This window comes from Acinetobacter venetianus RAG-1 = CIP 110063 (assembly GCF_000368585.1).
Taxonomy (GTDB): domain Bacteria; phylum Pseudomonadota; class Gammaproteobacteria; order Pseudomonadales; family Moraxellaceae; genus Acinetobacter; species Acinetobacter venetianus.
In genome coordinates this window covers 230,686-288,356 of sequence record NZ_KB849558.1, presented here as the reverse complement: position 1 = coordinate 288,356, position 57,671 = coordinate 230,686, and the positions used below count along the sequence as shown (strand labels likewise).

Sequence of the window (57,671 nt, the reverse complement as noted above, 5' to 3'; positions counted from 1 at the left end):
AAAATCATTATTCACTACTCGAAAAAATTGTTCATCCTGATGATGCAGATCGTGTTAAAAATACGCTCTACAATCACTTATGCGGTTTAAATGATCGTTATGAGGAAACCTTTCGTATCAAGCGTCCGAATGGTGAATGGTCTTGGATTCATGATGTAGGACAAGTCATCCAAAGAAACCCTAAAGATGGGACTCCACTTCGTATGGTTGGTATTCATCGTGATATTAATCAAGAGAAAAAAGATCAAGAAAGACTTAAACTTGCAGCAAGTGTATTTGAACAAGCCTCTGAAGGTATTTTCATTTTAGATGACAACTTCCACTATTTAGAAATCAACCCCAAATACGAACAACTGACTGGTTTAGATAAACAATTTATTTTAAATAAACATATTTTTGAAATTACTAAGCAAAGTAAGCAGCACCACCTTAATTTTCATCTTTCGATCCTTGATACATTATTTGAAGAGCATGAGTACGAAGGTGAATATCAAGAAACCTATGTTTCAGAAAAATCATGTTTCTTGTGGATGCATATCAACGCGGTTAAAGATGAGGCAGATCGTGTTATTAATTATATCGGTATTGTTTCAGATCAAACTGAACGTAAGCATCAAGAACAACGCTTATCTTATTTAACCAATTACGATACTCTCACCGATCTACCAAATCGTTTTTATTATCACCAACAACTGCATCAATACTTGGTAAATGAAGCTTCGATTCAACATCTTGCGGTCATTCGTCTCAATATTGACCGCTTCAGAGCACTGAATGAATTGCTAAGCAATCAAGCAGGTAACGAGCTATTAAAACAAGTGGCACAGCGTTTGCGTATCAGTAATATTGATGCATTACTGGTTGCACATTTAAGTGCAGATGACTTTGCCATCATTTATGAAATGTCGCCGATTCATCCGCCAATTCACCAACTCTGCAACAATATTGTCGAGGCGTTCAGCAAACCGTTTTATATTGCTGATCAAGAATACGTAGTAAGTATCTCTATTGGTGTTGCAATCTATCCAGAACATGGTAGACAAGTTGATAATTTAAATACTCATGCAGAACAAGCACTCACGGAGGCAAAGCGTTTAGGTGGCAACACGATTAGATACTATTCAACTGAACGAACCAATTTTGTTGCTAAACATACAGATTTAGAGTTAGACCTTAGAAAAGCAATTCAGAATAATGAGTTAGTTGTCTATTATCAGCCAAAAATTACAGCGCAATCCTCTCATATCAGTGGTTTTGAAGCCTTAATTCGTTGGAACCATCCAACTAAAGGTTTGATCATGCCTGATATTTTCATCCCATTAGCAGAAAGTACCAGTTTAATTTCTGATATTGGTCGATTTGTCTTATATGAAGCGGCTAAGCAACTTCAGATATGGAAAAACTTAGGTTTTGCAGATATTCACGTTGCAGTAAATATCGTTGCACAACAGATTTTACGTGGCCAATTACTACATGATATTGATGACGTACTCGAACAATATGCAATATCTGGTGAAAACTTAGAACTAGAAATCACTGAGTCAGCGTTTTTAGAAAATACTGAAAGTGTTAAAACAGTTTTATGTGCCATCAAAGAACGTCATATTTCGATTGCACTAGATGACTTCGGTACAGGCTATTCATCACTCGCCTACTTAACCGAATATCCAATTGACATTTTAAAAATTGACCGTGCGTTTATTTCAAAAATTGGCAATCCAAAACAAGATGCGATAGTTAATGCCATGATTGCAATGGGAAGAACGATTGGCTTAAAAGTCGTAGCGGAAGGTGTTGAAACTGAGCAACAAAGAGATTATCTGAAACGACAAAATTGTGACATATTACAGGGTTACTTATTTGCGAAGCCATTAACGGCTGCACATGCAACAGAATTTCTTCAAAAACATATGCAATTGTCAACCGCAAGATATTCCATTTAAAAGTAAATTTAGAGCATTTTGACAGTTTATTTTAAGCTGATTATAGATTGTCAATACGCATCTAGTTCACTGAAAATAAGCTTTTTTGACTGTGCGAAAGCATGAACTAGTGCTATATTCTTGTGCACTTATCTTAATATAATAATTAGACATATATATGCCTGATTATTATCGGAACAATCGAGACTCAGATGGACGATCAATCTTTAAAACAAGCCGCTTTGTATTACCATGAATTTCCAACTCCAGGAAAAATCAGTGTGACACCTAGCAAGCAGCTCGTTAACCAACGAGATTTAGCGCTTGCATATTCCCCTGGTGTTGCTGCTCCATGTTTGGAAATCGAACGTGACCCTTCAACTGCTGCGAAATATACAGCACGTGGCAATCTGGTCGCCGTCGTAAGTAATGGTACTGCTGTGCTTGGTTTAGGAAATATTGGTCCACTAGCATCTAAACCTGTAATGGAAGGAAAAGGTGTACTTTTCAAGAAATTTGCTGGCGTAGATGTTTTTGATATCGAAATTGCTGAAAATGATCCAGATAAAATTGTTGATATCGTTGCTTCGTTAGAACCAACTTTTGGTGGTATCAACCTTGAAGATATCAAAGCACCTGAATGTTTCTACATTGAGAAAAAATTACGTGAACGCATGAAAATTCCTGTGTTCCATGATGACCAACACGGTACAAGTATCATTGTAGGTTCTGCGTTATTAAATGCTTTACAAATCGTGAACAAGAAAATTGACGAAATCAAAATCGTTGCTTCTGGTGCAGGTGCTGCTGCCCTTTCTTGTTTAGATTTACTTTGTGCTTTGGGTGTTAACAAAAAGAACATCGTGGTTGCGGACTCTCGTGGTCTACTTACAACTTCACGCGAAGGACTTGACGACTCTAAAAAACGTTATGTTCAAGATATTCAAGCGAAGCAATTACACGAAGTAATGGCTGGTGCTGATATGTTCTTAGGCTTATCTGCTGCAGGTATCTTAACCAAAGAAATGGTTAAAGAAATGGCAGAAAATCCAATCATTTTTGCTCTTGCAAACCCAGATCCAGAAATTCTTCCTGAGCATGCACATGAAGTTCGCCCTGATGTAATTATGGCAACAGGTCGTTCAGATTACCCGAACCAAGTAAACAATGCACTTTGCTTCCCATACATCTTCCGTGGTGCACTTGATGTGGGTGCAACAACGATTAACGAAGAAATGAAAATTGCTTGTGTTCACGCAATTGCACGTATGGCGCACGTTGAAGCTGATGCAGCAACATATGGTGAGAAATCTGCTTCATTTGGACGTGATTACTTAATTCCACGTCCACTTGATCAACGCTTGATTTTAGAAATTGCACCAGCAGTTGCTAAAGCAGCCATGGATTCTGGTGTTGCATCACGTCCAATCGAAGATTTTGCAGCATATCGTCAAAGACTTTCAGAGTTTGTTTATAACTCTGCATTCTTAATGAAGCCTATTTTCTCTCAAGCAAAAACTGATCCTAAACGTATCGCTTATGCTGAAGGTGAAGATGAGCGTGTATTACGTGCTGTGCAAATTGCAGTTGATGAAGGTCTTGCTAAACCAATCTTAGTAGGTCGCACAACGGTAATTGAAGCCAATATCAAAAAATTAGGCTTACGTTTGCAACACGGTGTGAATATTGAAATCGTTGATCAAGAACAAAATCCGTTATACGAAGAGTTCTGGAAAGACTATTATCAAACAATGCAACGCAAAGGTGTAACTGTCGAATACGCTCAACGTGAAGCTCGTCGTCGTTCAACACTGATTGCTGCTTTATTGGTAAAATTCGGCAAAGCTGACGGTATGCTTTGTGGTACGTACAGTAGTTATGACATTCATTTAGATTTCGTACGTAATGTAATTGGTTTAAAAGAAGGTCGTAGCACTTTCTTCACTCTGAATGCATTGATGCTTGAAGATCGTAATTTATTCATTGCAGACACCTATGTAAATACGAATCCAACTGCTGAGCAGCTTGCTGAAATGACTATCTTAGCTGCTGAAGAAGTTCGTCGTTTCGGTATTACACCGCGCGTTGCGCTACTTTCTCACTCTAGCTTTGGTAGTGATCAATTTGATCCAAGCGCTCAGAAAATGCGTGAAGTTCACCGCCTTCTTACTGAACAAGCTCCAGAACTTGAAGTTGAAGGTGAAATGCATGGTGATGCAGCATTAGATGAAAGCATTCGTCACTTTGCCTTCCCTAATTCACGCTTCAAAGGTTCTGCAAACCTATTGATTATGCCTAACTTAGATGCTGCAAACATTTCATTCAACTTGTTGAAAGCAACATCTGGTAATAACGTAACAATCGGTCCAATCCTTTTAGGCGCAGCAAAACCTGTTCATATCCTTACACCAACGACAACAACACGTCGTTTAGTGAATATGACTGCGTTGACTGTTGCTGAAATCCAACAAAGTCAAAACTAATTATCTTAAGCGAAGCTTTTCGAGAAAAGCCTCGCTTAATGCTTGAGAAAACCTCTATTCTGTAGCATGATTGTGTGAAGAATAGAGGTTTTTTCATGCAAGTTTATTTAGTAGGCGGTGCTGTTCGAGATCATTTACTCGGCCATCCCTATCACGAAAAAGATTATGTAGTTGTTGGTGCTACCCCAGAACAATTATTAGCTGAAGGCTACCAACCTGTTGGAAAAGATTTTCCCGTTTTCTTACATCCCAAAACAAAAGAAGAATACGCACTTGCCCGCACTGAGCGTAAGTCAGGTGTGGGTTATCATGGTTTTCAATTTTTTACAGATACCACTGTTAAACTTGAAGAGGATCTGATTCGTCGAGATCTCACGATTAATGCAATGGCGATGGATGAAAATGGCACTGTCTATGACCCTTACGGTGGTCAACAAGACCTTGAACGGAAAATCTTACGCCATGTCTCTGATGCCTTTATAGAAGATCCATTGCGCGTGCTTCGTGTTGCACGTTTTGCAGCACGCTATGCAGCTTATGGCTTCAAAATTGCTGATGAGACTATCCAGTTGATGAAGAATATTGCAAAGACTGGTGAGCTAGACGCACTTACTCCTGAACGTGTATGGAAAGAAACATCTCGTGCATTGATGGAAGACCAAGCTGATGTCTATTTTCAAACGCTAAAAGAATGCGATGCCTTAAAAATATTATTTCCTGAAATTGATGCCCTGTTTGGCGTTCCACAGCGCCCTGAATATCACCCTGAGATTGATTGTGGTATACACACTTTGATGGCATTGAAAGAAGCATGTAAAGCAAACTATGCGTTAGAAGTCCGCTTTGCAGTACTTGTACATGATTTAGGGAAAGCTCTTACTCCTGTTGATGAATTACCAAGACATATCATGCATGAAGAACGCGGCTTAAAGCCAGTTACAGATGTATGTGATCGCTTGAAAGTTCCAACTCTGTTAAAAAATCTTGCACTAATTGTGTGTAAAGAACATCTAAAATGTCACCAAGCTAAAAATCTAAAACCGGGTACACTATGGCGGCTACTACAACGTTTGGATGTTCTTCGTAAACCTGAGAAAGTTGAAGCTTTTGTGCAAGCATGTGAATGTGATGCAAGAGGTCGCTTAGGATTGGAGACTCGCCCCTATCCTCAGGCTAAATACATTCTTGATGCAATGGAAATCGTCAGAAATATTCGTGCACAAGATCTACCATCTGACATTCAAGGTGCTGAAATAGGTGAAATGCTGATTCAATATCGAATTGAAGCTTTGGCTAAATACAAAGAACAATACGGCGAATAATTTTCTTTTTGATCTTATTGAAATAAAAAACCCAGTCAAAGACTGGGTTTTTTTAACTTTTACTAAATCAGTAAAAATTATTGTGCAGCAGCAGCGGCTTGAGCAGCAGCAACTTCATCAGCAAAGCTCATTTCAGCTTTTTTCTCAATACCTTCACCCACTTCGAAGCGAACGAATTGAGCTACAACAGTACCAGTTGCTTTTAATACATCAGCAACTTTCTTGTCGTTATCGATAACATACATTTGACGATCAAGAGCAACTTCGTTCAAGTATTTTTCAACTGAACCAGTAACCATTTTCTCAACGATGTTCGCTGGCTTACCAGATTCTAATGCTTTCGCTTCAGCAATTTCTTTCTCTTTAGCGATTAAGTCAGCTGGAACAGCTTCAGCATTTACTGCAACTGGGTTGAACGCAGCAACGTGCATTGCAATGCCTTTACCAGTGTCAGCATCACCTGTGTAAGAAACAACAACACCGATTTTTAAACCGTGCTTGTAAACAGCCAAGTTTTCGCCTTCAACGATTTGAGCACGACGAACTTGAATGTTTTCACCAATTTTTTGAACCAATGCAACACGAGCTTCTTCTACAGTTGCGCCGTCTTCAAGCTTAAGTTCAGCAATTTTCGCAGCATCAGTTTCATTTGCAGCAAGTGCAGCAGTAGCAACTTTATCAGAGAAGCTTTTGAAGTTTTCGTCTTTAGCAACGAAGTCAGTTTGACAGTTAACTTCAACAAGAATTGCTTTGTTACCGTTTTGAATAATAGTGATCGCGCCATCAGCAGCAATGTTACCTGCTTTTTTAGCAGCTTTTGCTTGACCTGATTTACGAAGGTTATCAATTGCAAGTTCGATGTCACCGCCTGCTTCTGTTAATGCTTTTTTGCATTCCATCATTGCAAGACCAGTACGGTCACGTAATTCTTTTACCATGCTCGCAGTAACTGCAGTCATGTTGATCTCCTAAAATCGGTAGAAAATAAATCTGTTCAACAAAAACGGCCCAAAGAATCTCTGGGCCGTTTGCAATCTCGACGCTTTAATTTGCCACCATTACATGTCGCAAAAATGACAAGCTTGCGTCAAAACGCATTAAGCCTCAGAAGCGTCTTTAGCAGCGTCGTCGCCTTTCGCTTGTGCATTTGCTTGTGATTGAGCATATTCTTTACCAGCAAGAATCGCATCAGCCATAGCAGAAGCATATAAAGTTACTGCACGGATCGCATCGTCGTTACCTGGAATAACGTAATCAACGTTGTCAGGGTTAGAGTTTGTATCAACGATACCGATTACAGGAATACCTAAGTTTTTCGCTTCTTTGATTGCAATCGCTTCGTGATCAACGTCGATTACAAATAATGCGTCAGGTAAACCACCCATGTTCTTAACGCCGCCTAAAGCACGTTCAAGTTTGTCCATCTCACGAGTACGCTCTAAAGCTTCACGTTTAGTAAGCTTAGCAAAAGTACCGTCTTGAGATTGAGTTTGAAGATCTTTTAAACGGTTGATAGATTGGCGAAGTGTTTTCCAGTTCGTCAACATACCACCTAACCAACGGTGATCTACATATGGTTGACCAGCGCGTTGAGCTTGTTCACGGATGATGTTAGAAGCAGCACGTTTTGTACCAACAAATAATACTTTATTCTTTTTGCTAGCAAGGTTGTTAACAAAGTTCAAAGCATCATTTAACGCAGGAACAGTGTGCTCAAGGTTGATGATGTGAATTTTGTTACGCGCACCAAAGATGTATTGACGCATCTTTGGGTTCCAGAAACGTGTTTGGTGACCGAAGTGAGCGCCTGCTTGAAGAAGGTCGCGCATGCTTACGTTGTAATCTGCCATTTTCTTTACCTTAAAGTTTGGGTTAGGCCTCCATATATCCGCATTCTCCACCTATTGCTAGGCACCCAGAGTAATGTGTCGATATATGTGCGGATTTTTTACGACTATTATTATCAGATATTTTCGTAAAATATATTCACGAAAAGCATTTGATAAAATAGGCGGCTATTTATACCATAGACGCTTGCAAATTACCAAAAGTTTTTAGAGATCATGAATACGACTTATACAGCTCCTCGTCGATTAATCAAAACACCTGAAGAAATTCAGAAGATGCGTGTTGCAGGGAAATTGGCGGCTGAAGTTTTAGACATGATTAAACCGCATATTAAAGCGGGTGTGAGTACTTTAGAACTCGATACAATCTGTCGCAACCATATTGAAAATGTACAACAAGCAATTCCTGCCTGTGTGGGTTATGGTGCTGCTCCAGGCCGCCCTGCTTTCCAACACTCTATTTGTACTTCGGTTAACCATGTGGTTTGCCACGGCATTCCTTCTGAAAACAAAATTTTAAAAAATGGTGACATTCTTAATATCGATGTTACTGTCATTAAGGATGGTTATCACGGCGATACGAATATGATGTATGTCGTGGGTGGTGAAACGTCAATTCTTGCAAATCGTTTATGTTCTGTGGCTCAAGAAGCGATGTATCGCGGTATGGCAACAGTGAAAGATGGTTCATATCTTGGTGACATTGGCCATGCTATTCAACAATATGTTGAATCTGAGAGATTTAGTGTTGTTCGTGAATATTGCGGTCACGGAATTGGTAATGTTTTTCATGATGAACCTCAAGTGCTTCACTATGGTCAAAAAGGCACAGGTATGCGCTTAGAAGCTGGAATGACATTTACAATCGAACCAATGGTCAATGCTGGTGTTTGGCAAACTAAGCTTTTAGGTGACAAATGGACAGTAGTAACTAAAGATCATAAATTATCAGCTCAATACGAACATACTATTTTAGTAACTCAAACAGGCATCGAAGTTTTAACAGCTCGCCCTGAAGAAGACTTATCTCGCTTTATGTAATTTATTCTATTTAGATTATTCTAAAGAAGTCACTTTGGTGGCTTTTTTTATTTCTTCATATTTTCTTCATCAATTTATCTAAATCAAACAAAAGTTTTCATAAGCAGAACAATTATAAATTCTAACTAAACAAACAATTTAAAAAAAACCGTTATTTTGAGCAGGATAAAAAGTTTACAAAATCGGACATGGAGTCCCCCATCATGAAGAAGCATGCGCTTTATATTGCTGTTGGCTTTGCCACAACATTTCCAACAATGAGTTTTGCTAACTCACCTTATTTTAGTTTGAAAGATGGAGATGGATTTAAACGTTTCTCTATATCTGCTGGCTGGTTGCATGCCATGCCACAAGGAAGTGCAAATCCTGTAAATATTAATACCAGCGTTGCAGAAGGTACAACTTCAAAAGTTGGTGAGGTATCTAAACAAGCTGTACTAGATGCAGCAGAACGTGATTCAAATCCATTATTGTATGAGGCAATTAAAATCCTTCCAACTGATACCCTACCTTCTCTGCTCACAGGCACGGCAACAGTTAACGGACTATCGAATTGGCAAGCTCAAGGAACAGGGTTAGAAGCAGATGATGTCGATACTGTAGGTATCATGGCTAACTATCACTTTACAGACAACTTCTCCTTGGAAATTAAAGCTGGTATCCCACCAAAAGTAGATATTAAAGGGAAAGGTGATATTTACGCCCCTTTAAGTGGAACTGCAAGCACTTCTCTAGGTGATTTAGGGTTAAAACAAGACATTCATATTACTGACCTCACTCAAGGAGGAAAAGCTGCATCAGCACGTGCTTGGCTACCAGCTGTAGAGCTGCATTATCAATTTGGTAAGTCAGGCGTCAATAAGTTCCGCCCATATGTTGGTGCTGGTGTTATGTATGCTTACTTCAATGATTTAGAAATGAATTCTGGAATAGAGGCTGACTTAATCAAAGCCGGTCATATGATTCAAAATATTCATGATGGAAAAGCAGGTGCTGCATTGGATGGAAAAACATCCTCAGCGGACCCAGTTGTGAAGTTAAAAGCAACTGATACCTTTGCACCTATTGTAACCATTGGAGCAACCTACGATTTCAATCCAAACTGGTTTGCTGTAGGTTCAGTGTCTTATTCAAAAATGAATAACGAAGCAAAAATATATGTGACTGATCGCAATACAGGAAAAGAACTAATTCAGGCAAATACCAAAATTGATATCGACCCACTGATTACATATGTTGGTGTGGGCTATCGTTTCTAAATAAACAAAATATCCTAAAAAGCAGCTTCGGCTGCTTTTCTTGTTTAAAACGCAATGTTTTAAGTCATCATGCATAAAATTTGCGCACCAACTCTAAGCACTTTTTTATGGATTGTCTGACATCATCTTCATTAGTTTTCTTGATTTTTAAATTCAATTTTTCAACTCATATTTATCTTTAAGTTTTTTAATGTAAATAAATAATGTGAATTAGTATCTTAAATTTTACATTTGGTTAATTCATCTTTTTGGCATGACGTTTGCTTAATACCAATTATGATGAATCAACGATGATTCACAAAATATTTTTCTGACGGCCAACGATGTCCGTTCTGTTCGACTTGCTTATGCAGAGTAATGGCATAGCAATAAATAATGACGTACAGTTCAGGAGAAGGCCATGTCCTCAGATATGAATTTAGATGCAAAAAAAGCTACAGAAATAAAATTATTTAGCTTTTCCACACCAGCTATGCGCGCTTTCCATATGACTTGGCTAGCGTTTTTTGTATGTTTCTTCGCTTGGTTTGCCTGTGCTCCACTTATGCCAGTAATCAAAGGCGAGTTCAACTTAACAAAAGATCAAATTGCAAATATCAATATTGCCGCAGTAGCAATTACGATTTTAATTCGGCTTATTGTCGGTCCACTATGCGATAAATATGGACCACGGAAAACTTATACCGCACTTTTACTACTCGGCAGTATTCCCGTTTTTGGTGTAGCTGCAGCTAATACCTATGAATCATTCTTATTTTTCCGCTTATTGATTGGTGCGATTGGCGCAAGTTTTGTGATTACCCAATACCATACAAGTGTGATGTTCGCTCCAAATGTAGTTGGTACAGCAAATGCTGCTTCTGCGGGATGGGGAAATGCTGGTGGTGGGGCTACACAAGCAATTATGCCTTTAATTTTAGGTGCGATCTTGATGTTCGGTGTTGAACAAGCAATGGGCTGGAGAGTTGCCCTGCTTGTCCCTGGTGTAATGATGCTTATTGTAGGCGTGATGTATTGGAAGCTCACTCAAGATTGCCCACAAGGTAACTTTAAAGAATTACGTGCACAAGGAGTCGAAGTCGGTAATGTTAAAAAAGGTGGTACTGCAATTTTAATGCAAGCTGCTCGTAACTATCGCGTTTGGATTCTATTCACTTCTTATGCCGCTTGTTTTGGTATCGAAATCTTCATTCATAACATTGCAGCAATGTACTACGTCGATCACTTCAACATGGGATTGAAAGAAGCTGGTATGACTGCTGGTATCTTCGGTCTACTAGCATTATTTGCACGTGCGTTGGGAGGCATCGTTTCAGATAAAGTTGCACTTAAAAAAGGCTTAGATGGTCGTACCAAAGTATTATTTGCCCTCGTGCTACTTGAAGGCATCTTCTTATTCGTATTCTCTCAAGTAAACGTTGTAATGTTCGCAATTATTGCCATGACAATCTTCGGTTTATTTACCCATATGGCATGTGGTGCAACCTATGCTCTTGTACCATTCATTGATCGTGATGCTTTAGGCGGTGTAGCAGGTATCATTGGTGCAGGTGGTAATGTGGGTGCAGTTGCAGCTGGTTTCTTACTAAAAGGCTTGCTTGACGTGCAAACATGTTTATCTATCTTAGGTATTCTCGTAACCATTGCAGCGTTTAGTGTCGTTCTTATCCGCTTTACAACAGAACACAAAGTAAAAGAACAAGAGTTATTTGAACAAGCTTTACTAGAGCGTAATACCGCAGCTTAACACCATCTCATATAGAGGATGAGTAAATCACTCATCCTCCCCCAAATTTCAAAAAATTTTATAAAGGATATTCTGATGAATAAATTCTCCTATTCATTAATCACGCTCGCTTGTTTTTCAACACTAACAAACGCTGCAGATGAGTTCTTCTCTCAAACTAAGCTTTCACTCGATAGTCGTCTTCGCTATGAATGGGTAGAACAAGACAACAAACTCAATCATGCAGATGCATGGACATTAAGACTCCGCCCTGCAATTCAAACAGGCTCATGGCATGGTCTAAGTGCTTTTGTGCAAGGTGAAGGAACTGTAGAAATCAATGACGAATTTAATAGCACTCGAAACGATCAAACAAACTATAGCACCATACCTGACGCTAAAAACCTACAGCTCAATCAAGCCTATTTGAAATATGTGTACAACCCTAAATTTGACATAACAGTTGGTCGTCAAGTCATTAATTTAGATAATCAACGCTTTGTTGGATCCGTTGCTTGGCGTCAAAACGATCAAACTTTTGATGCGATTGCTCTCAACATCAAACCATGCAATGAGTTTGGTTTGTACTATGCTTATATTGATCAAGTGAATACTATTTTCGGTAGTGAAGACCCTGAACCTAAATTTGTTCAAGCACAAGATGGTAAACAGGAAAGTAAAATTCATTTAATTCAGGCGAAAATGAATTACAACCCACTGCTAAATGCGACTGTGTATGGCTATTTAATGGATTTTGAAGATATTTCAGCATGGTCAAATCAAACCTATGGTCTACGCCTAATAGGTAAAAAAGATAATTTTAAATACGCAGCAGAATATGCCAAACAAAGTGAGTATGCTGACCAACCCAAAGACTATGATGCGGATTACTATGCATTAGAACTTGGTTACAGCATTAAAAACAAGGAAGTTGCACTCGGTGAAATCGCGATTGGTTATGAAGTACTTGGCAGTGATGATGGAAAAATAGCTTTCCAAACTCCTTTAGCAACCAAGCATAAATTTAATGGATGGACAGATTTATTCCTAGCAACACCAGCCAATGGCTTAACTGATTTATACATTTCTTCAAGCTTCAATGTCTTTGGTAAAGGTAAATTAGGCACTGAGCTGCATCAATACAGAAGTGACGAAAAGAATATGGGTTATGGTCAAGAATACTCTGTTTCTTACTCACAAGCTCTACCAATTAAAGGACTTTCAGCTTTAGCGAAATTTTCAGACTATCAAGCTGAAGAATTCGGTGTAGACACACAAAAATTGTGGCTACAACTCGATTATAAATACTAACTCAAGGAGCAATGTCATTTAATTATCAAAAAACTGTCATCAAAATATCAAATTTGGATGATTTAATAAAAAATAAAAACAGCTAAAAAAAACGATGAAAAGCTCACTGATTGACCGTCAGTGAGCTTTTTTCTTTAACTAAAAGAAAAAAGGCCATTAATTAATAGCCTTTCTCATTTTTGATTACGTTACTGGCGTTTAGGTAGTGGTATGTATTGTGATTGAGCATTTTGTTGAACTTTGCGCTCACCCACTTTCACCTGAACATTTTCTTGTTTACCCTCACGCTCAACTACGACGTTAATCACACTTTCAGGTGCCTGTAATGCAACATAATTAATCAGATGTGAAGCCGAAGTAATTTGCTCACTATTCACTTGAATAATTTTATCACCACGCTTAACACCTGCTTCGTCTGCAGGACCACCTTTCAGCACATCTGCAACAACAACACCAATTGGTCTAGTAGCCATTACATCTTCATCCAAAGTATTTGGAATTAGACTAATACCCAACCAACCACGTACTACACGGCCATCTTTCAAAATTGAGTTTAAAACTTGCTGACAAACTTTGGCAGGAATCGCAAAACCAATTCCGAGTGAACCACCAGACTGAGAGAAGATTGCCGTATTTACACCAATTAAATTACCCGCAACATCAATCAATGCACCACCAGAGTTTCCTGGATTAATGGCTGCATCGGTTTGAATAAAGTCTTCATAGGTATTAATACCCAAATCTGAACGACCAGTTGCTGAAATAATCCCTTGAGTTACAGTTTGTCCTACGCCAAATGGATTACCAATTGCAAGAACGACATCACCCACTTCATTACCACTCAACTTAAATGGCAGAACAGGTAGGTTATCTAATTCAATTTTGATCACAGCCAAGTCTGTATCGGGATCAGTGCCAATCACTTTAGCTTCAGCACGACGACCATCTTGCAATGCCACCACAATGTGTTCAGCCTGAGCAATCACATGATTATTCGTTAAAATATAACCATCGGCACGAACAATAACACCCGAACCTAAACTATTTTCATTTTGCTGCTGTTGAGGCATTTGATTGCCAAAGAACTCGCGAAATACAGGATCATTCAATAATGGATGATTCATCTGTTTCACTTTTTGAGTGGTAAATATATTCACGACAGCTGGAGCAGCAACTTTAACAGCAGCGTTATATGAGACTACCCCACCAGTTCGAGTTGTATCAACCAATGGTTCTACCTTTTCAGCAGGCATTTTTACACCATCAGAAGCCACAGTTGGTTTTGGTTGATGTGATTTCTGCCAAGCTAGAAAACTAAATACAACCAGAATGAGTAATACCCAAGGTAACCATGTAAATGCACGGCGCACGTCTATTATCCTCTTGGCAAATGTAAGTTATAAATAAGTAATATATTGAAGAACGGGAAATTTCCATCATTGTAAAGTAAATAGCTTAAAATCAATGCAAAAGTTAAAAAAGTTTTGTCTAGCTTTAGTTACATTTAAAAATGTGTTTTATTTACTCCCATAAAATGTTGAACATTTGAGGAATCGCATGGCAAATTTGCATGACATTGTGCAATGGTGTAATCAAACTTTAAAAGCAAACGAATTTAAAGATTACGCACCAAATGGCTTACAAATCGAAGGTAAAGCTGAAGTAAACAAGATTGTTTGTGCAGTCACCGCATCTGAAGATGCAATTGATGCGGCGATTGCCGAAAAAGCAGATGCGCTGCTCGTTCATCATGGTTATTTTTGGAAAGGTGAAGCTTACCCAATCACAGGTATGCGTGGAAACCGTATTAAGAAATTCATTCAAAATAACATTTCTTTGATTGCCTACCACCTTCCTTTAGATGCACATCCAAGTTTAGGCAATAATGTAGCAATTGCTGATTTAATTGGCTTACAAAACCTAGAAGCGTTAGACCCATCAGAAAAGCACCCAATCGGTAATATCGCTTATCTAGACCAACCACTTAGTCCAGAACAGTTCAAAGCAAAATTACAAAGCATCTTTAATTTTGGCATCATCCATTTACCTTGTGACAAAACATCAATTCAAAAAGTTGGTTTTTGTACAGGTGGGGCTCAAGATTTTATAGCAAAAGCAGCTTCGGAAAACTGTGATGCCTATATTTCAGGTGAAGTGAGCGAACGTACTTTTTATGAAGCAAAAGAACTGGGCGTACACTATTTTGCATGTGGTCACCATGCAACTGAACGTTATGGGGTACAGCGATTAGCCAATGCGCTTGCTAATCAATTCATGATTGAAGCGGTCTATTTTGAACTTAATAATCCGATTTAATAGAATTGAAGAATCCGATTTTGTTAAATCTTTTTTCCATTTGGGTTATATATTTAAATTAAGTCTTTATTGTGTATAGTTCTTTAAAAGACTGTCCTATTGTCTTTAGAATCATTTACAATAGAGCCACTTAATGTAAAACCCAGCAAATGCAAGGATTGAAACATGACAACCATTACTTTACCTGCACTTCCATATGGCTATGATGATTTAGCTCCGCACATTACTCGCGAAACTTTAGAATACCATCACGACAAACATCACAATACTTACGTTGTTAACTTAAACAACCTAATCAAAGGTACTGACCTTGAAGGTAAATCTTTAGAAGAAATCATCAAAGCTTCTGCTGGTGATGCATCTAAAGCAGGTATCTTTAACAATGCTGCTCAAGTATGGAACCACACATTCTATTGGAACAGCATGAAACCAAATGGTGGTGGAAAGCCTACTGGCGCGATTGCAGCTAAAATCGATGAAGCTTTTGGTAGCTACGAAAAATTTGCTGAAGAATTTACTGCTGCTGCAACAACTCAATTTGGTTCAGGTTGGGCTTGGTTAGTTGCTGACGAAGTAAATGGTAAATTATCAATTACTAAAACTGCAAACGCAGATACTCCACTTGCTCATGGTCAAGTTGCAGTATTAACAATCGACGTTTGGGAACATGCTTACTACATCGACTTCCGTAACTTACGTCCAAAATACATTGCTACTTTCTTAGAAAGCTTAGTGAACTGGGACTATGCAAATGCAAAACTTGCAGGTCAACCAGCAGGTGTTGAGAAATAATTATTATTTCTTGAATAAAAACTGCCCACTTCGGGCAGTTTTTTTATGCATACAGCTTCAAAAGAATATTTATCAAGCAAACAATTCATTTTCTTTACTATTCTTGTTGACGACATAGGTTTTCATGCCTAAAATGCGCATCAGATTCTCCAATAGCTCAGTCGGTAGAGCGACGGACTGTTAATCCGCAGGTCCCTGGTTCGAGCCCAGGTGGGAGAGCCAAGATTCTAAAAAGCCCTGATCATTGATTGGGGCTTTTTTTATACGTACAAATTAATATTTAGTTTGATCGAAATACTATTGTTACCACCCTTGACTCTAACCCACCAAAGAAATCATTCTTCTCAGCATTCGTTAAACTACTTACAATTGTTGAATGACGAACTGCTTGTCTCGTAGATAGATCAAAAATTCTATTCCCACTACTCTGAAGAACCTGTATAGAATCAATTGCGTTATTTCTTGATATATTAAATTTCACTATATTACTTAAATTTGCACTACCAGTAGGAACTTCCCATAAACTCATTATTTCTTTATGAACTTTCTCTTCTATTGATTTACTTCTATCACTTTCTGTTAAAGCTGGATCATCCACCTGATTATCATTAATATAAAATTCGAAGGGTTGCTCGACTCTAACAGGATAATATTTACCATTAAACTGATACGGATAAAGACTAGATTTCTTGATTTCAGCCACCACCAAAGCATCTAACTCAACAATACCACTACTTTTCTTAATTTTTGATGCGACTACTTCCCCTTTCTCATTTACATATACCAAAATATTCAGATCCCTATTTTTACCTTGTAATAAAGAAGGATTAACTAATATTTGCGGTATTTTTTTCCATTTTAAGACATGAAGATCAATATTAATAAATTCAATGCTCTTAGCATGAATACCCTCTACCCAAATGCACAATAATACAACTACTATTTTTGATAAAAATCTCATTTATAATTCTCAAAGTTGTTATTTTTATATCCCAATTCACTATCTCATTACGATGAGATAGTGACCTGTGCTGGCACACCACTATGGAAACGGAAGGTATCGTCTGGACTTAAAATCAGGTTCTTTTCCACTTCACGAATATGCTCAATGCGTTGCTGGATCGTTTCTTCTGGATCTTTGAGTTTTGCAGTTTGTGCAACATCCAAAGCCAGTGCCAGATAATCCTCAAAATGACGAGATTCTGATTTAAGTAGATAGCGATAGTAACGCCCCAGTTCATCATCAACAATCGGTGCCAACGCATAGAAACGCTCACACGAGCGCGCTTCCACAAATGCACCAATAATCATCACATCAATTAGAGCCTCAGGCTCATAGGTACGGATTTCTTTACGTAATCCACCTGCATAGCGCCCTGCACTCAAACCCTTCCACTCTTGGCCACGTTTGTTCATGAATTCCAAAACCTGCTCATAATGCAGCATTTCTTCACGCACTAATTGCGCCAATTTCACTTGTAGGTCAGTAAAAAAACTATAGCGGAACATCAAATTCATAGCCGTACTTGCTGCTTTTTTCTCACAGTTGGCATGATCCTGGATTAAGATGTCGAGATTATTCAGCGCCTCATCTAACCATACTTGTGGCGTTTTACAACCCAAAAATGCAATAACGGGTTGCATTAGCTCATCATAATTCGAACTACTCATCAACTTATCTCACAGCAGCTTGAATCGCTGCTTTCATATCTTTAACTGCTTGAGAGAGCCCAACAAACACGCTATCCGCAATAATCGAATGCCCAATATTTAATTCATGGATTTGCGGAATTGCAGCAATTGCAGCAACATTATCGAGATTTAACCCATGCCCTGCATTCACAACCAAACCTTTTGCTGCTGCGTATTCGGCACCTTTGATAATACGGACTAATTCTATTTGCTGTTCTGCATCAGTTTCCGCATCTGCATAAGCACCCGTATGGATTTCAATGGTTGGGGCACCACATGCCACAGCGGCATCAATCTGTGCCAAATCTGCATCGATAAATAAAGACACATCACTACCAATTGCTTTGAGTGCTTGAGTCGCTGCTTTGACTTTTTCAAAGTGACCGACAACATCCAAGCCACCTTCTGTCGTCACCTCTTGTCGACGTTCTGGTACAAAACACACATGTTGAGGCTGAATCTCTTTTGCAAATGCGACCATTTCATCTGTTACAGCCAACTCTAGATTCATACGCGTTTTTAATAACGGGCGCATACGACGTACATCATCATCTTGTATATGGCGGCGATCTTCGCGTAAATGTAAAGTAATCCCCTCTGCACCCGCCTCTTCACAAACCAAAGCAGCTTGAACTGGATCAGGGTAAGTCGTGCCACGCGCTTGTCTTAATGTCGCAACATGATCAATATTTACACCTAAAATTACAGCCATAAAAATATCCTAACATTTACTCTCTAAACATTTAAAAATGCTTTAAGAAAATTAAGTTTGTGTACTTTGAATCCACAGCTGACGGCTTTTTAATGGCCGATCGCCTAATAAAGCACTAATCATCTGACGATATAGTTTACCCAACAATTGCAGTTGTTCTAAAGAAAAATCTTGACCATCTTCATAGCTTTGCATTGAAGTAATTAGAGCACCAGAAAGTGTAGAACGTGAAGCTTGCCTTACTGGTAAAAATCCATCATTGAGTTGGAATTGATAATGTTGCAAAGCTTCTACTGCTGTTTGATTTGCATCTACAGAAAAATCGATTGCATAACCTAGTTCTTGTAATAAAACATGTTCAAACTGTCGAAGAATTTGTCGAAGAAATAAAGCGGCTTGCTCATGCAAAGCAAGTTGCTGTAACTGCAATAAAATCAGTTGATATTGTTCAAATGTTTGTGGCATTGCCTCTTCCAAAGTACAAAGACGCAATAGAATTTCATTCAAATAAAAACCAGCAAAAAACGCATCACCGTGGAAAAATACAGGTTGATTGAGAATTTCTAATTTTGTGAAATTTTTAAGTTCAGATTTACCCGTCGCTTGAATACGAATCGGCTGATATTGAGGTGGAGGAATTTGTCTTAAAATTCCATCCACCCGACCATATTCTTGAGTAAATAAATGCACAATATGGCTTTTTTCACGATATTTACGATGATGAATTAAATAGCCATGTAGGACTTCATTACGCATCATAAAACGATACTAGTCCTTTTCTTTCTCGTCCTTTTCATCATCGCCGTCAGGAATAACTGCACCAACCACAGCTGCAGTCCCTTTCACCACGCCTTTTGTGGTTTTATAGGCAACTTTAACAGGGACTGTAACTATTTTAGTAATACAGCCCTGTAGCAAAAAGACACAAGAAACAATTACAAGAGCTTTAATCATCGCAGAACCTCTTAGATATCGCTATAACCTAAGCTTTTTAAAGCGCGTTCGTCGTCAGACCAGCCACCTTTAACTTTTACCCAAAGCGTAAGCATGATTTTTTGTTCAAACATTTTTTCCATGTCTGTACGTGCATCCATACCAATACTTTTCAGCTTTGCACCTTTATCACCAATTACAATGGCTTTTTGTCCTTGACGCTCAACAAAGATCGTTGCATCGATATAAGTACATGGTGGTTTTAAGCGTCCTGTTTTTTCATTTACAGTTGCTTCTTCTGTTTTAAATGATTCAATTTGTACCGTTAAATCATATGGTAACTCTTCACCCAACTGACGCATGATTTTCTCACGAATAATTTCACTCGCAAGAAAACGCTCAGAACGATCTGTAATTTGATCCAATGAATACAAAGGTGGCTGATAAGGTAAATACTTTTCAATCGTGTCACGCAAATGTTCTAAATTCGCGCCGCGTAAAGCGGATACGGGAACAATTTCAGCAAAATTCATTAACTTCGCTCGTTCTTGAATCAGCGGCAATGCTTCATTTTTGTTTTCAAAAGTATCTAACTTATTAATTACAAGAATCACTGGCATATCTGCATTTTTCAGCTTTTCCAAAACAAGCTCATCGTTTTGAGTCCACTTTTGTGCATCAACAACAAATAAAACCAAATTCACATCACGTAACGCCGAATGTGCCGCACGATTCATCATCTTGTTAATCGCACGTACTTCTTTCTTATGCATACCTGGCGTATCTACAAATACTGCTTGTGATTTTTCGCGCGAATCAATCCCCACAATCTTATGACGCGTGGTTTGTGGCTTACGGGATGTAATAGAAAGCTTTTGGCCCAACAGGTGATTCATTAATGTTGATTTTCCAACATTAGGTCGACCAACAATTGCAACAAAACCGCTTTTAAAATCCGAAGGAATTGTCGTTCCTTGCGAACTAAAAAATTGATTAATTAAATCATTACCATCTTGCTGTTCAGTAGCTTCAGATGGATTTTGAGGTAAAGGATTTTCATTTGAATGAGACATCAGGTTATTGCTCCAATAATTTTAAAATTTCTGCCGCTGCCGTTTGTTCGGCAAAACGACGACTTGAGCCCTCGCCTTGAATTTTTGGCAATCCCTCAATCAAACATTCCACTTTAAAATGTTGATTTGGGGCATCACCCTGAATATCTACAACCTCGTAAACTGGGAGAGGTTTTTTACGTGCTTGTAAATACTCTTGTAACCGTGATTTGGGATCTTTGAGTTGATCAGTTGGTTCGATATGATCTAAATAAGGTTCATACCATTTTAGCACAATGCTTTGTAGCAAGTTCAGATCATTACAGTCTAAATAAATAGCACCAATAATCGCCTCCACTGTGTCCGCAAGAATGGATTCGCGATGATGTCCACCAGATTTTAATTCACCTGTACTTAAAATTAATGACTGACTAAGTTGTAAATCATTTGCGATCTTCCCTAAAGCTTCTTGACGAACTAACGTCGCACGCATACGCGTTAAACGCCCTTCATTTTCTTGCGGGTAAGTACAATATAAATAATTGGCGACAATCATTCCTAATAATGAATCGCCTAGAAATTCTAGGCGCTCATAATTGTGCTTATGACTCACGGAACGATGGGTTAAGGCAAGTTTTAGCAAATCAATCTGCTTAAACTGGTACCCTATTCGCCCTTGTAATCTTGAATCATTCAGCTTGCTTTGCAGATTTTTGGTCAAAAGTCTTCTCAAAAGTCATAACTAAACTAACATTAAACATGAATGGCTTACGCACTTCATATTTCTTCTTTACCAACAAATCATTCTTATAGGTTACTAAAGCAATATCTTTAAAATGAATCTCACGAACATTATTCATTTCCAAACGCTGATCCATTTGGTTATAAAATTTTGTTGGAGAAATATTCTCAGGACTATCTTTGAGTAAACCTTTGATCTGCGTATCAATGATTTTATCATCCCAATATACTGGCCATATTGCTACAGCAGCCTTAACTGCAATCGCAAATAAAATCACCCCAAATAAAACTGCAATATACGAAGCCCCTTGTTGAGATTTACGCATTTGATATTTCCTTTATATTTTTATTAGTCAATCTTACCATTTCGGTTAAAACTTGGAATATGAAACCCAGGTTCTTTATGCATCCATACATAAAAAGCACGACCCGTTAAATTCGCTTCTGGTACGAAACCCCAAAAACGACTGTCCGCACTTTGATCTCGATTATCACCCATTGCAAAGTATTGTCCTTGAGGAACTGTCACTTCCCAATCTTGACCATTACTTTGAATAAACACATCATTTTCTTTCGCAACAAAAGGAACTAAAGATTCAGCACCTTTTAATTGTGCAAACTGGAATTGTTCAGCCAAAGGATTTCGTCCATCTAAATAACGAATCAAATGCTGGTGTTCCCCTAAAGTTTCTTTAAAATAATAAACCGTAGGTGTTTCTAGCTGATCTTTCTCACGCGTAAACTCAGTCGCAACTTTTGCAATTTGTTTACCATTAATAATCAACTGCCCTGCATTAAACTGAATATGATCACCTGGTAGACCAACTACTCGCTTGATATAGCTAATTGTTGGTTGAGGCGGATAACGGAATACAATAACTTCACCACGTTTAGGTTCACCAACATTCAGCACTTTAGTATTGACAATAGGTAAACGCACACCATAGTCAAACTTATTAACTAAAATAAAATCCCCTGTCTCCAAGGTCGGTACCATAGAGTCCGAGGGAATGTTAAAAGGCTCATACAAGAAAGATCGAAGAATTAAGACGACAGCTAAGACTGGCCAAAAATCATATGCCCAAGTAATAACAAAATTTTCCTGATCACGCCCTTTATTCGCTCGCTGTTTAAACACAAACTTATCAAGCAACCACACCAAGAAAAAAATCAGCGTAGCAGGCACTAGAATCAAATTAAAATCAAAATCCACAAACCCTCACTCGCAGCCTTGCTGCTCGTCTTACGGCTAGAGAATGATAAGACTCTCTAGCCTTATTTTTTATCGATCTACTTTCAATACAGCTAAGAACGCTTCTTGTGGAATTTCAACACTTCCCACTTGTTTCATGCGTTTCTTACCTTCTTTTTGTTTAGAAAGAAGTTTCTTCTTACGCGAAACGTCACCACCATAACATTTAGCCAATACGTTTTTACGCATCGCCTTTACAGTAGAACGTGCAATAATTTGCGCACCAATAGCGGCTTGAATTGCAACATCAAACATTTGACGAGGGATGAGATCTTTCATCTTCTCAACTAATGCAATACCACGGTGACGCGCATCCTGACGGTGGCAAATCATTGCCAACGCATCCACCTTCTCGCTATTAATTAACACATCCACCTTAACTAGAGATGAACTCTCAAAACGTACAAAGTTATAATCCAGCGAAGCAAAACCACGCGAGCAAGATTTCAATTTATCAAAGAAATCCATCACCACTTCAGCCATCGGAATCTCAAAGGTAACTGAAACCTGATTACCTAAGAATTTCATATCCTTTTGAACACCACGACGTTCGATACATAAAGTCATGACATTACCAAGATATTCTTGTGGAACGAGAATATGGCACTCAGCAATTGGTTCACGTAAATCTTCAACTGTTGAAGCATCAGGCATTTTTGAAGGACTATCGATATAAATCGTTTCACCCTTTTTAGTTACAGCTTCATAAATCACTGTTGGCGCTGAGCTAATCAAATCGAGATCATACTCACGCTCTAAGCGCTCTTGTACGATTTCCATATGCAGCATACCTAAGAAACCACAACGGAAACCAAAGCCTAAAGCATCAGAACTTTCAGGTTCAAAAAACAAAGCTGAATCGTTAATCTGTAGTTTTTGTAGGGCTTCACGGAATGGTTCAAAGTCACTTGAATCAATCGGAAATAGACCTGCATATACCTGTGGTTTTACCTTTTTAAAACCAGGTAAAGTTTGAACTTCTGGTGTAGATACCAATGTAATCGTATCGCCGACTGGCGCACCAAAAATATCTTTAATCCCTGCAATAACGAAACCAACCTCACCTGCTTCAAGGATATCCGTTTCAGTATGCTTAGGGTTAAACACACCAACTGAAGTCACAGGATGTGCTTGTCCTGTTGACTTAACAAGCATTTTATCACCCTTACGGATACGGCCTTGTTTAATACGAACAAGCGAGACAACACCTAGATAGTTATCAAACCATGAGTCGATAATCAAAGCTTGTAAAGGTGCATCACGATCACCCTCAGGTGCAGGAATAACATCGACTAGACGCTCTAAAACACCTTCAACCCCCAAACCTGTTTTTGCTGAACATGTTGGAGCGTCAGTTGCTTCAATCCCGATAATCTCTTCAATTTCATGAATCACACGCTCAGGTTCAGCCTGCGGTAAATCAATTTTATTGAGAATTGGTAGTACTTCTAAGCCCTGCTCAATTGCTGTATAACAGTTCGCAACAGATTGAGCCTCAACGCCTTGTGCAGCATCAACAACAAGCAAAGCTCCTTCACACGCAGCTAAAGAACGCGAAACCTCGTAAGAGAAATCAACGTGTCCAGGCGTATCAATAAAGTTTAATTGATATTGCTGACCATTTGGATGCGTATAATAAAGCGTAACTGATGCCGCCTTAATCGTAATCCCACGTTCACGCTCAAGCTCCATAGAGTCTAATACCTGAGCTTGCATTTCACGATCTTGAAGGCCACCGCACATTTGAATAAAACGGTCGGCCAAAGTCGACTTACCATGGTCAATATGAGCAATGATCGAGAAATTTCGTATATTTTTGATATCTACGGATTTTTTAGCTTGCGCCATGGGTTACCTTGAGAAAATAGAGCGCCCTATACTTATAAAAAGCAATGAGCCAAAATGGTTTAACAAAATTGTTGGGGATTATAGCAGAATGACATTTTAAAGTATTCAAAATAATTCTGCGCTTTTATACCCAAACTCAAAGCAATAGTGACTTAACACTCTCATTTTTCCGCATAGGAAATTGAAAAATCCATTGGATCTAATTCATTTGAAATGGGCTGATAAGCCTGAGTAAAACTCGGCGACATACGCTTTGGTCGACCAGTTGCAATTTCAATACATGCCCATTTGGTATTTCCTACGAATAAAACACTTTGATCTTTTGGTCGATAAAATGCGTACTGACGGAATGAATAGAGTGCATTAATGTCATCCAACCAAGTCCGTAAAATGATCTCATCACCCTCAAGTGCAGCTTTACGATATTGAACATGATGCTCAACCGCCACCATCGCATGTTTTAACTCTAAATATTGGGTTAAGCCTAAACCCAACATTTCTATATGCGCTGCTGCAACATCCTGCATCCATTGGATGTACATCACATTGTTGACATGACCCAATATATCAATATGTTGTGGTTGAACCTGTATTTTTAAATCAAAAATTGTGCTCATAATTTTTCGTACTTCAACAACAAAAGTTCAGTGCCGTACATTAGTCTAAACAACTCAGTATTACAAAATAAAAAAACCACCCTATCCAATAGAGTGGTTTTCTCATTTATTTGATTACTTCGGTAAACGCAATCCTAAAATTGCACGTTGGCCTTGGCGAATAATCGTTACTCGCGCAACACTATTTTTAGGTAAAGCGGCAACCGTTTTTGCAAACATTTGACTGTTCGTAATTGCCGTTCCATTTACTTGAACAATAACATCGCCAGCAACGATATTAGATAGAGATGCTAATCCACCACGTTTAACATCTTGAACCAAAATTCCACCACGAACATTTAAACTTGCTAATTCAGCTTCTGTCAGTGTACGGATACTCATACCCAACCCACTTGTTGGATTATTTTTATCTTCTGCTGCTGGTGTATCATCAGGTGCCGTACCCAATGTCGCTGAAATTGTACGTGTTTTATCATCACGTAAAATCTCTAACTGAATTGTTTGATCTGGTGCAGTACGGTTCAATACATTGAGTAAATCACCTGTACGAGAAATCGAAGTACCATTGATTTTTAAAATCACATCACCTGATTTAAGCCCAGCTTTTTCAGCAGGTGATTTCGGCGAAACTTGATTAACTAGAGAACCTTCTGGTTTTGGTAATTTATAGGCTTCCGCTAAATTTCGATCAATATCCTGCAACATCACGCCTAGATAAGAACGTGTCACTTTGCCATTGGTTTTAAGCTGCTGAACAACATCCATTGCAACATCAATTGGAATCGAGAACGACAAGCCCATATATCCGCCCGTACCACTAAAAATACGAGAGTTCACACCAACCACTTCACCCTTTTGGTTGAAAAGTGGCCCACCAGAATTACCAGGGTTTAAAGCAGCATCTGTTTGAATAAATGGCACTGATGTTTCGCCACTCATGTTACGGGATTTAGCACTCACAATCCCTGCTGATGCTGAGTAATCGAAACCAAATGGAGAACCAATCGCCAAAACAGGCTCACCAACTTTTAACTGGTCGACATTACCAACTTTTAATTCAGGAAAATTCGTACCATTTACTTTTAGTACAGCAACATCAGTACGTTCATCACTACCAACCAATGTCGCATCTAGTTCACGGCGGTCATTCAATGTGATACTGATTCGTGATGCATTTTCAATAACATGATGATTAGTCACTAAGTAACCATCTTTACTGATAAAAAATGCACTTCCATAAGCTGTTTTTTCTTGTGGCCCCTGCTGTTGAGGGATAATCACTTGATTACCAAAGAAACGACGCAAGATTTCAGGAACCTGTTGTTGCAATAACTCTTCCTGAGTCATTTTCTTCACAACATTCACACTCACTACAGCTGGACTAACCTGCTCAACGAGATTTGAAAAATCTACTGGAGCTGCGGCATCGACTTGAGCTGCTGCTACTGTAAATACCGCTGCAAACATTCCTTGTTGTAAATATCGACTTTTCATGAAGCAAGAACCTACATACTGATGATCGAATAAAAATTTAAGGTTATGTTGTATCATAACCATTTCATACGTTTCGTTAAAAAATGTTTATATTTTCAATGTATACAAAGAAATAAAAACCTAAAATGTGAATAAATTGTGGAGGAAAATTAATATAACCACTGTTCAAAACAGGTTTTATAATGACCAACTTAAACTCACATTAAAAAAATGTTCCTAAACGTAATCGCATGATTATTGGTATGTAGCAATATAACAAAACAAGCAAATTATTGACTCATTCGCCAAAAAATCGCTCAATTCTAAGCAGATTAGCTCTTGCCTTTTTGTTCAAAAAGCGTTGTCATTAGCGAACGTTTGAAATTGAAGCAGATCGACATGCCTGATTTAGAAACAATTCATCATTTTGACATGATTATTGTGGGCAGTGGCGGTGCAGGTTTAAGCCTAGCACTCTCTTTACCAAGTCATTACAACATCGCGATTTTAGCAAAGGCTGCGCTCACAGAAGCGAGTACCTATTATGCTCAAGGTGGTGTTGCTGCGGTATTAGATGAGACTGACTCAATTCAACAACATATTAATGACACGATGATTGCAGGTGCACATTTATGTGAACTAGATGCAGTAAAGCATACAGTCGAAGGTGGTAAACCCTCAGTTGATTTTTTATTAGAACAGGGTGTTCAATTTACATTAGATGATGATGAGCAACTCCACTTAACGCGTGAAGGTGGTCACTCGCAGCGTCGGATTATTCACTCAGCCGATGCAACCGGCAAAGCAATTTCAACAACTTTAGTCGAGCGTGCAAAAGAAAGAAAAAATATTACAATTTTTGAAAACTATATTGCGATTGATCTCATCACAAAACACAAACTTGGTCATTTAGGTGAAAAGAATAGAGCAATTGGCTTATATGCTTTAGATGAGAAAAATGAACAAGTCCATACTTTCTTAGCGCCATTTACAGCATTGGCTTGTGGCGGTGCAATGAAAGCGTACCTGTATACATCAAACCCTGACATCGCAACAGGCGATGGTATTGCAATGGCTTATCGAGCAGGTTGCCGTGTTGCCAATATGGAATTTAATCAATTCCATCCAACTTGTTTATATCATCCAAAAGCACGCTCTTTCTTAATTACCGAAGCAATGCGTGGCGAAGGTGCTTATTTGCGCTTACCAGACGGCGAGCGTTTCATGCTACGTTTTGATGAACGTGCTGAACTTGCACCGCGTGATATTGTGGCACGTACCATCGACCATGAAATCAAGCGCCTAGGTATTCGCCATGTTTGGCTAGATATCACGCATAAATCACCAGAATTTATTACCGAGCACTTCCCTACTTTATATGCACGACTTATTGAACTTGGTATCGATATCACCAAAGATATGATCCCTGTCGTTCCAGCTGCACATTACACCTGTGGCGGTGTTGTCGTTGATGAGAATAGTCAAACCGATTTAGATGGCTTATATGCAATTGGTGAGACTTCGTATACTGGCTTACACGGCGCTAATCGTATGGCAAGTAACTCACTGCTTGAATGTTTTGTGTATGGCATGAGTGCAGCTAACGATATCCAACAAAAATTTGATTCGGACTTTAAATTCCCTACTGTACCATCTTGGGACGAGTCTCAAGTTACAGATGCGGATGAAGATGTAGTAATTCTGCAAAATTGGGATGAGTTGCGTTCAACTATGTGGAACTATGTCGGTATTGTTCGTACCACTAAGCGTTTGCAACGCGCCTTACACCGTATTGAAATGCTAAAACGCGAAATCACTGAGTATTATCAAGATTATCGTGTCAGCAAAAACTTGATCGAATTGCGTAACCTCGTTCTAGTTTCAGAAATGATTGTGCGTTGTGCGATGGAACGCAAGGAATCTCGTGGTTTACATTACACACTTGATTATCCTGAGCTTTCTAATGAAATTCGTAAAACAGTTTTGACACCGCCAAACTTTAAAGTAGAACAGCCTTTGGTGAATGAGTGATGAAATTAAGGCTAAAGATTCTTCCTTCTATATCTTTAGCCTCCAAAATTATTCATAAATTCGAGCAGCCATAAGCATTTCTGCAAAGGTTTTCCAATCAGGTTGAGCTAAACGGTCAACCTGATCTGTATTTTTATAATATCCGTCCATATCTTCAGTCCATGAAGCTAAAGCATCAAGAAAATCAGCCAGATTGATATTCTCCCAACCATTGGGATCATCTATAAGATTCTGACGTAATTTTTGAATAAAAATCGCGAGTTCAATATGACTCGATATCGCATCAATTGCCTTATCTAAATGATAGCTATCATGATCTTTATTCATAAGGACTGGCCTATTTCAAATATTGCAAAGCATCTTCAAACACAACATCTGCATTCTGTGTTGCATCTAAACGCTTGATCCGTTCAGGCTCTGCTTGCCATAAAGTCTCATAACCTGCACGAACTTTAGCAAAGAAACTTAATTTCTCTTGCTCAAAACGATCCAAGGCACCACGCTCTCGCGCACGGGTCATGCCCAACTCAATCGGTGCATCCAACCAAAAAGTAATATTCGGCATTTTCGCCACAAAAGTTTGATTTAACAGTTGCAACTTTTCCTGACTTAAACCGCGTCCAGAACATTGATACGCAAAACTGGCATCGGTAAAACGATCACTTAACACAATCTTACCCGCCACTAATGCAGGTAAAATCACTTGTTCTAAATGCTGTGCTCGTGCCGCATAAATCAATAACAGTTCAGTATCATGACTCATTTGCTCTTCATGATTCACTGCTAATAAAAGTGAGCGAATCTGCTCAGCGAGTGGTGTGCCACCTGGTTCACGAGTCAACACCACTTCTTTACCTTGCTGTTCAAAGTACTGATGAATTTTACGAATCAGTGTTGTTTTTCCTACACCTTCCGTACCTTCAAAACTAATAAACATCATTCACCTTGCTTTTTCTTTGAACGTAGAACAGTTAAATATTCTTGAACTGCACGATTATGGTCTTCTAAAGACGCTGTAAATTTATGACCACCATTGCCAGTGGCGACAAAATAGATATTTTTGGCATCATCAGGATGCATAGCAGCTTCAATGGCTTTTTTACTTGGCAATGCTATTGGTGTTGGCGGTAAACCGTTAATAGTATAGGTGTTATAAGATGTAGGCGTGCGCAAGTCATTACGTGTGATATTTCCTTTATAATTATCGCCCATGCCATAAATCACTGTTGGATCAGTTTGCAAGCGCATACCTATTTTTAAGCGACGTACAAACACACCTGAAACTTGCTGAAGCTCACTATCCAAACTGGTTTCTTTCTCAATAATAGAAGCCATGATCAATGCTTCATATTTATCTTTATAAGGCAGATTAGAAGCCTTATTTGCCCAAGCTTCATCTAATGATTTCATTTGGCGATGATATAAATCGGTTAAGATTTTTTTATCTGTTTCACCTTTAGCGAAGAAATAAGTATCTGGCGCAAATAGACCTTCTGGATGTGAATAAGGAATATCGAGTGCTTTTAACAATTGATCTTGGGGTAAATCCAAAATTGTTTTGGTTACATTCGAATCTTTTTTAAGATTTTGAACAAGCTGCTTAAATGTTGTCCCTTCTATCACCAAAATACGATTCATCTGTGCATTTTCTGCATCAGAAAACATCGATAAAACTTGGCGAATACTCATTCCCTGTGTGACTTCATACACACCAGCTTTCATACTGTCATGGATTAAAAACTTTTGATAAAGCTTTAACACAATAGGTAAGCTAACTTTACCCTCTTTAGCTAGACGATCAATAAATCGAGAGTAAGTATCCCCAGATGAGATCACTAAAAGTTGCTTTTTGCCATCAACAGGGTAATTTTTAAAAAGATTTGCCCATAAAATACCAAATATAACCAAACCTAAAAGGAAAATAGCAATCCAAAAGGCTTTGAAAGTAGATTTCGGTTTAGCTTTTGGCTTTTTCTTGCTTTTGCTCGTGTTTGGTGACTTTGGCATATTAATCAATCTGGTTAAGTTTTAAAGTATGAAATAAATCAAGATACGGCTGTCGAGCTAAAACTCGATGATCAAATCGAATTACGGCTTTCATAGGATGTAAAGCATTACAGAAAAATAAACTCTGAATCTGCCCAAGCTCTTGCATTTCGACACAACGCTGTTCACATTTCACCTGATATTGTTGCATCAGAGAAAGTATTTTTGCTCGCATAACACCGCGGACGCCATTATAACGAAGTTCTGGTGTAATCCATTGATCATTTATACGAATGAAACAATTACTGCTCACCCCTTCAACAATATTTCCCTGAACATCACTCACCAAAGCCTCTAACCAGCCTTGTTGATCAGCCTCTTGCTTTAATAACACTTGTTCTAAGCGATTTAATGTTTTCAGTCCAACAAGATGAGGCATATTTAAACCTAAAGCATGTGTCAGTAAACCACTTTCAATCCATTCTGGTCGAAAAGCTTGCATGACTCTTGGGTAATACCACACATAAATATCCGCTGCATGTAAAGGCAGACTATAACCACGATCACCTTCACCACGGCTAATAACTACCTTTAACGTGCCATTTAGTTGAGAATTCTGTTTTTGCAGTTGTTCAAGTGAGGATTCAATCAAAGATAAATCTGCATCTAAACTTAAACTTTTGCAGGCCAAAGCTAAGCGTGCAAAATGCAGCTCTTTTAACTCAAAATTGTTTTGAAAAAGTCGAGCCGTTGTAAAACAACCATCACCATAATGAAAAGCGCGATCAAGCAAAGGAATAGACTCAATCAGTTGTCCATTTTTATAGCATTGCATGATCCAAACACCTTTCAAAATTTTGCATATAGTCGCACTAAATAGCAGAACAACCTATTGATTTTAAAAAATTATAACAACTTAAAATTTATAAATAAAAATTTCTTTTTTATCAATAATTCAGCATAGCTTATCTCATTTATATATTTCTCTATTTTTCATATCAAATTCGATTTTAATTATTTTTTTTGCAAAAAAACTGGCGTTATGCTGCATTCATATTCCAAACAAACATTGAATTTTTAGGGGTTTTCATGCGTTTATCTCAAATCAAAGTTGGTATTATTGCCACACTATTATCAGTTTCCTCGTTTGCTGCTCAAGAATTCTTGAACGTTTCTTATGATCCTACGCGTGAGCTATATACGGATTTTAATAAACAATTTGGTGCATTTTGGAAACAACGAACTGGACAAGAGATTGATTTCAAGCAATCACATGGTGGTTCAGGAAAACAAGCACGAGCTGTCATAGATGGTCTAAATGCAGATGTTGTGACCTTAGCGCTTGCCGCTGATATTAATGAAATCGCAGAAAAGGCAAAATTATTACCAAGCGATTGGCAAAAGAAATTACCAAATAATTCGACACCTTATACCTCAACAATTGTGTTCCTCGTTCGCAAAGACAATCCTAAACAAATCAAGGATTGGAGTGATCTCATTAAACCGGGTGTAGAAATTATTACACCAAATCCAAAAACCTCAGGCGGTGCTCGTTGGAACTATTTGGCAGCTTGGGCATGGGCGAAACACCAGAAAGGTGGCAACGATGCAAAAGCGCAAGAATTTGTTCGCCAAATTTATAAACAAACCAAAGTGCTTGATTCTGGCGCTCGCGGTGCAACTACTACATTCGCTGAACGTGGTATTGGCGACGTCTTATTGGCTTGGGAAAATGAAGCTTATCTCGCAGTACGAGAGCAACCGGGTAAATTCGAGATCATTACGCCATCTCTTTCCATCCTTGCAGAACCACCAGTTGCCATTGTAGAAAAAAATGCAGCAAAGAAAGGCAATTCTCAAATCGCTCGTGGCTACTTAAATTATCTTTACTCTCCAGCTGGGCAAGAAATCGCTGCTCGTAATTTCTACCGCCCGCGTAATGCCGCAATTTTAAAAAAATACAGTACAACCTTTAAGCCACTTAAATTGGTGACAATTGATCAAGAGTTTGGCGGCTGGAATAAAGTACAAAAAACTCACTTTGATAATGGTGGTGTATTTGACCAGATCGTAAAACTCAACAGTACAGGTAAATAAAATCCCTCTCTTGCATGGCTACAAACGCAATTTGTCGTTTAGCGTGTAGTTCCCAAGAGAGATTTTCAGGGATTCTAAGGAGAATAGACATGATTCATACTGTAATTGTTCCCGGTGTTGGCGGTAGTGAAGCACAACATTGGCAGTCTTGGTTACAACATAAGCTCGTGTCTAGTTCTCGCGTTGAACAAACTCATTGGGATCGCCCTGTGTTAAGTGAATGGGTTACTCAATTTATTAAAACTATTGTTGCAGCTCCAGCACCTATTCAAATTGTTGCGCATAGTTTTGGTTGTTTAACTAGTGTTGCCGCACTCTCTGAACACCCAGAACTCAGAGCAAAAGTGAAAAATCTAATTTTGGTTGCGCCTGCAAATCCTGCACGTTTTGGTGAATCAGGTTTCGCTCGTCATAGTTTGACTGATTACAAGCGATATTTTCATCAACTTAAAATTGACGTACCTACCACATTATTGATTAGTGAAAATGATCCGTGGTTAGGTTATGCCGATGCTCTACAACTTGCTCAGGCTTGGAAACTAACCCCAATCAATTTAGGTGCTGTTGGTCATATCAATGTCGCATCTGGATTTGGCCCTTTCCCTGAGATCCTGAACTACTTGCTGCCTGAAAAAAAGATGCTGCCAATCCCTCGAATGAGTCAGGCAAATTTTAATTTGAAATTTGCCTGACTTTACTCTCGTGTTTTTAGTATTCGTATTATTTATTTGCTTGTTTTAGCAAACATTTCTCTTTGAGGAAATATCATGTCGCAGCGTTCCCGAGTGCTGCCTGGGTTTGGTCTATCATTAGGCTTTACCCTCGCTTACGTGTCTTTGATTGTGCTTATTCCTTTATCTGCTGTCTTTATCAAATCTTTTGGAATTGGGTGGGATGGCTTATGGGAAATTTTAACTTCAGAACGAATTTTAAAGTCCTTACAGCTTAGCTTTAGTGCTGCATTAATCGCTGCACTAGTTAACGTTATTTTTGGCTTGTTACTGGCTTGGTGTTTAGTACGTTATAGCTTTCCAGGTAAACGGATTGTTGATGCATTAGTTGATTTGCCCTTTGCTCTACCAACTGCCGTTGCAGGTATTGCACTCACCTCTTTATATGCACCAACAGGCTGGATTGGACAATATCTTTCTCCGCTTGGGATTGAAGTGGCTTATACACCAATTGGTATTACCCTTGCTCTAATTTTTATTGGTCTACCCTTTGTGGTTCGTACTGTTCAACCAGTACTCAGTGATATTGAAACTGAACTGGAAGAAGCCGCTTCTGCCCTAGGTGCAAATCGTTGGCAGACGATTACCAAAATCATTTTACCAATACTATTCCCTGCATTGCTCACTGGGTTCGCTTTAGCTTTTGCCCGCGGTGTCGGTGAATACGGTTCCGTGATTTTTATTGCAGGCAATCAACCCTATAAAACTGAAATTGCCCCCCTGATGATCATCTCTCGCTTAGAGGAGTATGATTACGCAGGTGCAACGACCATTGCCGTAGTCATGCTCATTCTGTCATTTGCCATTCTATTTTTAATTAACTTAGTACAAGCATGGGCGAGCCGTCGCACTGGGAGAGTTGCACAATGAGTCTAAATACCAACAGCAATGCTTTAGTTCTCAAACTTCAAAGTCGAGATGCAACTCGCGAACCGACATGGGTTCGTCTTAGCCTAATCAGCGTTGCCTTAATCTTTTTCCTCAGTTGTTTGATCTTGCCGCTGATTTTGGTTTTTGTTGAAGCATTTAAACAAGGTTTAGCGGTTTATATCAATGCGTTAACCGATTCAGATACTTTATCAGCTGTAAAACTTACCCTAATTACGGCTGCAATTGCCGTCCCTATTAATGTCGTGTTTGGTGTTGCAGCAGCATGGGCCGTTGCAAAATTTCAGTTCCGCGGTAAAGCCATCTTAACCACCATCATTGATATGCCTTTCTCGGTATCACCTGTGATTGCTGGATTAATGTTAGTTCTGATCTTTGGCACACAAGGTTGGATGGGTGGCTGGTTAATGGATCATGACATCAAAATTTTGTATGCCATCCCAGCGATTGTATTAGCCACTATTTTCATTACCGTTCCATTTGTAGCCCGTGAATTAATCCCTTTGATGGAAGCTCAAGGCACAGAGGAGGAAGAGGCAGCGATAGTACTGGGTGCTTCAGGTTGGCAAACCTTTTGGAAAGTAACCTTACCTAATATCAAATGGGGTTTGATCTACGGTGTGATTCTGTGTAATGCCCGTGCAATGGGTGAATTTGGTGCGGTCTCAGTTGTTTCAGGGCATATTCGTGGTCAAACCAATACCTTACCTTTACATGTAGAAATTCTTTATAACGAATACACTTTTAGTGCTGCATTTGCTGTGTCTTCACTATTGGCATTTCTAGCAATCATTACATTAATTTTAAAAACTTGGCTTGAAGCTCGCCAAGACCAAGCAAATGAACATCAATCCAATCAAAATCAACCTAGCCACTAAGGAATAAGCACATGAGTATTCAAGTTAAAAATATTGAAAAACACTTTGGTGCATTCCATGCGCTGAAAAATATCTCTTTAGACTTTCCTGAAGGTGAATTGGTAGCCTTACTTGGTCCTTCAGGTTGCGGTAAAACAACATTATTACGCATCATTGCAGGTTTAGAATCTGCCGACGGTGGACAGGTTTTACTTGAAGGCGAAGATGCCACAGACATTCACGTCCGTGAACGACAAGTAGGTTTTGTATTCCAGCATTATGCTTTATTCCGCCACATGACTGTTTTTGACAATATTGCCTTTGGTTTACGCGTTCGCCCACGTGCAACACGCCCATCAGAAGCTGAAATTAAAAAACGTGTGACTCGCTTACTTGATCTCGTTCAACTTGGCTTTTTAGCAGACCGTTATCCAGCCCAACTTTCAGGTGGTCAACGCCAACGCATCGCTTTAGCACGTGCACTCGCCGTTGAACCGCGTGTTTTATTACTAGATGAGCCATTTGGCGCACTGGATGCAAAAGTTCGTAAAGAATTACGCCGTTGGTTACGTACTTTACATGATGAGCTACATATCACCTCGATCTTTGTAACGCACGATCAAGAAGAAGCTTTAGAAGTTGCAGATCAAATCATTGTCATGAATAAAGGTGATGTCGAACAAATTGGCTCACCACGAGAAGTTTATGAAAAACCAGCAACGCCATTTGTTTTTGATTTCTTAGGTCAAGCAAATCGCTTTGAAGGTGAACACTCCAACGGTATTATCCATATCGATGAAAATCGCATTCAGCTTCCAAATACTGTTGAAGCACCACAAGGAAAAGTAATTGCATTTGCAAGGCCAAATGAATTACATATTCATACCCAACCTCACAACAACACCATTGAGGCTACTTTCCTACGTGAAGTATGGATAGCTGGGAAAGTTATTGCTGAATTACAAGATCGTAGTGGACGTACGATTGAAATTTTATTAAGTGTAGAAGAGGCAAATGTACACCAATTCAAACCAAATCAAACTGTTTGGATAAGTGCAACTCAACTTCATTTATTTGCAGATCAAACGACGCAAGTTGCTTAGAATAATACCTTGAGGGTGGTTAAATTGTTCTTGCGGAACTTTAGCCGTTCCTCACCTTTTATGTGGAAAATGATTATGAACTTTCAACAACTCAGAATTATTCGAGAAACTGTTCGTCAAAACTTTAATTTAACTGAAGCTTCAGCGGCACTTTATACCTCCCAATCAGGTGTCAGTAAACACATTAAAGATTTAGAAGATGAATTAGGCGTGCAACTTTTTGTGCGTAAGGGCAAACGTTTACTTGGACTAACTGAGCCAGGTCAATCTCTCTTGAGTATCGTTGAACGTATGTTGGTTGATGCTGATAACATCAAACGTCTTGCCGATGATTTTAATAAAGTCGATGAAGGCACACTTACAATTGCAACGACACATACCCAAGCACGTTATGTTTTACCTCCTATTGTGAACCAATTTAAAAAACTATTTCCCAAAGTGCATTTGGTTCTACAACAAGCTAGCCCCGTTGAAATTGCTGAAATGTTGTTACAGGGTGAAGCAGATATTGGTATTGCAACGGAGTCATTAACTACTGAGGAAAATTTGGCGAGCGTACCTTACTATGAATGGCACCACAGTATCATCACCCCGAAAGATCATCCTTTAGCAAAACTAGATAAAATTAGTCTCGACATTTTAGCTGAATACCCACTCATTACTTATCATGGTGGCTTCACAGGTCGTTCAAAAATCGACAAAGCATTTGAAGATGCACATCTGCACGCTGACATCGTCATGTCTGCTTTAGATGCCGATGTTATTAAAACCTATGTTGAGCTAAATATGGGTGTCGGTATTGTCAATGATGTTGCTTATGATGCTGAACGAGATTATCGTTTGCAACAGATCAAAACAGGTATTTTTGGTACAAACACAACGTGGATCGCAGTTCGTAAAGGACATTTACTTCGTGGTTACGGCTATGAGTTCATTTCACTATGTTCGCCAAAAACAGACATTAAAGCACTTAAAAAAGTAGCTTATCCTGAAGAGTAAATAACAAAACAAAAGGTACATAAAAAAGCCTTTTGTTTTCTTTAGATCATAAAAAAACGAGCTTAAAGCTCGTTTTTTTATATCCAGTTGTTTAGAACTTGAAGTTCACACCAACTTTAGCCACTGGCATCCACTCATATTTGCTCTTGTTAGCAATTTTATCTGCTTCACGATCAGCCGCTGATTGACCTGACTCAACACCACCAACTTTTACCAGACCTTCTGATTTCAGATCAACAGTTGGGTTACCAGTATAGTAAGCACCTACTTCACCAAACACACCAATGTTTTTATAAACAGGAGTGTTAAGACCGAAACCTAGGTATGGAGCAAGCTGGTTGTCATAGTTTAAATGACCTTTTACAGAACCACTGCCGCCAGGTGCATAGTAGTTAGAACCATCGATTTTAATCGTATCGTTCGAGTTAGATACTGATTTTTTCAAATCATAGCTATTATCTAAATAACCAACACCCGCTGCTACATATAATGCACGAGCAAACGCATTTTCATTCGCACCCCATGGATAAATTTCTGCATTTAAATATGCGTTTTTATTATCCATATCCATATCATACTTAGTGCCATCAATTTTCAAGCTATCAGACCAAGAGATATCTCCGCCGTTATAACCTAAGCTTAGTGCCACATAAGGATTGACACGATATGAGATTGCACCACCATAACCTGTCGTACCTACTTCAGCACGTACAGAAACTGGATCTAAATATGAAGGGAAAGCATAAACTGATTCCTTCACAACTTGTTCATCTGCTGCAAATGCAGTACCTGCAATCGCTGTTAATGCACCTGCTGCTAACATAACACGCAAAGCTTTCATTGGAGTCTCCTCAAAAAATGCTCTTATTTAAAAATGTATAATTGTTGCTTGTGGAATTAGCATAAAAGAATGGTCGCTAACTTTTTATACAGAAAATGATTACTTTTTGTTATTTTTTGATACAAATTCAGAATAATTGTGAATTGTAAAATAATGAATAAAAAACAATAAAATCCGTTTTTATTACAATTTTGTTGCATAAATTTAAAACAGTTTATTGTAACTACTTTTTTCAAAGCTAATTGATCTAATTTAGTGTAAAATCTTCAAAATTTTTTTGGAAGAAGGAAGATCATGTCTCAGCTTTCTACAATCATTGAGCAAGCATTTGAAGACCGCGCCAACTATAGCGCAGCGGACTGCCCTACTGAAATTCGTCAAGCTGTTGAAGAAGCTTTGACTGGCTTAGACAACGGTACACTTCGTGTAGCTGAGAAAATCGATGGTGAATGGGTTGTTCACCAATGGTTAAAAAAAGCAGTTTTATTATCATTCAAACTTAATGACAATAAACCAATCGAGTCTTGTGATCTTCGTTTCTATGACAAAGTTGATACAAAACACGCAGGTTGGACTGAAGAACAATTTAAAGCAGCTGGTGTGCGTGTTGTACCGCCTGCTGTTGCTCGTCGTGGAAGTTTCCAAGCGAAAAATGTTGTATTAATGCCATCATATGTCAACATCGGTGCGTATGTTGATGAAGGAACAATGGTTGATACATGGGCAACTGTAGGTTCATGTGCACAAATTGGTAAAAATGTTCACTTGTCTGGTGGCGTTGGTATTGGTGGTGTTTTAGAACCATTACAAGCAAACCCAACAATTATTGAAGACAACTGCTTCATCGGCGCACGTTCTGAAATCGTTGAGGGTGTAATCGTTGAAGAAGGCTCTGTGATTTCAATGGGCGTTTTCATCGGTCAATCAACTAAGATCTTTGATCGTGAAACAGGTGAAATTCACTACGGTCGTGTACCTGCTGGTTCTGTTGTTGTTGCAGGTAACCTTCCTTCTAAATGTGGCACATACAGCTTATATGCTGCAATCATCGTGAAAAAAGTTGATGCTAAAACTCGTGCTAAAACGAGCTTGAACGACTTATTACGTGCAGACTAATCTGTCATTTATTTAAGGAACTTAACCGTTCCTTGGAGCTTCAGTCGCTCCTCGTCTCTACGATCAGACATGGTCGTAGAGATTTTGTTTTTATATAGCATGCTGCTTTTGTTATAACTGTTTGTGGTAACTCTTTATGGCTTCCTTACGTTCTTCTGCAATTCCTGTCTCTGATCCTGCGGCTGGGCTGCGTATTACTGAGATTTTTTATTCTTTGCAAGGCGAAGCGAATACCTTTGGTTTACCTACCGTATTTATCCGCTTAACAGGTTGCCCACTACGCTGCAGTTATTGTGATACGACTTACTCCTTTGAAGGTGGTGAGCGTTTTTCACTTGAACATATCATCGAAACAGCAAGCCAATATAAAACACCTTATATCTGTGTCACAGGTGGAGAACCTCTGGCACAACCGAATTGCTTGATTTTGTTGCAACGTCTTTGCGATCTAGGTTTTCAAGTTTCTCTCGAAACCAGTGGTGCTTTAGATGTATCAAAAGTTGATTCACGCGTTTCTAAAGTGCTTGATTTGAAAACACCAACTTCAAAAGAAGATCATCGTAATTTATTGAGTAATATTGATCACCTCACGCGGCACGATCAAATCAAATTCGTCATTTGTAATCGAGAAGACTATGAATGGTCTAAACTGCAACTTGAACAATTTCAATTACAGGAAAAAGTGAGTACAGTGTGGTTCTCACCAGCCTTTGCTGTTGAAAAAGGTGCCGTTGCCTTACCTGCTTTAGCACGTGATTTGGCACAATGGATTTTAGAAGACCATCTCCCCGTTCGGTTCCAACTACAGTTACATAAACTGTTGTGGAACGATGAATCTGGTCGTTAGAAAACTTTAAAAGTTCGTTCTCAAAATAGATCAGCTTTTTTCAAATTTATTTTAGGTTGAATCATGGAAAATAATATGCGTTCTCGTGCCATCGTATTATTGTCTGGTGGCTTAGACTCGACAACTTGTCTTGCTTGGGCACAAGCAAACTATGAGTGTATAGCTTTAAGTTTTATGTACGGTCAACGTTCAACAACAGAACTTGATGCAGCTAAAGCACTTGCGAAACGTGCAGGTGTTGAACATCGTGTAATTAATATTGATTTGGGTAACTTAGGTGGCTCAGCACTTACAGATCATAACATTGATGTTCCAGAGCAACTACAAGAAGGCATTCCTGTAACTTATGTTCCAGCTCGTAACACAATTTTTCTCTCTTATGCCCTAGCAGCAGCAGAGGTTTTTGATGCTGAAGCGATTGTAATTGGGGTAAATGCTGTTGATTATTCAGGATATCCAGATTGCCGCCCTGAATTTATTGATGCTTTTGCAAATCTTGCTCGTCTTGCAACAAAAGCAGGTGTTGAAGGAAAACCACTTAAAATTGAAACACCTCTGTTACATTTATCCAAAGCGAATATTATACGCTTAGGGATCGAACATGGCGTAGACTATAGTCAAACGGTATCCTGCTACCAAGCAGATGCTCAAGGACGTGCATGTGGCAAATGCGACAGTTGCCGTTTACGTCAACAAGGTTTTATCGAAGCAGGTATTGCGGATCCTACACGTTATACTGAATAGACGATATAGGGTAATAATTAGGTACAATATATGAAGTTTTTCAAATCAAATCTTATTCTTTCTACAATGATGTCAGCTGCTGCATTACTGGCAACAGGGGCTCACGCAGCTGATAATCCTTTACAAACTGCGTATAAAAGTACCAATGTTAAAGCAGCATTGATCAACGTATGTAAAGATCAAACTGCGAAAGGCGGTAAACTCACTTCTGCTGAAGTCAGTAAATTTTGTGGTTGCCAAATTGATGCTCAAGGTAAAGTAACCGAAGCACAAAAATGGGAAATCCAAAGCGCGATCAATGCCAAGAAAAGCCCTAGTTCTTTAGCTTTTGTACAAAAGCAAAATAAAGACTTACAAGCTTGCTTAGGCGCACCACTCGTTTCTAAGCTAGAAAAGCTAACTGAAGAAGCAATGAAAGCAGCTCAACAAGCGCAGAAAAAATAAGCCTTTGTTGTTCTAAAGAAAGCCTGCATTTTGCAGGCTTTTTTTCTTTTCTGTTAGACTCTATTGATCTTAATTCAGTTGAATTCGCATGCAAGATCAATGGAAAACTAACGCCAATCATAGGCGATCTATCGTGTCATTCAGTGGCGGTAAAGATAGCTCTCTCGCGTTATATCATGCGCTACAATCAGGCACAGTAATTGGTTTGATTGTCATGCTGGAAGAGCAAGGACAACGATCACGTTCACATGCTATGCCTCTTGATATTATTCAAGCACAAGCAGATGCAATTAGTTTACCTGTTTTTATGACATCTTCGAGTTGGGCTGATTACGAAGATAAGTTCATAGATTTAATGAATCAAGCAAAGCAAAAAGGTGCTGAAGTTTTAGTGACAGGTGATCTGGATATGCCTCAACACGGTTGTTGGCACGATCGCGTGACCCAGCAAGTTGGTCTTAAATTGGGAATGCCCCTTTGGTTGCGCCCACATCGTGAAGTCGTGGAAGAGTTCATCACTTTAGGTTTCCGAAGTGTCGTCGTCACTGTAAATTTAAAGCTCGGTATGAAAGTCGAAGACCTTGGCAAAATCCTGACCTTAGAATATATCCAAGAACTTGAAAGCCGTGACATCGATCCATGTGGTGAAGGCGGCGAATTCCATACTACGGTTATTGATGGGCCAATTTTTAACAAAGCTATACCTATACGTCAGTGCAATATTGTTTATCATGAAGAATATGCTTTTCTACCATTTGAATTAGATCAAATTTAATTGATTAAAAGGATGCACAATGTCTGAGAATATTGAATTACCAAATCACGTTTTCCCAACAACACAAGGCGAAATTAATCTAGCTGAGATAACAAGTGAATGGTTGGTGTTATACTTTTATCCCAAAGATTCAACACCTGGATGTACAACCCAAGCGGTTGGTTTTTCATACTTGAAAGATCAATTTGACGCTTTAGGTTGTCAAATTATTGGTGTATCTCGTGACTCAGTAAAAGCCCACCAAAACTTCACTGAAAAGCAATCACTAACCATTGATCTCATCAGTGATAAAGAAGAAGTGCTGTGCAAACATTTTGATGTAATTAAAGAAAAAAACATGTACGGCAAACAAGTGATGGGAATCGAGCGATCAACCTTTATTTTCCATAATAAACAACTGGTGAAATCTTATAGAAAGGTTAAAGCTGCTGGTCATGCTGAACAGGTATTAGAAGATTTAAAAGCATTACAAGCTGGATAAATTGATATTTAAGTACTAAAGGCGAGTTTTAAACTCGCTTTTTTACTGAAGTAAATTGATCAGCGCTTTATTCTTCACGTATGATAAAAAAACTAAAAAAATTACATTTAAGACATCGCCATGGACAAGCTCAAACTTCTTCTTATTTTTACTTTTTTTATCTCCGCATGTAGTGCAAATGCACCAGATAGCTCAACACCAGTCTCTCCTAGTGTGGATCAAATCTCAAAATCTGCGATAGAAATTAGTTGCCAAGATTTACGAAACCCAGCTTATCAACAATCAATTTTAAATGCGATTAACGAAATACGACAACATCCACGTCACTGCGGCCAAAAACTCTATCCAGCTGTAGCGCCTCTAGTTTGGAATAGTCATTTATACAACAGTGCATTTGCTCAGTCAGAAGACATGGCAAAATACAATTTTCTCGGTCATATCAGCACTGCGGGCTTAGACTTGAAGGCGAGATTAAAACTTTACCACTTCAAAGGTCGTGGCGGTGGTGAAAATGTTGCGCGCGGTCAGAAAAACTTAAATGAAGTCATGGCAACATGGCTTGCGAGTCCAGTGCATTGTGCAAATCTGATGCATCCTAAATTCACGGATTATGCACTTGCTTGCACATCCGACCGATCTGCAAAACAAAAGGCTTACTGGACTCAACAGTTTGGTGTTCTTTAGTCAGTCTGTAATTGATATTGAAAAACTTTCGCCATAATTTTCCATTCACCATGATCAAAAACGAAGGTTAGCGCATCATAAAAATATTTAGGTGAAATCGCACACTCTACATGTGCGACTGCCAGCTGATCATTGAGTAAATGAATTGACATAATTTTATCCTGCCTTGCTTCATGTTTAGATGCAGGTGAAATGCGCTGTGATACCATTGCAAAATAGGTTTGCATATCCAACTTTAAAATGGGTTTATCCGTGGCATTGATATAAATCGCGTCAGGGTGAAACACATCATTCAACTTGCTCACATCACAAAAATACAAAGCATCAAAATATTTTTGTAGTTGTGAATGGATTTCAACTATTGCTTGCTGACTCATATTCTTACTCAACTTGATGAACTGTACTTTTTGCTTGTTTCTGCCGTAAGGTCGTAACAGACTCCCCTGCAACCCCCCAATTATCTGTATCAACCTCATCGATCAGGACAAAGGTAGTGGCAGGATCTTTATCGAGTACACGAACAACCAACTCTGTTGCTTCTTGAATCAACTGCTGCTTTTGCTGTTGTGAAACATTTTCTTTAGTGATTTGAATTAAAATATAAGGCATTTCATTTCCCTTGTGATGATTTTTTATTATTCAGTTTCCGCCATGATTGCATCTTGAACAGTTTTTCGGTTAGCAACACGCTGCATAAAACTGGTTAAATACTTCAAATGCGTAAGCTCTAAACCAATAAATCCAGCCCATCTTGTCACCACAAATAGATAAATATCTGCAATGCTCAAGTAATTTCCTGTTAGATAAAGCCGCCCAGTGAGTTGTTGATCGATCCATGCATAATGTTGGTTTAGAATTTCAGTAAATACTGCTTTTGTCTGCTCACCATAAGATTCATGGAAAAATGGTGAATACGCTTTATGAATTTCAGAGGCAATAAAGTTCATCCATGCCAAGACTTGATAGCGTGGCAATGTATTGATTTTTGGTAGTAAATCATCACGCTTTGCTTGATCAACCAAAAATTGACTAATGATCGCCCCTTCAGTTAACAACTGACCATCATCAAGCTGTAAGAGTGGAACTTGCCCTTTAGAATTTAACTCATAAAAATCTTCGCCGGATGTAGTCAGGTGTTGCTGTAAGTCGACTTTGACCAATTCAAAAGGGATACCAATTTCTCTTAAAACAATATGAGGCGCTAAAGAACATGCATTTGGTGAATAGAAAAGTTTCATAAAATCACTCCATCATTTGAGATAAAGCCATCTTATTATTTACATTAATGTGCTTAAATAGCATACAAATCAAATCATTTTTTACATGGTGTAATCAATGACACAACTCAAAAGAATGATGTTCAGCAGTGTCGAACTTTTTTGCTTAGTTGCTGAATATGAAAGTTTTTCCAAAGCCGCATTACATGCCGGCGTTAGCCCCGCGGCCGTGAGTCGTTCAATCTCCCGATTAGAAAAACGTTTAACCACGCCACTTTTTATTCGAACTACACGTCAAGTCCGATTGACCACACAAGGAAAAACCTATTTTGAGGAATGTAAACAAGCACTAAATCAAATTTTAGAAGCAGAACAGCATCTCAAAATCCAAAATCAACAACCTACAGGACTGATTCGCATCAGTGTGCCAACACCTTATGGGCATTATCGAATCTTGCCCTTATTGGCAAAATTTACACAGCAATACCCATCGATTGAAATTGATATTCAACTGACCAATAAGAATGTAGATTTCATTGCAGAAGGTTTTGACTTGGCGATTCGCGGTAGACAATTTGCCGATTCAAATTTGATTGCACGTAAGCTAGAACAAGCAGAGCTTATCGTGGTTGCATCACCAACATATTTAAAACGATTCGGTACACCACAACAGCTTGAAGATTTACAACATCATCAATGCATTCAGTTTGTGCTACCAAGCACGGGTAAAAATGTACCGTGGCTTTTCAACATCAACCATCAGACCATCGAATATATGACCAACGCTAAACTTCGTTGTTTAGATGATATTTTAGGCACGGTGACATTAGCTAAGCACAATGCAGGCCTATTACAAACTTATCGATTTATAGTGGAAAAAGAACTCGAAAGTGGTGCGCTAATAGAAGTATTAACTGATTTTTCTGGCGCATCTCGCCCATTTTCTTTGCTTTATCCATCAAAAAAACACGAGTCTTTTCATATCCGTGTTTTCATTGATTTCCTAATCGAAGCGTTAAAGCCGTAAAATGATTAAGTTAAATTGCTTTTATCTTCAGCAAAATATTTTCGTTGCAATTCCGCATAGACATTCGTCTTTTTAAATTCACTCAGGAATTTAATCGTTCCTTGAGGAAAATATTCCTTTTGAATATCACCACGATAATACGCCTCTCGCATCGGTGTCGCCGAGATTGCACCTTTTAAGCTATCCAACTCCACCATTTCCCATTCAGGGAATAGACTCAGGTAATAAGATGATTCATCTTTAAAATGACCAATCAAACCTACTTTTGCATCGGGCTGAATAACGCTATTAACCAAATCTTTAACTTGCTTCACCCACTTTTGATCATTATAAACATCAATAACATGCACAAAAATAATCCTTTTTTGATCATGCTCAGAAAAGTTGGAAAGAATCATTTGCTCACGTTCTATCGCTAAAAATGGATTCTTAATATTTCTCTCGGGCTGTGCTGAACCGAGAGCTAAAATCACAGATTGACTTTGTTGTAGCGCAATTTCAATGGTTTGCAGATGTGCCAAATGAAATGGCTGAAAGCGTCCAATAAAAACAAGATAGTCAAATGTGTACATAGGCTTAATTTCACTTTTTGTGAACTCATCAGTTGCACTATATTCAGTAAATATGCGACATAATGAGGGCACTTAAAAAATCAATCTGGATTAAAGCAAGGATAGTACGATGACACTTAGCTGTATTCAACAACCTCATCAACATTTGCAAGCAAATTTAGAAGATGGCGTACTCACCTTAGCCATTAACCGTTCAGAAGCAAAGAATGCGCTTTACGGCGAATTGTATCTTTGGATCGCCCAAGCATTAGATGAAGCTGATGCAAACAAAGAAGTTCGTGTCGTAATTTTCCGTGGTGCAGAACAAGACTTTACCGCGGGTAATGACATGAAAGACTTTATGGGCTTCATGCAAAAACCATACGAAGGCAAAGCAGGTGATCAACCTCCATTTGTCCTATTAAAAGCAGCAGCTCGTTTCTCTAAACCTCTCATTATTGCAGTGAAAGGTGTTGCAATTGGTATTGGAGTAACGATTTTATTACATGCTGATATCGTCTTTGCAGACAATACTGCCCTATTCCAAATTCCATTTGTCAGTCTTGGTCTTTCTCCTGAAGGCGCAGCAAGCCGTTTATTAGTGAAGCAAGCTGGTTATCAAAAAGCGGCCGAATTACTATTCACAGCGAAAAAATTTGATGCTGCAACAGCGGTTAAGGCAAATCTTGTCAATGACGTAGTTGAAGACGTTTATGCAACTGCTCAACAAACTGCACAACATCTAGCGGCATTACCTTTAGCATCATTAAAACAAAGCAAAGCACTCATGAAAAAAGACTTGGTTGAAATCATCGCTTGTGTAGATGACGAAGCAGAAATCTTTATGCAACGTGTTCGCTCACCTGAAATGATGGAAGCTGTGCAAGCATTTATGCAAAAACGTAAACCTGACTTTTCTCAGTTCAATTAATGAGACAATAACTCATTAATAAAACGAAACCACTTCATTGCAAAATCGAGGTGGTTTTTTTATTGAACGTCCCAATATGAATATAAAAGTTTTAGGAAAATATCAAACTCATGTCAGATCAAAATCAAACTGAAAAAAAGCGTTATTATGAACCTGCCCCACAAGACATCGATATTGCCAACTTCCGCAAGGTTGTTGAAAGCAGACGCTCTGTGCGTAAATTTACAGATAAACCGATTCCAAATGAAGTTTTAGATGAATGTTTAGATTTGGCGCTACTTGCACCAAACTCATCCAACTTACAACCTTGGACATTTTATGTCGTTCAAAACCCGAGTAAGAAAAAGCAACTTGTTAAAGCGTGTCTAAACCAACTTGCTGCGAAAACTGCCTCTGAATTGATTGTCTGTGTTGCTCGTACAGATCGTCTGGATGAAATGGCAAAACGTAATATCAGCGAGTTCCCTTTTCCTGAAGCGCCACCTGCTGTTCAAAAATATTATCGTTTTATTCCATATAATTATAAGACAGGCTATTTCAATGCCCTAGGTAACTTCAAAAAAGTGGCTTTCAAAGTTGTGAGGACACTGGATAAACAGCTTCCTGTTACAGCTTTTAATGCTGCTGATGCGAAACTATGGGCAACTAAAACTACTGCGCTCGCTTGTGAAAATTTGGTATTGGCTCTACGTGCTTATGGTTTTGATAGCTGTATGATGGAAGGTTTTGATGAGCCTTTGGTTCGTAAAATTTTAAAATTGAATGATCAACAATACCCTGTGATGGTGATTGGTGCGGGTGAACGTGCTAAAGATGGCGTATTCTTCCCACAATATCGTTTTGATCGTGATTTATTCATTCAAAAAGTATAATTATTCAATATCTAATATTTGGATAAATTCAAAGGCAGGCTCTTCATAAGGATGGCTTGCCTTTAATGCCTTGGCGACAGTACTGGCTTTATCTTTTGGGACAATGGTTTCAACCCGCCATTCTTCTAGTTGTTCGAGTTCATCTAATTGCCCAAGAAAAGGCTTTGCACCTTTAATAGGCTTAAATTGCCCTATTCCTTTCACTTGCCAAGCACAGTGTTCATAATTGCCAATACCACCTGCACCCGCTTCAAAAATAGTAAGTTTAGTTGACTCTAAATGTGATTCAGGTACGTAATAAATAAGCTTAAGCATAGTTTTAATGATGTTAATCTTTATATGATCATCCAATCATAAGCTCAAAAATGACGAAAAATCAAAGTTAAATATTCATCACAAGGTAACTTACCACGATAAACATCACTTGGATTATGACTGTTAAGCTAAACCAGAACCAGCCTTTATCTTTGGTATACGCTGTCCTTATATGATTCTCATGTTTCATCATATTGTTCTCCGAGTTTTATAATCATTATTGAGAAAGCAAAAATTGAACCAGTTTTTAAAAGCAAAATTGATCTGAAGCCATACTTCTTAAATCAGTTATGCCAAGTTATATTCATAATATATTACTAAATTCTTCGATTTCAAAATATGAGCAACTCATTTCAATCTCAATGGGATCAGTTCTATCCCAACAAACTCCCAATTTCTCATTATCTAGTTCAATACTTTCAACAGTCTTGGTTTAGAATCCATAGCCTGCCCGAATCAAAAAGGTATGCAGATACGCCTGCCGAATATGAATTACTACTAAATCGACATAATGACATCATTACAGACTGCTTGGGAAATGATGCTTCTATATTCATCGTTTCGGGTCATTACTTTACATTTGGCAGAAACATTAAAGCTTATGATCCAGCCTTTATACTCCCCTACAAATTTCATTTAGAGCAGAAAATCAACTTAACCCAAGCTAATCCTGAATATTATGATGGAGAAAATGAAGATCACTACTTTAGACCATGCTCTGTAAAAGTAACTTGGCAAGCTAATGAACATAATGACTTATTGAAAAAAATCGCTGACGATGAAGTAAGGGCTTTTATGATTTCTTTTGAACAAAATATCATTGTTGCTCCCTATGATGGTGGTATTGATTTTATTATCTTTGACGATAAAAAAAGGCAAGCTTTAAGGGATAAATATAAAGATTGGCTTTCACCAAGAGAAGATGGACTATAGGATATTAGAATAAATCTTGTTGTTCCTTAATAAAACCTAGGGCCTCTTGAAACATTACATGCCAATTATCAGTTGGCTGTTGATATAAAGGAAACCAAAAAAACTCAAAATCTAAACCGCCACCATCCTGACAATGATGTGTCCAAGTTTCAGCTAAATCTGCGCTTACCTTACATAAATAGAAATACCAATTTTGCTGGTTAAATTTAATTTGAAAGTTTCCAATAAACTTTGGATTCGGCTCAGCGATCAGTCCCGATTCCTCAAATAATTCACGAATAGCTGCATTTTGATGATGTTCATCTCTTTCAATTGTCCCTTTAACAAGTTGAATACCTGCAAGTGGATGTTTAAAAACCAATATATCCAACTGTTGTTTCTGACGTCTTAAAACAATAGGAACAATTTTTTTCATAATTCATATCAACAAAATAAGCCAATTTAACTGATTAGATTAAATTGGTTACATAGATGATTCAAACAAATCAAAGTTTAAATTTTTAGATAGTTTAGTGCTGATCTATTGCCCAACAATGTCATACTTTTTCTTAATCTCTTGATTGATCGCAGCTGAGACATATATCTCACTTTGCTGATTGCCACTTGCAGCAGAACAACTCACTTCTACAGTAGATTTTGGCTCGTGATATTGTCCAAAAGTATTTGTATTACCATGAATACGATTTTCGATTGCACTTGAAAAAGGGTTAATCGCATTTGTTTGTGGAAATACCACACTGCTGATCATTTCGTTTGAAGAATTAAGCACTTTAAAATTCAAACAACCTTTCGCAATCATCAACTCAGAAGCTCGTAACATTGCAAAATCATTGGCTTGTTTTTGTGAAGTCTTCTCATTGCCTTTAAACGTTACTTTATAATGATTCTGAGATAATTCAGTTTCAGCAAAGCCATTTTGCCCAATCAATGAATGTGGTTGATAGGTCGTTGAACATCCAGTTAATAGTACAGATAATATTAATATTTTTTTCATAGTGTGGTTCCCCTCTCACGTACAGAAGAATACCACAACAAAACCAATTTAAATAAAATAACTTTTATTATCAATAATTTAAATTTAATACACTTATATAGTTTATTCTTCTGCAAAATCGACAACTTGCCAAAAAAAATGCCACTAAAAAAGTGGCATTTTCAATCATCGGTTGTTTAATTAACCAATAAATTTACGTGCGTTGCGGAACATACGTAACCATGCACCATCTTCAGCCCAATCTTCAGGCTTCCATGAATGTTGTAAGGCACGAAAGTTACGCTCTGGATGCGGCATCATCACTGTTGCACGACCATCTTTAGAAGTTTGACCTGTAATCGCCTCAGGTGAACCATTCGGGTTCAATGGATAGTGCTGAGTTGGATTACCCAAGCTATCCACATAACGCAAGATCACTTGATTCTCTGCATTTAAAGCAGCAATTTGCTGTTCAGTTGCAACCAAACGACCTTCACCATGCGCAACCGCGATTGGTAAAATCGAACCTTGCATATCTTCAAGCAATACAGAAACTGATTTTTCTACGCGAACGTTCACTGCACGCGCTTCAAAAACTTCTGACATGTTACGATGGAAACGTCCCCAATGCTCTGCACCTGGAATCAGTGGTGCAAGTTGAGACATCATTTGACAGCCATTACATACGCCTAAGCTGAATGTATTTTCACGATGGAAGAATTGTTCGAACTGATCACGCAATTTTGCATTGAACAATACAGATTTCGCCCAACCACCGCCAGCACCCATTACGTCACCGTATGAGAAGCCACCACAAGCGACTAAACCTTCAAAGTCGCTCAAGCTGACACGACCTGCAAGCAAGTCACTCATGTGTACGTCGATGGTATTGAAGCCCACTTTGTCAAATGCAGCCGCCATTTCCACATGACCATTAACACCCTGCTCGCGCAAGATTGCCATGTTTGGACGACGTGTATTAATAAACGGTGCTTCAACTGGCTCATTCAAGTCATAAGTTGCTTGTGCAATTAAACCTTTATGGTTTTTATCTGCAATCAAAGCAAACTCTTGATCCGCTGTTTCAGCATTGTCACGTAAACGTTGGATTTGATGCGATACTTCAGCCCAAGCTTGTTGTAATTCAGCACGCTCCAAAGTTAAACCATTTACAACCAATTGATCCGTGGTATTTACACGACCAACAACAGCAATTGCATCTTTCAGGCTTGATGCTGCAACTTCAACTTCTAACTGCGCCCAATCAGCAGCAGTAATTTGCAGTACGGCACCAATTTCTTCAGCAAACAAGCTTTCAGTTGTTTGATTTTCTAATGCAACACCTAAGCGTGAAGCAAACATCATTTCAGCAACAGTCGCCAATAAACCACCATCACCGATGTCATGGTAAGCCTTGATCATGCCACGATTGTTCCAGTCTTGAATCAAGGCAAAGAATGCTCTGAAGTCATCAAAACTATCGACATCAGGTGTCACCGAACCAATCGCTTTATACACTTGTGCAAGGATTGAACCACCTAAACGGAACTGCCCTTTTGACAAATCAATACGTACAAGTACAGAGTCTTCCAAGTTTTTCAATTCAGGCGTTAAGGTTTTACGTACATCTAAAACAGGTGCAAATGCAGTGATCACACCTGTCATTGGTGAGGTCACGGCTTTGTCTTCGCCATCATTCCAAGTTGTACGCATTGAAAGTGAGTCTTTACCGACTGGAATTGCGATGCCTAATGCAGGACACATTTCCATACCAATCGCTTTCACACCTTCAAACAAGGCTTGGTCTTCACCTTTTTGACCAGCAGCAGCCATCCAGTTTGCAGAAAGTTTGATATCACTGATTTGCTCGATGTTGGCACAGGCAATGTTAGTAATTGCTTCAGCAACCGCTAAACGTGCAGAAGCGGCAGGATTCAATAAAGCTACTGGTGGACGTTCGCCCATTGCCATTGCTTCACCCGTGAAGCCTTGCAAACTTGTGGTGGTTACTGCTGCATCAGCAACAGGCACCTGCCAACGACCAACCATTTGATCACGCGCAACCATTCCCGTAATCGAACGGTCACCAATGGTGATCAAGAATGATTTAGAAGCCACGGTTGGATTCTTCAATACGCGGAAAATCGCATCTTTCAAATCAACTTTTGCTACGTCAAAGTCATTACCTGTACGCTCAATCGTTTCATATGAACGTTGCATACGTGGCGTACCGCCCAACATGACTTGCATTGGGATATCGACTGCATTGTTTTCAAACAATGGGTCTTCAACTGTTAAATGACGTGCTTCTGTCGCTTCACCTAACACGGCAAATGGACAACGTTCACGCGCACAAATTTCTTCAAACTGTTCTAAAGATTCTGGACGAATCGCTAACACATAACGTTCTTGTGCTTCGTTTGACCAGATTTCCATCGGACTCATACCCGGTTCTAACGATGGAATCTTACGAAGGTTAAGAACTGCACCTAATTCATGATCATTCACAAGTTCAGGCATGGCATTGGATAGACCACCCGCACCTACATCATGTACAGATACGATTGGGTTGAAGTCTTCTAAACGCCAGCACGTGTCGATCACTTCTTGGCAACGACGTTCCATTTCTGGGTTTTCACGTTGTACTGAAGCAAAGTCCAAGCTCTCGCCCATCGTACCGCTGTCTACAGAAGATGCTGCGCCACCGCCAAGACCGATCAACATTGCAGGGCCGCCCAATACAATAAGCAAGTCACCTGGTTGGATCGCATCTTTTTCTACATGGTCAGGACGAATGTTCCCGTAACCACCAGCAATCATGATTGGCTTATGGAAGCCTTTGACTTCACCATTTACATTTTGTTCGAAAGTACGGAAGTAACCATTTAATGCTGGACGACCAAATTCGTTGTTAAACGCAGCGCCACCCAATGGACCTTCAATCATGATTTGTAATGGCGAAGCCATACGTGAAGGTTTGCCGTAGTTTTCTTCCCAAGGTTGTTCAAAACCAGGAATATTTAAGTTCGAAACAGTAAAGCCCGTTAAACCTGCTTTTGGTTTACCACCACGACCCGTTGCACCTTCATCACGGATTTCACCGCCCGAACCTGTTGCAGCACCAGCAAATGGAGCAATTGCTGTTGGGTGGTTATGTGTTTCAACCTTCATTAAAATGTGAGCAGCTTGGCTCTTATATTTATAAACAAAGTGACCATTTTCATCCGCTTTCGGATAAAAACGCATCGTGTCATAACCCACGATCACAGACGCATTGTCTTTATATGCTGACAATACATCTGTTGGAGACTCTTTATACGTATTTTTAATCATTTGGAACAATGACAATGGTTGTTTTTCACCATCAATTGTCCATTCTGAACCAAAGATTTTATGACGACAGTGTTCAGAGTTTGCTTGTGCAAACATCATCAACTCGATGTCATTTGGATTACGACCCAGCTTGGTAAATGCTTCAGTTAAGTAATCAATTTCTTGCTCAGATAAAGCAAAACCAAACTCATTGTTGGCTTTAACTAACGCTTCTTTACCTTGACCCAAGATATCAATTGAGTTTAATGGCTTCGGCGCTGTTTCTGAGAACAAAGCTTTTGCATCTTCGATTTGAGCAAAAACACTCTCTGTCATACGGTCATGTAATGCCAATTTCACTTCATTCGAAATCTCTTTCACACCTTTCAGTGTAAATAACAGACCACGCTCTAAACGGTGAATTGGCGTATTACAGTTTTGGAAAATATCCGTTGCTTTAGACGACCACGGAGAAATTGTTCCTACACGCGGGGTGACTAAAATCTGGATTTCATCACTTGCAGCTTGGCGAAGTTCGAAAGATTGACCATCGTTTAAAAGTTGTAATGCCGATTGATGTTGCTGCTCGTTGAGCGCTTGATCAAACAAATAAACCCACTGGCTGTCAAAAGATTGAACAGAACTCATTGACGCTAAACGGTTTAAGAGTTGAGTTTTCTTAAAAGAAGAATGTGCTGCTGCACCGGCCACGATAAACATGTTGACTTTGGCTCCACGGGCGGGTCTGACGAACCTACCACAATGTGACTTATGAGAGAGCGCATATTCTACTGTGAAAGCCTCATTTCAGCTAGCCATATCCATCTTAAAAATCAGAGTTTTCTACCCCAAATGGTCTAATTTCTATTAGCTTTATCTGTTTTACTTTATTCGTAACAATTCATTTACTTGATCTGAATAAGCTGTATTTCAAATTTGAGGGCTTTTCCCTTCTGTTTTACGATTTCTTTTCAGTAACCCAAATTGTTATATAACCTTGTACAACGGACTGCCCATCCTCCCTTTTAGCGACTACTTCCACTTGCATATCACCCACTCTCCAATCGTCATTAATCTTTGCTGTCAATTGAATATCCGAATTGGCTTTAGCCACATAATCCACCTGCATTCCTTTTGGTAACCACCTGAGATGCGAGGGAATAGATGCCTCCATAGCAACACCCATCACAAACTCCAAACCATTACAAATCGCAATCACATGCACCGTTCCAATATGATTTTCTACACTGCGACTTTTAGACATCGAGGCTTCACAAAAACCGACTTCTAGCTTTGTAATTACGGGGTTAACTGTGCGAAAGTAAGGCGCAACTCGACTAATAGTTTTCGAAAGTACAGTTAAACCACCTGGGATTTTTCGTAATACCTGATAGGCAATCAATACAGTATTTGGTTGAACTTTCGTATGCTTTTTTAATTTATGGCTAAGGTAGTCAATTGAATTTTTCATCTTAGGTCTAAATATATTCAGTAAACCACAAATTAACACATCGATCTGAATAGCTATATCGCTGCATATCCAGCTGTAATTGTCAGAAGAGATAAGTCAAAACCTTTAAACTCCACTATTTACCTTATTAAGACAACTTATGTCGCCCTACTCTAGTGCTTTAATCTTTTTTTTGGCATGATGCATTGAACTTAGTTTGAATAATGATAAATGGAACAAATGCGTTGGTTAGAGTTGCTTTCTGCAATTCGTTTAGGTAGTAAAAAAAGCAGTACAGAATTGGCTCGAAGCCCTTTCCATAAAGATTATGACAGAATTATTTTTTCCCAAAGCTTTCGACAACTGAATAGAAAAACACAGGTTCACCCGCTTACACAGCATGATGGTATTCATACTCGCCTTACCCATTCGCTTGAAGTCTCTTGTATTGGACGCTCATTGGGTATGCTCGCAGCCGAAAAAATCAAAGATGAATTACCAATGTGGATTTCACCTGCTGATGTTGGCGCGATTATCCAAGCGGCTTGCTTAGCACATGATATTGGCAATCCTCCCTTTGGTCACGCTGGCGAATATGCCATCCGTGAATGGTTTGATGATGCGTCACATCGAGATTTTTTAACAAAACTTACGCCAGAAGAAGAAGCCGACGTGCGTCAGTTTGAAGGCAATGCACAAGGTCTTCGTTTACTCAGTCGAATTGACTATCACCCCGATGATGGTGGGATGCGACTGACTTGTGCGACACTTGGCGCTTATTTAAAATATCCATGGCTTTCAAAAACGATTGATGAACAAGGTGATACGCCATCCCATCAACGTGCAAAGTTTGGATGTTACCAATCTGAAAAAGAAATCTTAAAACAGCTTGCGGAACAACTCGGTTTGATTCAGCTTGGTGACTATCATTATTGTCGTCATCCACTCACCTATCTATTAGAAGCAGCTGATGATATTTGCTATGCACTGATTGATTTAGAAGATGGCATCATTCTGAATATGTTGAATTATGCAGAAGTTGAACCAATTTTTCTTAATCTAATTGCAGATTATGGAACACCTGAAGAACTGCATTTACCGCATACCACATGGCAACAAAAAATCGCAGCTTTACGTGGGCGTGTAATGAAACGCTTAGTCGATGAAGTCACAACTGCTTTTGCAAAGCATCATTATGAGATCATCACAGGTCAGCTTAAAGGCAGCCTTTTACAATATTGCTCGCCTGATATTGAAGCAGGTATTCAAACAGCAAAGAATCTTGCGCGTGATCGAATTTTTGAGCATCCACAAAAATCTGGTTTGGAGATTATTGCTCATCAAAGTTTGCAAACAATTTTAGATGCTTTTGTGCCATTAACGATGCCACATAAGACATTAAGCTTTAAAGAACAGCGATTAATGTCAATTTTGCAACATTCGGGCGTAAATCTGCAAAACAACCATTATAATAATATTATGCAAGTCTTAGATATTATTAGTAAGTTTTCTGACCATCAAGCGTATAGTTTGGCACAAGAGCTACAAGGCAATAAAGTTGGATTCTTCTAATGAATAGATTTGTTGATCAAGGAGTTTATAGCCTATCTCTTCTCAAACCTGAAATCTGGGTACATTGCCCATCTTGTCAGAAGCTTGCAAAAATTATCGAAACAAGAGATCGAGAATCAGAAACTGTAAAAGTCTTTTGTACTCAGTGTACCTATCGCAAAGCGTTACAGCATATTCGTATCCAAAGTTATGACTACATGAGTTATCACTTTAATTTGAATCAAAATATGACTGAATGGAGTGGTGCATGTGAAGTCGAAATCAATACAAAATGTACAATATGCAAGCAAGGAAAATACAAATACCTTCAGCAATATGCTCGTAAATCACTTATTCCAAGACAAATAACTGTAAGTTGTAATTTTTGCCTACGAGAAAATAAGTTTGATGACTCTGTCTATATTTTAAGGAAGGTCAGTTATTCTAAAGTTGGCTTTGATCCCTATTATTCATATTCATTATTTTTAAATATTGCTGTTCGGCAGGGTCAAATCTGTGCTTATAACCCAACACATTTAGGAATATTAAAAAGTTTTATACAAGCTGGGCTAAGAGAACGTAAACTTCCTAACTACAATCGCAGTTATTTCTCACGCCTACCTGCTTGGGTAAAATCTAGTCGAAATCGAAAAGAAATTCTAAAAGCCATTTTGCGTTTAGAACAAATGGCATCTACTATTCAACCATTAACAAATAAGTGAAAGACTCGATGATCGGATGTTTAATTGGCGAAGTGTTTGCCTTAGAAGCCCCAACAGTATTACTCAATGTAAATGGTGTGGGTTATGAAATCGACACACCTCTTTCGACATTTTGCCAATTACAAAAAGGACAGAAAGTCACGCTATGGACGCATTTAGTTGTTCGGGAAGATGCTCAACAACTTTACGGTTTTATTGATTCGCAAGAGAAAACTATTTTCCGTACACTACTCAAAGTGAATGGTGTTGGGCCAAAAATGGCATTAGGAATTCTATCAACATTAAGTGTAGAACTACTCATCCATACGATTGAGCACGATGATCTTAATACACTCGTTAAAGTTCCGGGTGTTGGTAAAAAAACAGCTGAACGTTTAATGATTGAGCTACGAGATCGTTTCAAAGCATTGGCTCAAACCACAAGCAGCACAACAAATACCACTGCAACTCAAATACAATTTATGGCAAATTCACCTGTTGCTGAAGCTGAAGCCGCTTTACAATCTTTAGGCTATAAACCTGCGGAAGCACAAAAAGCGGTTGCTGCCGTAAAAGCAGATCATACTGAATCTGCCGATATTATTCGTGCTGCGCTTAAATCAATGATGAAGTAACTTTATGCAAGATCGTCTTATTAGTGGAACAGAAAAACCCGAAGATCATTTTGATCGCGCCATTCGCCCGACGTCATTGGCTGATTATATTGGTCAACCTGTGGTTCGTGAGCAAATGGAAATCTTCATCGGTGCAGCTCGTGGTCGTGGCGAAGCGCTAGACCATACATTGATCTTTGGCCCACCAGGTTTAGGTAAAACGACACTCGCAAATATTATCGCACGTGAAATGGGTGGAAA

Annotated in this window: 61 protein-coding genes and 1 tRNA gene (2 of these 62 only partly in view); 32 read left to right on the top strand and 30 right to left on the bottom strand. The window is 38.8% G+C overall.

The window, feature by feature from the left end; translation table 11 throughout:
* From F959_RS06825 to F959_RS06815, 3 genes are all read left to right on the top strand, one after another.
* Window positions 1-1,943, top strand: partial view of an EAL domain-containing protein gene (locus F959_RS06825; RefSeq protein ID WP_004878547.1) — the 3' portion only. The gene continues 934 nt to the left of window position 1, outside the view; the window shows 1,943 of its 2,877 coding nt (coding positions 935-2,877); its start codon lies beyond the left edge, outside the window; its stop codon occupies window positions 1,941-1,943.
* Between the two features lie 191 nt (window positions 1,944-2,134).
* Window positions 2,135-4,405 carry an NADP-dependent malic enzyme gene (locus F959_RS06820; RefSeq protein ID WP_004878546.1) on the top strand — a complete coding sequence of 757 codons (2,271 nt, stop codon included), beginning with the start codon at window positions 2,135-2,137 and terminating at the stop codon, window positions 4,403-4,405.
* 95 nt (window positions 4,406-4,500) lie between these two features.
* On the top strand, window positions 4,501-5,727 hold the full coding sequence (locus tag F959_RS06815) for a multifunctional CCA addition/repair protein (RefSeq protein WP_004878545.1): 1,227 nt from the start codon (window positions 4,501-4,503) through the stop codon (window positions 5,725-5,727).
* A 77-nt stretch (window positions 5,728-5,804) separates the two neighbouring features.
* On the opposite strand, the gene tsf is transcribed toward F959_RS06815, so the two are convergent.
* Together tsf and rpsB are read right to left on the bottom strand one after the other, a co-directional pair.
* Window positions 5,805-6,686: a translation elongation factor Ts gene (gene tsf, locus F959_RS06810; protein WP_004878544.1), complete on the bottom strand. Its 882-nt coding sequence runs from the start codon at window positions 6,684-6,686 to the stop codon at window positions 5,805-5,807.
* Between the two features lie 138 nt (window positions 6,687-6,824).
* A complete protein-coding gene (rpsB, locus tag F959_RS06805; RefSeq protein ID WP_004878543.1) occupies window positions 6,825-7,577 on the bottom strand; it encodes a 30S ribosomal protein S2 in 753 nt (250 codons plus the stop codon).
* Between the two features lie 213 nt (window positions 7,578-7,790).
* Here rpsB and map point away from each other — a divergent pair, with 213 nt between their 5' ends.
* The 4 genes from map (at window position 7,791) to F959_RS06785 (ending at window position 12,911) form a co-directional block, all read left to right on the top strand.
* Window positions 7,791-8,615 carry a type I methionyl aminopeptidase gene (map, locus tag F959_RS06800; RefSeq protein WP_004878542.1) on the top strand — a complete coding sequence of 275 codons (825 nt, stop codon included), beginning with the start codon at window positions 7,791-7,793 and terminating at the stop codon, window positions 8,613-8,615.
* Between the two features lie 203 nt (window positions 8,616-8,818).
* On the top strand, window positions 8,819-9,874 hold the full coding sequence (locus F959_RS06795; protein ID WP_004878541.1) for an OmpW/AlkL family protein: 1,056 nt from the start codon (window positions 8,819-8,821) through the stop codon (window positions 9,872-9,874).
* 400 nt (window positions 9,875-10,274) lie between these two features.
* Entirely contained in the window at window positions 10,275-11,621 is a 1,347-nt protein-coding gene (locus F959_RS06790) for an MFS transporter (protein WP_004878540.1), read from the top strand.
* Between the two features lie 75 nt (window positions 11,622-11,696).
* Window positions 11,697-12,911 (top strand): alginate export family protein, encoded by a 1,215-nt coding sequence (locus F959_RS06785; RefSeq protein WP_004878539.1) that lies wholly within the window; start codon window positions 11,697-11,699, stop codon window positions 12,909-12,911.
* A gap of 188 nt (window positions 12,912-13,099) precedes the next feature.
* Here F959_RS06785 and F959_RS06780 read toward each other — a convergent pair whose 3' ends face one another.
* Window positions 13,100-14,281 (bottom strand): trypsin-like peptidase domain-containing protein, encoded by a 1,182-nt coding sequence (locus F959_RS06780; RefSeq protein ID WP_004878538.1) that lies wholly within the window; start codon window positions 14,279-14,281, stop codon window positions 13,100-13,102.
* 187 nt (window positions 14,282-14,468) lie between these two features.
* Here F959_RS06780 and F959_RS06775 point away from each other — a divergent pair, with 187 nt between their 5' ends.
* From F959_RS06775 to F959_RS06765, 3 genes are all read left to right on the top strand, one after another.
* Window positions 14,469-15,227 (top strand): Nif3-like dinuclear metal center hexameric protein, encoded by a 759-nt coding sequence (locus tag F959_RS06775; RefSeq protein ID WP_004878537.1) that lies wholly within the window; start codon window positions 14,469-14,471, stop codon window positions 15,225-15,227.
* A gap of 165 nt (window positions 15,228-15,392) precedes the next feature.
* On the top strand, window positions 15,393-16,019 hold the full coding sequence (locus F959_RS06770) for a superoxide dismutase (protein ID WP_004878536.1): 627 nt from the start codon (window positions 15,393-15,395) through the stop codon (window positions 16,017-16,019).
* A 146-nt stretch (window positions 16,020-16,165) separates the two neighbouring features.
* A tRNA-Asn gene (locus F959_RS06765) sits at window positions 16,166-16,241 on the top strand.
* Between the two features lie 58 nt (window positions 16,242-16,299).
* Here F959_RS06765 and F959_RS06760 read toward each other — a convergent pair.
* The 12 genes from F959_RS06760 to F959_RS06705 form a co-directional block, all read right to left on the bottom strand.
* The gene (locus tag F959_RS06760) at window positions 16,300-16,980 is read right to left on the bottom strand and encodes a TonB C-terminal domain-containing protein (RefSeq protein WP_004878535.1); all 681 of its coding nucleotides are present in this window, start codon (window positions 16,978-16,980) and stop codon (window positions 16,300-16,302) included.
* A 47-nt stretch (window positions 16,981-17,027) separates the two neighbouring features.
* On the bottom strand, window positions 17,028-17,690 hold the full coding sequence (miaE, locus tag F959_RS06755; RefSeq protein ID WP_004878534.1) for a MiaE family protein: 663 nt from the start codon (window positions 17,688-17,690) through the stop codon (window positions 17,028-17,030).
* A gap of 4 nt (window positions 17,691-17,694) precedes the next feature.
* Window positions 17,695-18,423, bottom strand: coding sequence for a pyridoxine 5'-phosphate synthase (pdxJ, locus tag F959_RS06750; protein WP_004878533.1), 729 nt, complete (start codon window positions 18,421-18,423; stop codon window positions 17,695-17,697).
* 51 nt (window positions 18,424-18,474) lie between these two features.
* Window positions 18,475-19,182 carry a DNA repair protein RecO gene (recO, locus tag F959_RS06745; RefSeq protein WP_004878532.1) on the bottom strand — a complete coding sequence of 236 codons (708 nt, stop codon included), beginning with the start codon at window positions 19,180-19,182 and terminating at the stop codon, window positions 18,475-18,477.
* 9 nt (window positions 19,183-19,191) lie between these two features.
* Window positions 19,192-19,377, bottom strand: a complete 186-nt coding sequence (locus F959_RS06740; protein ID WP_004878531.1) for an NF038104 family lipoprotein — start codon at window positions 19,375-19,377, stop codon at window positions 19,192-19,194.
* Window positions 19,378-19,388: 11 nt separating this feature from the next.
* The gene (gene era / locus F959_RS06735; RefSeq protein WP_004878530.1) at window positions 19,389-20,429 is read right to left on the bottom strand and encodes a GTPase Era; all 1,041 of its coding nucleotides are present in this window, start codon (window positions 20,427-20,429) and stop codon (window positions 19,389-19,391) included.
* A gap of 4 nt (window positions 20,430-20,433) precedes the next feature.
* The gene (rnc, locus tag F959_RS06730) at window positions 20,434-21,129 is read right to left on the bottom strand and encodes a ribonuclease III (RefSeq protein WP_004878529.1); all 696 of its coding nucleotides are present in this window, start codon (window positions 21,127-21,129) and stop codon (window positions 20,434-20,436) included.
* Window positions 21,098-21,475, bottom strand: coding sequence for a DUF4845 domain-containing protein (locus F959_RS06725; RefSeq protein WP_004878528.1), 378 nt, complete (start codon window positions 21,473-21,475; stop codon window positions 21,098-21,100). Before F959_RS06725 ends, rnc begins: the two co-directional genes overlap by 32 nt.
* A gap of 23 nt (window positions 21,476-21,498) precedes the next feature.
* Window positions 21,499-22,362, bottom strand: coding sequence for a signal peptidase I (lepB, locus tag F959_RS06720; protein ID WP_004878527.1), 864 nt, complete (start codon window positions 22,360-22,362; stop codon window positions 21,499-21,501).
* 69 nt (window positions 22,363-22,431) lie between these two features.
* Window positions 22,432-24,249: a translation elongation factor 4 gene (gene lepA, locus F959_RS06715; protein WP_004878526.1), complete on the bottom strand. Its 1,818-nt coding sequence runs from the start codon at window positions 24,247-24,249 to the stop codon at window positions 22,432-22,434.
* A 161-nt stretch (window positions 24,250-24,410) separates the two neighbouring features.
* The gene (locus F959_RS06710; RefSeq protein ID WP_004878525.1) at window positions 24,411-24,866 is read right to left on the bottom strand and encodes an acyl-CoA thioesterase; all 456 of its coding nucleotides are present in this window, start codon (window positions 24,864-24,866) and stop codon (window positions 24,411-24,413) included.
* 114 nt (window positions 24,867-24,980) lie between these two features.
* Window positions 24,981-26,360: a Do family serine endopeptidase gene (locus F959_RS06705; protein WP_004878524.1), complete on the bottom strand. Its 1,380-nt coding sequence runs from the start codon at window positions 26,358-26,360 to the stop codon at window positions 24,981-24,983.
* Window positions 26,361-26,732: 372 nt separating this feature from the next.
* Here F959_RS06705 and nadB point away from each other — a divergent pair, with 372 nt between their 5' ends.
* Window positions 26,733-28,370: an L-aspartate oxidase gene (nadB, locus tag F959_RS06700; protein ID WP_171056578.1), complete on the top strand. Its 1,638-nt coding sequence runs from the start codon at window positions 26,733-26,735 to the stop codon at window positions 28,368-28,370.
* A 48-nt stretch (window positions 28,371-28,418) separates the two neighbouring features.
* On the opposite strand, the gene F959_RS06695 is transcribed toward nadB, so the two are convergent.
* From F959_RS06695 to pabC, 4 genes are read right to left on the bottom strand one after another with little or no spacing between them, the layout of a single operon-like run.
* Complete coding sequence (locus F959_RS06695) at window positions 28,419-28,697, bottom strand: DUF7660 family protein (RefSeq protein WP_004878522.1); 279 nt, start codon at window positions 28,695-28,697, stop codon at window positions 28,419-28,421.
* A gap of 10 nt (window positions 28,698-28,707) precedes the next feature.
* Entirely contained in the window at window positions 28,708-29,307 is a 600-nt protein-coding gene (gene tmk / locus F959_RS06690) for a dTMP kinase (protein ID WP_004878521.1), read from the bottom strand.
* On the bottom strand, window positions 29,307-30,377 hold the full coding sequence (mltG, locus tag F959_RS06685; protein WP_004878520.1) for an endolytic transglycosylase MltG: 1,071 nt from the start codon (window positions 30,375-30,377) through the stop codon (window positions 29,307-29,309). Before mltG ends, tmk begins: the two co-directional genes overlap by 1 nt.
* 1 nt (window position 30,378) lies before the next feature.
* Window positions 30,379-31,191: an aminodeoxychorismate lyase gene (gene pabC, locus F959_RS06680; RefSeq protein WP_004878519.1), complete on the bottom strand. Its 813-nt coding sequence runs from the start codon at window positions 31,189-31,191 to the stop codon at window positions 30,379-30,381.
* A gap of 254 nt (window positions 31,192-31,445) precedes the next feature.
* On the opposite strand from pabC, the gene F959_RS06675 reads away from it, so the two are divergent.
* From F959_RS06675 to F959_RS06650, 6 genes are all read left to right on the top strand, one after another.
* Window positions 31,446-32,453: a sulfate ABC transporter substrate-binding protein gene (locus tag F959_RS06675; protein WP_004878518.1), complete on the top strand. Its 1,008-nt coding sequence runs from the start codon at window positions 31,446-31,448 to the stop codon at window positions 32,451-32,453.
* Between the two features lie 89 nt (window positions 32,454-32,542).
* On the top strand, window positions 32,543-33,145 hold the full coding sequence (locus F959_RS06670; RefSeq protein ID WP_004878517.1) for an RBBP9/YdeN family alpha/beta hydrolase: 603 nt from the start codon (window positions 32,543-32,545) through the stop codon (window positions 33,143-33,145).
* 75 nt (window positions 33,146-33,220) lie between these two features.
* Window positions 33,221-34,054, top strand: a complete 834-nt coding sequence (gene cysT, locus F959_RS06665; RefSeq protein ID WP_004878516.1) for a sulfate ABC transporter permease subunit CysT — start codon at window positions 33,221-33,223, stop codon at window positions 34,052-34,054.
* Window positions 34,051-34,950 carry a sulfate ABC transporter permease subunit CysW gene (gene cysW / locus F959_RS06660; RefSeq protein WP_004878515.1) on the top strand — a complete coding sequence of 300 codons (900 nt, stop codon included), beginning with the start codon at window positions 34,051-34,053 and terminating at the stop codon, window positions 34,948-34,950. The genes cysT and cysW overlap by 4 nt, the downstream gene beginning before the upstream one ends.
* Window positions 34,951-34,961: 11 nt before the next feature.
* Window positions 34,962-36,032, top strand: a complete 1,071-nt coding sequence (locus F959_RS06655; protein ID WP_004878514.1) for a sulfate/molybdate ABC transporter ATP-binding protein — start codon at window positions 34,962-34,964, stop codon at window positions 36,030-36,032.
* A 75-nt stretch (window positions 36,033-36,107) separates the two neighbouring features.
* Entirely contained in the window at window positions 36,108-37,031 is a 924-nt protein-coding gene (locus tag F959_RS06650) for a CysB family HTH-type transcriptional regulator (protein ID WP_004878513.1), read from the top strand.
* A gap of 91 nt (window positions 37,032-37,122) precedes the next feature.
* Here F959_RS06650 and carO read toward each other — a convergent pair whose 3' ends face one another.
* Window positions 37,123-37,872: an ornithine uptake porin CarO gene (gene carO, locus F959_RS06645; RefSeq protein WP_004878512.1), complete on the bottom strand. Its 750-nt coding sequence runs from the start codon at window positions 37,870-37,872 to the stop codon at window positions 37,123-37,125.
* A gap of 294 nt (window positions 37,873-38,166) precedes the next feature.
* Between carO and dapD the strand changes: the two genes are divergently transcribed.
* The 7 genes from dapD (at window position 38,167) to F959_RS06610 (ending at window position 42,963) form a co-directional block, all read left to right on the top strand.
* Window positions 38,167-38,988: a 2,3,4,5-tetrahydropyridine-2,6-dicarboxylate N-succinyltransferase gene (gene dapD / locus F959_RS06640; RefSeq protein WP_004878511.1), complete on the top strand. Its 822-nt coding sequence runs from the start codon at window positions 38,167-38,169 to the stop codon at window positions 38,986-38,988.
* Between the two features lie 136 nt (window positions 38,989-39,124).
* Window positions 39,125-39,835 (top strand): 7-carboxy-7-deazaguanine synthase QueE, encoded by a 711-nt coding sequence (gene queE, locus F959_RS06635; RefSeq protein WP_004878510.1) that lies wholly within the window; start codon window positions 39,125-39,127, stop codon window positions 39,833-39,835.
* 75 nt (window positions 39,836-39,910) lie between these two features.
* Window positions 39,911-40,579: a 7-cyano-7-deazaguanine synthase QueC gene (queC, locus tag F959_RS06630; RefSeq protein ID WP_023014288.1), complete on the top strand. Its 669-nt coding sequence runs from the start codon at window positions 39,911-39,913 to the stop codon at window positions 40,577-40,579.
* Window positions 40,580-40,609: 30 nt separating this feature from the next.
* On the top strand, window positions 40,610-41,023 hold the full coding sequence (locus tag F959_RS06625) for a hypothetical protein (protein WP_004878508.1): 414 nt from the start codon (window positions 40,610-40,612) through the stop codon (window positions 41,021-41,023).
* An 88-nt stretch (window positions 41,024-41,111) separates the two neighbouring features.
* Complete coding sequence (locus tag F959_RS06620; protein ID WP_004878507.1) at window positions 41,112-41,798, top strand: Dph6-related ATP pyrophosphatase; 687 nt, start codon at window positions 41,112-41,114, stop codon at window positions 41,796-41,798.
* 19 nt (window positions 41,799-41,817) lie between these two features.
* Window positions 41,818-42,279: a peroxiredoxin gene (locus F959_RS06615; RefSeq protein WP_004878506.1), complete on the top strand. Its 462-nt coding sequence runs from the start codon at window positions 41,818-41,820 to the stop codon at window positions 42,277-42,279.
* A gap of 120 nt (window positions 42,280-42,399) precedes the next feature.
* Window positions 42,400-42,963 (top strand): CAP domain-containing protein, encoded by a 564-nt coding sequence (locus tag F959_RS06610; RefSeq protein ID WP_004878505.1) that lies wholly within the window; start codon window positions 42,400-42,402, stop codon window positions 42,961-42,963.
* On the opposite strand, the gene F959_RS06605 is transcribed toward F959_RS06610, so the two are convergent.
* The 3 genes from F959_RS06605 to gstA are packed head-to-tail and all read right to left on the bottom strand — an operon-like array spanning window position 42,960 to window position 44,201.
* The gene (locus F959_RS06605; RefSeq protein WP_004878504.1) at window positions 42,960-43,340 is read right to left on the bottom strand and encodes a nuclear transport factor 2 family protein; all 381 of its coding nucleotides are present in this window, start codon (window positions 43,338-43,340) and stop codon (window positions 42,960-42,962) included. The genes F959_RS06610 and F959_RS06605 overlap by 4 nt on opposite strands.
* Window positions 43,341-43,344: 4 nt before the next feature.
* Complete coding sequence (locus tag F959_RS06600; RefSeq protein ID WP_004878503.1) at window positions 43,345-43,572, bottom strand: 2-hydroxymuconate tautomerase family protein; 228 nt, start codon at window positions 43,570-43,572, stop codon at window positions 43,345-43,347.
* A 26-nt stretch (window positions 43,573-43,598) separates the two neighbouring features.
* Window positions 43,599-44,201, bottom strand: coding sequence for a glutathione transferase GstA (gene gstA, locus F959_RS06595; RefSeq protein ID WP_004878502.1), 603 nt, complete (start codon window positions 44,199-44,201; stop codon window positions 43,599-43,601).
* Window positions 44,202-44,298: 97 nt separating this feature from the next.
* On the opposite strand from gstA, the gene F959_RS06590 reads away from it, so the two are divergent.
* Window positions 44,299-45,207, top strand: a complete 909-nt coding sequence (locus F959_RS06590) for a LysR family transcriptional regulator (protein ID WP_004878501.1) — start codon at window positions 44,299-44,301, stop codon at window positions 45,205-45,207.
* A 5-nt stretch (window positions 45,208-45,212) separates the two neighbouring features.
* Here F959_RS06590 and F959_RS06585 read toward each other — a convergent pair whose 3' ends face one another.
* Entirely contained in the window at window positions 45,213-45,779 is a 567-nt protein-coding gene (locus tag F959_RS06585; RefSeq protein WP_004878500.1) for a nicotinate-nicotinamide nucleotide adenylyltransferase, read from the bottom strand.
* Between the two features lie 109 nt (window positions 45,780-45,888).
* Here F959_RS06585 and F959_RS06580 point away from each other — a divergent pair, with 109 nt between their 5' ends.
* Both F959_RS06580 and F959_RS06575 read left to right on the top strand, forming a co-directional pair.
* Window positions 45,889-46,689 (top strand): enoyl-CoA hydratase-related protein, encoded by an 801-nt coding sequence (locus F959_RS06580; RefSeq protein ID WP_004878499.1) that lies wholly within the window; start codon window positions 45,889-45,891, stop codon window positions 46,687-46,689.
* 110 nt (window positions 46,690-46,799) lie between these two features.
* Window positions 46,800-47,561, top strand: a complete 762-nt coding sequence (locus tag F959_RS06575) for a nitroreductase family protein (RefSeq protein WP_004878498.1) — start codon at window positions 46,800-46,802, stop codon at window positions 47,559-47,561.
* Here the strand turns inward: F959_RS06575 and F959_RS06570 are convergent, their stop codons facing one another.
* Both F959_RS06570 and F959_RS16960 read right to left on the bottom strand, forming a co-directional pair.
* Window positions 47,562-47,876 (bottom strand): YqfO family protein, encoded by a 315-nt coding sequence (locus F959_RS06570; protein WP_004878497.1) that lies wholly within the window; start codon window positions 47,874-47,876, stop codon window positions 47,562-47,564.
* A 67-nt stretch (window positions 47,877-47,943) separates the two neighbouring features.
* A complete protein-coding gene (locus tag F959_RS16960) occupies window positions 47,944-48,069 on the bottom strand; it encodes a KGW motif small protein (RefSeq protein ID WP_004878496.1) in 126 nt (41 codons plus the stop codon).
* A gap of 146 nt (window positions 48,070-48,215) precedes the next feature.
* On the opposite strand from F959_RS16960, the gene F959_RS06565 reads away from it, so the two are divergent.
* Entirely contained in the window at window positions 48,216-48,809 is a 594-nt protein-coding gene (locus F959_RS06565; RefSeq protein WP_004878495.1) for a DUF3885 domain-containing protein, read from the top strand.
* 4 nt (window positions 48,810-48,813) lie between these two features.
* Here F959_RS06565 and F959_RS06560 read toward each other — a convergent pair whose 3' ends face one another.
* The 4 genes from F959_RS06560 to F959_RS06545 all read right to left on the bottom strand — a co-directional run bounded on the left by F959_RS06560 (window position 48,814) and on the right by F959_RS06545 (window position 54,565).
* Entirely contained in the window at window positions 48,814-49,224 is a 411-nt protein-coding gene (locus F959_RS06560; protein WP_004878494.1) for an NUDIX hydrolase, read from the bottom strand.
* Between the two features lie 105 nt (window positions 49,225-49,329).
* Complete coding sequence (locus F959_RS06555) at window positions 49,330-49,803, bottom strand: CC0125/CC1285 family lipoprotein (RefSeq protein WP_004878493.1); 474 nt, start codon at window positions 49,801-49,803, stop codon at window positions 49,330-49,332.
* Between the two features lie 180 nt (window positions 49,804-49,983).
* Window positions 49,984-53,814 carry a phosphoribosylformylglycinamidine synthase gene (purL, locus tag F959_RS06550; protein ID WP_004878492.1) on the bottom strand — a complete coding sequence of 1,277 codons (3,831 nt, stop codon included), beginning with the start codon at window positions 53,812-53,814 and terminating at the stop codon, window positions 49,984-49,986.
* A gap of 238 nt (window positions 53,815-54,052) precedes the next feature.
* Window positions 54,053-54,565 (bottom strand): hotdog fold domain-containing protein, encoded by a 513-nt coding sequence (locus F959_RS06545; RefSeq protein WP_004878491.1) that lies wholly within the window; start codon window positions 54,563-54,565, stop codon window positions 54,053-54,055.
* Between the two features lie 210 nt (window positions 54,566-54,775).
* On the opposite strand from F959_RS06545, the gene F959_RS06540 reads away from it, so the two are divergent.
* The 4 genes in view from F959_RS06540 to ruvB are tightly spaced (at most 8 nt apart) and all read left to right on the top strand, a layout consistent with a single transcriptional unit that may run on beyond the window.
* On the top strand, window positions 54,776-56,116 hold the full coding sequence (locus tag F959_RS06540) for a deoxyguanosinetriphosphate triphosphohydrolase (RefSeq protein WP_004878490.1): 1,341 nt from the start codon (window positions 54,776-54,778) through the stop codon (window positions 56,114-56,116).
* Window positions 56,116-56,817, top strand: coding sequence for a hypothetical protein (locus tag F959_RS06535; protein ID WP_004878489.1), 702 nt, complete (start codon window positions 56,116-56,118; stop codon window positions 56,815-56,817). Before F959_RS06540 ends, F959_RS06535 begins: the two co-directional genes overlap by 1 nt.
* A gap of 8 nt (window positions 56,818-56,825) precedes the next feature.
* A complete protein-coding gene (ruvA, locus tag F959_RS06530; RefSeq protein ID WP_004878488.1) occupies window positions 56,826-57,431 on the top strand; it encodes a Holliday junction branch migration protein RuvA in 606 nt (201 codons plus the stop codon).
* Between the two features lie 4 nt (window positions 57,432-57,435).
* Window positions 57,436-57,671, top strand: the 5' portion of a protein-coding gene (gene ruvB, locus F959_RS06525) for a Holliday junction branch migration DNA helicase RuvB (protein ID WP_004878487.1). 760 nt of this gene lie beyond the right edge of the window; the window shows 236 of its 996 coding nt (coding positions 1-236); its start codon is at window positions 57,436-57,438; its stop codon lies beyond the right edge, outside the window.

Excerpts from the sequence above, each read along its gene's own strand:
- F959_RS06820 (WP_004878546.1), top strand. The coding sequence starts at position 2,135 with ATGGACGATCAATCTTTAAAACAAGCCGCTTTGTATTACCATGAATTT.
- F959_RS06815 (WP_004878545.1), top strand. The coding sequence starts at position 4,501 with ATGCAAGTTTATTTAGTAGGCGGTGCTGTTCGAGATCATTTACTCGGC.
- tsf (WP_004878544.1), bottom strand. The coding sequence starts at position 6,686 with ATGACTGCAGTTACTGCGAGCATGGTAAAAGAATTACGTGACCGTACT.
- rpsB (WP_004878543.1), bottom strand. The coding sequence starts at position 7,577 with ATGGCAGATTACAACGTAAGCATGCGCGACCTTCTTCAAGCAGGCGCT.
- map (WP_004878542.1), top strand. The coding sequence starts at position 7,791 with ATGAATACGACTTATACAGCTCCTCGTCGATTAATCAAAACACCTGAA.
- F959_RS06795 (WP_004878541.1), top strand. The coding sequence starts at position 8,819 with ATGAAGAAGCATGCGCTTTATATTGCTGTTGGCTTTGCCACAACATTT.
- F959_RS06790 (WP_004878540.1), top strand. The coding sequence starts at position 10,275 with ATGTCCTCAGATATGAATTTAGATGCAAAAAAAGCTACAGAAATAAAA.
- F959_RS06785 (WP_004878539.1), top strand. The coding sequence starts at position 11,697 with ATGAATAAATTCTCCTATTCATTAATCACGCTCGCTTGTTTTTCAACA.
- F959_RS06775 (WP_004878537.1), top strand. The coding sequence starts at position 14,469 with ATGGCAAATTTGCATGACATTGTGCAATGGTGTAATCAAACTTTAAAA.
- F959_RS06770 (WP_004878536.1), top strand. The coding sequence starts at position 15,393 with ATGACAACCATTACTTTACCTGCACTTCCATATGGCTATGATGATTTA.
- F959_RS06760 (WP_004878535.1), bottom strand. The coding sequence starts at position 16,980 with ATGAGATTTTTATCAAAAATAGTAGTTGTATTATTGTGCATTTGGGTA.
- miaE (WP_004878534.1), bottom strand. The coding sequence starts at position 17,690 with ATGAGTAGTTCGAATTATGATGAGCTAATGCAACCCGTTATTGCATTT.
- pdxJ (WP_004878533.1), bottom strand. The coding sequence starts at position 18,423 with ATGGCTGTAATTTTAGGTGTAAATATTGATCATGTTGCGACATTAAGA.
- recO (WP_004878532.1), bottom strand. The coding sequence starts at position 19,182 with ATGATGCGTAATGAAGTCCTACATGGCTATTTAATTCATCATCGTAAA.
- F959_RS06740 (WP_004878531.1), bottom strand. The coding sequence starts at position 19,377 with ATGATTAAAGCTCTTGTAATTGTTTCTTGTGTCTTTTTGCTACAGGGC.
- era (WP_004878530.1), bottom strand. The coding sequence starts at position 20,429 with ATGTCTCATTCAAATGAAAATCCTTTACCTCAAAATCCATCTGAAGCT.
- F959_RS06725 (WP_004878528.1), bottom strand. The coding sequence starts at position 21,475 with ATGCGTAAATCTCAACAAGGGGCTTCGTATATTGCAGTTTTATTTGGG.
- lepA (WP_004878526.1), bottom strand. The coding sequence starts at position 24,249 with ATGGCGCAAGCTAAAAAATCCGTAGATATCAAAAATATACGAAATTTC.
- F959_RS06710 (WP_004878525.1), bottom strand. The coding sequence starts at position 24,866 with ATGAGCACAATTTTTGATTTAAAAATACAGGTTCAACCACAACATATT.
- F959_RS06705 (WP_004878524.1), bottom strand. The coding sequence starts at position 26,360 with ATGAAAAGTCGATATTTACAACAAGGAATGTTTGCAGCGGTATTTACA.
- F959_RS06695 (WP_004878522.1), bottom strand. The coding sequence starts at position 28,697 with ATGAATAAAGATCATGATAGCTATCATTTAGATAAGGCAATTGATGCG.
- tmk (WP_004878521.1), bottom strand. The coding sequence starts at position 29,307 with ATGTTTATTAGTTTTGAAGGTACGGAAGGTGTAGGAAAAACAACACTG.
- mltG (WP_004878520.1), bottom strand. The coding sequence starts at position 30,377 with ATGCCAAAGTCACCAAACACGAGCAAAAGCAAGAAAAAGCCAAAAGCT.
- pabC (WP_004878519.1), bottom strand. The coding sequence starts at position 31,191 with ATGCAATGCTATAAAAATGGACAACTGATTGAGTCTATTCCTTTGCTT.
- F959_RS06675 (WP_004878518.1), top strand. The coding sequence starts at position 31,446 with ATGCGTTTATCTCAAATCAAAGTTGGTATTATTGCCACACTATTATCA.
- F959_RS06670 (WP_004878517.1), top strand. The coding sequence starts at position 32,543 with ATGATTCATACTGTAATTGTTCCCGGTGTTGGCGGTAGTGAAGCACAA.
- cysT (WP_004878516.1), top strand. The coding sequence starts at position 33,221 with ATGTCGCAGCGTTCCCGAGTGCTGCCTGGGTTTGGTCTATCATTAGGC.
- cysW (WP_004878515.1), top strand. The coding sequence starts at position 34,051 with ATGAGTCTAAATACCAACAGCAATGCTTTAGTTCTCAAACTTCAAAGT.
- F959_RS06655 (WP_004878514.1), top strand. The coding sequence starts at position 34,962 with ATGAGTATTCAAGTTAAAAATATTGAAAAACACTTTGGTGCATTCCAT.
- F959_RS06650 (WP_004878513.1), top strand. The coding sequence starts at position 36,108 with ATGAACTTTCAACAACTCAGAATTATTCGAGAAACTGTTCGTCAAAAC.
- carO (WP_004878512.1), bottom strand. The coding sequence starts at position 37,872 with ATGAAAGCTTTGCGTGTTATGTTAGCAGCAGGTGCATTAACAGCGATT.
- dapD (WP_004878511.1), top strand. The coding sequence starts at position 38,167 with ATGTCTCAGCTTTCTACAATCATTGAGCAAGCATTTGAAGACCGCGCC.
- queE (WP_004878510.1), top strand. The coding sequence starts at position 39,125 with ATGGCTTCCTTACGTTCTTCTGCAATTCCTGTCTCTGATCCTGCGGCT.
- queC (WP_023014288.1), top strand. The coding sequence starts at position 39,911 with ATGCGTTCTCGTGCCATCGTATTATTGTCTGGTGGCTTAGACTCGACA.
- F959_RS06625 (WP_004878508.1), top strand. The coding sequence starts at position 40,610 with ATGAAGTTTTTCAAATCAAATCTTATTCTTTCTACAATGATGTCAGCT.
- F959_RS06620 (WP_004878507.1), top strand. The coding sequence starts at position 41,112 with ATGCAAGATCAATGGAAAACTAACGCCAATCATAGGCGATCTATCGTG.
- F959_RS06615 (WP_004878506.1), top strand. The coding sequence starts at position 41,818 with ATGTCTGAGAATATTGAATTACCAAATCACGTTTTCCCAACAACACAA.
- F959_RS06610 (WP_004878505.1), top strand. The coding sequence starts at position 42,400 with ATGGACAAGCTCAAACTTCTTCTTATTTTTACTTTTTTTATCTCCGCA.
- F959_RS06605 (WP_004878504.1), bottom strand. The coding sequence starts at position 43,340 with ATGAGTCAGCAAGCAATAGTTGAAATCCATTCACAACTACAAAAATAT.
- F959_RS06600 (WP_004878503.1), bottom strand. The coding sequence starts at position 43,572 with ATGCCTTATATTTTAATTCAAATCACTAAAGAAAATGTTTCACAACAG.
- gstA (WP_004878502.1), bottom strand. The coding sequence starts at position 44,201 with ATGAAACTTTTCTATTCACCAAATGCATGTTCTTTAGCGCCTCATATT.
- F959_RS06590 (WP_004878501.1), top strand. The coding sequence starts at position 44,299 with ATGACACAACTCAAAAGAATGATGTTCAGCAGTGTCGAACTTTTTTGC.
- F959_RS06585 (WP_004878500.1), bottom strand. The coding sequence starts at position 45,779 with ATGTACACATTTGACTATCTTGTTTTTATTGGACGCTTTCAGCCATTT.
- F959_RS06580 (WP_004878499.1), top strand. The coding sequence starts at position 45,889 with ATGACACTTAGCTGTATTCAACAACCTCATCAACATTTGCAAGCAAAT.
- F959_RS06575 (WP_004878498.1), top strand. The coding sequence starts at position 46,800 with ATGTCAGATCAAAATCAAACTGAAAAAAAGCGTTATTATGAACCTGCC.
- F959_RS06570 (WP_004878497.1), bottom strand. The coding sequence starts at position 47,876 with ATGCTTAAGCTTATTTATTACGTACCTGAATCACATTTAGAGTCAACT.
- F959_RS16960 (WP_004878496.1), bottom strand. The coding sequence starts at position 48,069 with ATGATGAAACATGAGAATCATATAAGGACAGCGTATACCAAAGATAAA.
- F959_RS06565 (WP_004878495.1), top strand. The coding sequence starts at position 48,216 with ATGAGCAACTCATTTCAATCTCAATGGGATCAGTTCTATCCCAACAAA.
- F959_RS06560 (WP_004878494.1), bottom strand. The coding sequence starts at position 49,224 with ATGAAAAAAATTGTTCCTATTGTTTTAAGACGTCAGAAACAACAGTTG.
- F959_RS06555 (WP_004878493.1), bottom strand. The coding sequence starts at position 49,803 with ATGAAAAAAATATTAATATTATCTGTACTATTAACTGGATGTTCAACG.
- purL (WP_004878492.1), bottom strand. The coding sequence starts at position 53,814 with ATGTTTATCGTGGCCGGTGCAGCAGCACATTCTTCTTTTAAGAAAACT.
- F959_RS06545 (WP_004878491.1), bottom strand. The coding sequence starts at position 54,565 with ATGAAAAATTCAATTGACTACCTTAGCCATAAATTAAAAAAGCATACG.
- F959_RS06540 (WP_004878490.1), top strand. The coding sequence starts at position 54,776 with ATGGAACAAATGCGTTGGTTAGAGTTGCTTTCTGCAATTCGTTTAGGT.
- F959_RS06535 (WP_004878489.1), top strand. The coding sequence starts at position 56,116 with ATGAATAGATTTGTTGATCAAGGAGTTTATAGCCTATCTCTTCTCAAA.
- ruvA (WP_004878488.1), top strand. The coding sequence starts at position 56,826 with ATGATCGGATGTTTAATTGGCGAAGTGTTTGCCTTAGAAGCCCCAACA.